This is a genomic window from Fortiea sp. LEGE XX443, assembly GCF_015206815.1.
Taxonomy (GTDB): Bacteria; Cyanobacteriota; Cyanobacteriia; order Cyanobacteriales; family Nostocaceae; genus Nostoc_B.
In genome coordinates this window covers 1-57671 of sequence record NZ_JADEXZ010000016.1, presented here as the reverse complement: position 1 = coordinate 57671, position 57671 = coordinate 1, and the positions used below count along the sequence as shown (strand labels likewise).

Here is a 57671-nt window from a genome sequence, read left to right as displayed (position 1 = left end):
TTTGGGCTAACCTTTCTTGAAGGCTAAGGGTAGGTGCTTCCTTTGCAGGCTGCTTTTTAGAGTTTTTTGATTTCTGAAATTTTGACTTTAATTGTGCCATAGCAGCCCTTTAGCCTATGTATATAAAGTGCTGAGGAGCCAGCCCCAGCCGCGTGGGCGGCTACTTACTTAATCCCGAAAACTAAAACCTGATAATAACATACACAAAGTTTGTGTCTAATCAGACTCAAAAACTAGCGCCAGCCTGAGACGACAATGTAGCAATTCTCAATCATTCGTCATAGACAAGATCCCCGACTTCTTTAAAGAAGTCGGGGATCTGATCCGCTTAATTTTTACAAATAAAATAGGATTACTAACGCCGTGTGCAACTTTCTCTCAAACCTAACCCCCAATCCCTTCCCTTGTAGGGAAGGGGAGCAAAAATTAAAGCCTCTCCCCGCGTCGGGGAGAGGTTTGGAGAGGGGTTTTAAAAATAAGTCGCACATCGCGTTACTATATACTCAGTCCAGAGTCTGAACTTTTTTCTTCTCTGGATTATTCCTGTCGCACACCATCCACTACTGGTGTAACTTGGTTGGTAGAAAATGGGTCTGTACCACCAGTCCAATTAAAGTCACTGATGCGGATACTGAAGCCGCCTAACTCTAGGACAGGATTGTAACGTAGAGTAATGCCATAGGTGCGGCGATTATACTCCAAAATATAATCAGTACTGGTTTCTCTTCCTGTATCCAAGTTAAATGATGTTTGAAAACCTACACGAAAAGGGCCATAAATTTGCTGTGTAATACCAGCACTCAATACTCTAATATCAACGGAGCGGTCAAAGAAAAAAGGCGATAATCCGCTGTTTAAGCCTTGAGAGTAACTGATATTAAAGGCTGTGTAATCCAAAAAAGGACGAGAAAAATTACCAATCTGTCCGATCAGGCCAACTGTACCAATTAGGGTGCTTTGATTATCACCATTGGTGTAATAACTAGTAGTACCTCTAACACCAGCGATCGCACTTAAATAAGGAACTACTGGATTGGGTGTGTAGCGCAAGCCTTCTGTAGCTGTAGCTGGTAAAGGTTTTCCTCGCCACAATGACACACTAGTACTGAGACCAGCGCTGGCTTGGAGGCGACCTAAAGAAATACGATCAATGCTTTGATTGACGTTTGATTCAAATAAGTCTTGACGATCGCTATTGGCGTTGATATATTGTGCGCCTGCTTGATAGTCAAGAAAAATGCCACTGTTACCTAAAGGAATTACGGGAGAGGTAACTACAGCACCCAAACTACTTTGGACAGTTTGAAAGCCAAGAGAACCGTTATATAAGCGATCGCGGTAGCTATATTCCAAATTCAAATAATGCGGATTGCGATCGCCTAATGTTTGTTGCAGTCGCAAACTAGCCCGCAAATTGTCGTCTAATTGGCTCAAATCAAAACTAGTTAATTCCCCCGAACCTCGCAGGGTTGTTTTTGGACTTAAAACGGCATTTACTCTGCTTCTGACACCAAATAAAGATGCTGGATTGTTGAAGCCTCCCTGGGCTGCTCTTTGGACAAAAAGCTGCGGTGTAATTGTCCAACGTGCTTGTTCTGTATTTATCGGTGTAAAACTACGCTCCAAAAATAAACCACCCCGTTCATCGCCATCAAAACCAGGAGAAACAATTGCGGGAGTTACCTCTTGTTCTCGACGGTCAATAGTTTGATTATCTACTGGTATGGGTAAGCTAAAACCTTGATCGAACACCAAGCGCTGGCGTTCTGTTTTAATTCGGTCGATTAAGGGGGCTTGGCGTGTCAGAGTGACTTTATCAGCCCGTAATTCTAGTTCTGGTGGCGAAAATGGGTCATTGGTAATTCTTACATCTCTCGCTTGCCAACCCCGCGGAAAAAAATCGATGTATCTGGCTTCAAACCGCAGTCGCTTGACTTCACCACCTTGTTTTGGTGGTGGCAAATTGCTTGCGCCGCCTCGACCCCCGATAGAAACATTAGCGTCTCCAGGACTTTTCACACCCGTCAGTGGCTGATTAGCGCGAACGCGATCGCTTAGTGGTCGTTGTGGCACACCGCCAGCTGTAATATCAGTGGGTAAAAATCCCAAATCTGTTGAGGATGAAGGAATGTAAATTTCACCACTACCATTTTCCAATTCTCCACTGTCTTGGAGGAAATTATAGGTAAAGCGTTGACCACGCAATAACTGATCGCCTCTTGTTAGGGCAACATTGCCTTTACCAACAGCGATTAAATTTGCTAAATTTACTTGCAGGCGATCGGCATCTATTACAGCCCCATCAAATCGCACCACTACATTTCCTTCCGCCGTCACAATTCGCCGTTGTTCATCATACTCCTGCTTATCTGAGATTATTTCTACAATCCTCTCCCTCACTACTGGCGTGGTTGTAGAAGCAGGTGCTGGTTGAGTTGGTTGGTTAGGTGATTTGAATTCTATACTTCCAGGAGTTTCTGATTCGCTTGTTGGGCTGCGAGACTTAAACTCGATAATATTTTGGACTGGCTGAGTACTCGGTACATGATCGGTAAATGTACCGGAGAGATTGACGGTTTCTGGTTGCTGTGGTGGTGCAGTAGTTGTATTTTGTGATTCTGGTGGAGTTAATTTTTCAGCTACAACTTGCTCTGGTGATGGAAATTGCTGGAAAGTTGAGTTAGTTTGAGGCGGACTCTGACCACTGATATTCACCGGCTGGATGAGATAGCCTACACCCAAAGGCTGCCCTAAATTTGCGGCATTTGTGGAAGTACTAAAGGGAGAAAGTGCTGATGGTAAAGTTTCTGGTGTATTGGGAGTAGGTAAAGTTTTCGCAGTTACTAAATTATCTGAAACCGTTTTAAACGGAATTAACTGAGGCGGTACATTTTTCTTATCCGCAATATTGGCACTTTTTGGCTTTTCTGGAATGTTTTGGAGATCACTAATAGGATCTACAAATGAATGAATTTGGGTATCGTTAACCGATGACAGGGAACTTGTAGATTTTATAGTTTCAAGAACAGGAGGCGGTGCAGGCGGCAGAACTGGATGAAGCATATCTGGGCAAAATAAACCTAACAAATAGCCAACTAACAGCCGGAAAGAAGTTCACATTTTGCCTTCCGACTTTTGCTTTTTGCCTACATGCAGCAAGCCGCTAAAAGGAGGAAATTGCATTGTGCAGGATATGGCGTTGCCAAAACTCCCTTTGTTTTTCAGGACTTGAGAGCAGATTCCTACTAGGTCGTAACTTTGCCATCAGCTAAACTCTTGAAAAGCAAGTATCTGTTGGAGTTATGAAAGCAGTATGTTTTGCTCATCATCCTGTGTGTAGACACCCAGTTACTGTGAAGGGAAACTCCGTTTGCGGATTTTCCCTATTGTAGCAACTGCCATTCAGTTGTCGGCGCAAAGCCTTCCCGTAGGATAGCAAGCAATTTTCCTTGACCTTTGGTGTGTTCTACCTTCCGGCAGCCGCGGATAGTTTGTCTTGATTATTACTCTAAATCCCGACGGCCGGGGTTACGAGCAGGATCATTGGACAAAAATCCGAAGACAAAAGTAGTCACGAAGAAGGCAACAACAATATAAACAACGATTTTTAAAGTCAGCATAGAAGTATCTCCAAAGGGGTTCAGAAAAAAGCTTCTTTCAGTATCTGCCACGCAGAAAAGATAGCTCCTTTATCTTACCCAAATCTTGTCTCGTTTTGAGCGCATTCTGTTGAGAGTGGAGGGCTATGTCCTGACCACCCCATAGAGTATGGCACAAGTTTGGCTATTATCTCATGCTGTGGTTAGTTTGATCAGTAGATGCTTGTTAAATGTAGTTGTTGACTGGCTAATCTTGTGACGTTAATTAATCAAAGAGGTTTCCTGACTATTCTTTTTACAGCCTTCCTGATGCAGTGAAACGAAAAAATAGTGGTTTTAACAAGGGGTGTATGGGTGTAGTCCAGTAGGGTGTGTTAGCGACAGCGTAACCCACCCTACTAGCTACTAGCTACTTAGTTAGCACTTTGGTATTACACTTTCAAGCCTGCCTTGGCTTGAATATATTCTTCTAGTTCGATTTTTACTGGTACAGCATTCCAGATTTCTTGACAATATTCTTTGATGGCTCGGTCAGAAGAGAATTTTCCTGTCCGTGCTGTATTCAGAATTGACATCCGTGTCCAGTGTTCTTGGTCACGGTAGGCTTTATTTACCTGGTCTTGAGAGTCAATATAAGACTGGTAATCTGCAAACAGCAAGTACGGATCGTGGTACAACAGGGAGTCTACTAGTGGACGGAACAGATTGGTATCACCATAAGAGAAAAATCCTGAACTGATTAGGTCAATCACTTCTTTGAGTTGAGGATTGTTATGGTAATAGTCCCAAGGGTTATAACCTCTGGATTTTAAATCGTACACTTCTTCGGTTGTCAATCCAAACAAGAAGAAGTTTTCGGCTCCCACTTCTTCGCGGATTTCGATATTTGCACCATCAAGTGTGCCGATAGTTAGCGCACCATTCATGGCAAATTTCATATTGCCGGTGCCAGAAGCTTCTTTACCAGCAGTGGAGATTTGTTCTGAAAGGTCGGCTGCGGGGTAAACTCGTTGACCAAACCGCACATTGTAATCAGGTAAGAATACTACTTTTAGGCGATCGCGCACATCGGGATCGTTGTTAACTACATCACCAACGGCGTTGATGAGTTTAATGATCAACTTGGCAATGAAATAGCCAGGAGCAGCTTTACCACCAAAAATAAATGTGCGGGGTGTGATGTCAATGTTGGGATTTTCCTTGATGCGCTTGTAGAGCGTAATGATGTGCAGCACATTGAGGTGTTGCCGCTTGTACTCATGCAATCGCTTCACCTGAACATCAAACAGCGATTCTGGATTTACTACAATACCGTGGTTTTGGAGAATGTAAGCTGCTAGGCTAGTCTTGATGTCTTGCTTGGTCTGCCGCCATTCCCGACGAAACTCAGCATCTTCTACAAAGGCTTCGAGTTGCTTGAGATCCTGTAGATGACTAATCCAATTAGTACCAATTTTGCGAGTGATTAAATTAGCCAGTTGGGGATTACTCACTACTATCCAACGGCGTGGTGTGACACCATTGGTTTTGTTGTTGAACTTTTCAGGCCAAAGTTCATAAAAATCGCGGAGAACATCTTGCTTGAGTAACTCTGAATGTAAGGCGGCGACACCATTAATTGCATGGGAGCCAACACTTGCTAGGTGTGCCATGCGGATATACTTTTCACCACCCTCATCAATTAACGATAGCCGCGCTAGGCGATCGCTATCGTTGGGATATTTAGCATGGACTTGACCCAGAAAACGTTGGTTAATTTCATAGATAATTTGAAGATGTCTGGGTAGCAAGTGATTAAATAAGCCTAAAGGCCACTTTTCTAAAGCTTCTGGTAACAGGGTATGGTTGGTATAACCAAAAGTGTTTTGGGTGATTTGCCAAGCCTGATCCCACTCTAGCTCATGCTCATCAAGCAACAACCGCATTAATTCAGCCACACCTATGGATGGGTGGGTGTCATTGAGTTGCACAGCAAATGACTCGTGAAAGGTATTTAAGTTCTCGCCTTTTTGCAAGTGAAGACGGATCATGTCTTGCAGGGAACAAGAAACAAAGAAATATTGTTGTTCTAAACGCAGTTCTTTGCCTTGAACCAACTCATCATTAGGATAGAGAACTTTGGTAATGTTTTCGGAAACTACTTTTCTGTTGACTGCACCGTAGTAGTCTCCGTCGTTAAACGCCCGGAATTCAAAAGACTCAGGAGCTTCAGCTTTCCATAAACGTAAGGTATTGGCAGTGTTGACTCGATAACCTGAGATGGGCGTATCGTAAGGAACACCTTTCACAACTTTATCGGGAATCCAGCGTACCCGATAGCGGCACTTTTCGTCGTAATAACCTTCGGTGCGACCGCCGAACTTGACTTCTATGCTTTCCTCTGGACGCGCAATTTCCCAAGGATTGCCTAAATGCAACCATTTATCAGTAATTTCAACTTGCCAACCGTCTCGAATTTCTTGGTCAAAGATGCCAAATTCGTAGCGAATTCCATAACCGATTGCGGGAATTTCTAAAGTCGAAAGGGAGTCCATGTAACAGGCGGCTAGGCGACCTAACCCTCCATTACCCAAGCCTGGTTCTTCTTCAATTTCGCGCAATTGGACAAAATCTAGCCCACATTCCTCAACTGCTTGGCGCACTTGATCGTAAATTCCCAAATTGACCAAATTATTGCTTAAGTGTGGCCCTAAGAGAAATTCTGCTGATAGATAACAGACAACTTTGACACCTTTTTTTGTATAGGTTTCAGTAGTTTTGAACCAGCGTTGCAACATGCGATCGCGTATTGTGTAAGCCAATGCCATGTAATAATCATTGGGCGTGGCTGTGGCAGGGGACTTGCCTTGAATGTAAAAAAGGTTATCAGCAAGGGCGCGTTTGATGGTTTCTTTACTTAACCCCGTGCGATCATCCTCAAATTCACATTGCAATAATGGAGCTTGCTCAAATGTCGTCATAATTATTTCCTATCAAGAATAGAGAGTAGAGAAGGGAGAAATAATAACTCCTCACTCCTGACTTTGCAATGCTACTTGCTACAACGGAGGGAACCTCCGCAACGCAGTAGCTCTTCAGCCTTAAGCCATCACAGTTGGCTATTCCCGTCCTTTTAGTTCTCGGGTCTGAACTATTGCTTCAGCAAAAGTAATGAAACAAACAAGTACTTATTGGGGATCAAGGTAATGTTTGGCGGGATCTGGCTCGTAGCTTGCTCAATAAACTCTTAGGATTGCACCTTGAGTACCTGTACCAGAAAGTTGCACCACAATGCGAGAACCATGAGTAAAGCCAACGCAAATACCTTATTTTTGACTAATGCTGTCATCAACAAGGTCGGTATAACTTAAGTCAGAATTATTCTACGGCTTTGTTGCTTGAAGGAAAAAAAAGACACACTTTTCTTTAGATGAGGTGTTAATTATGTCTGGGGAATTCCTACGCCTCTCTTGGATAATTGCTGACTCATGCGATTTTTGATGACTCGTGCAGGTACACCTATGGCAACGGAGAATGGTGGAATATCTTTGGTGACGACTGCGCCTGCACCAATTACACTGCCTTGACCAATCGTTACGCCATCTAATACCGTAACTCCATGCCCTAACCAACAATCATCTTCAATGACTATTCCTTTCCGAGTCACGCCTTGGTATTTAATTGGCTCCAGTGGATTGGCAAAATTATGATTATTGCCATATATGCCTGAATGAGCTGCAATCATACAGCGTTTGCCAATTTTAATCTCTCCCGGGCCAGCGATACACACATCAGGCCCGATAAAGGTTTCCTCGTCAATGTGGATAAACGTGTTGTCTAAACACCCTATATTAACGTTACGTTCAATAGCTACCCCACGACTTAAATAAATTTTATTGCTTGAATGTCCTTGAGCATCTATACGTACACCTTGGAAAATGTATACACCTTTACTTATTTCAATACGATCAGTCCCCAAAAATTCCACGCCATATTGAATATAAACTTGACTATCTAACTGAGAAAAAATACTCCGGTATACAAGGTTACGTAGCTTTGTACCAAGAGCAATTGTAGGAATATTTCCTAGTAATGTGGTGAGCAACAATTCCTTGAAGCGTTGCAGTTTTGAAGAATATTTTTGGTTGTTCATAACTCAATATCTATCAGATAAATTTGTGTTGGCTAGATTAACAGTGGGTGTTTTTTGGTAGTGCCACTGATCTTGAATTGCTCAAGTTATGAATTGGTTGATCATTGAGCCGAATCTCCCAAAACCGCTCTCTAGTTTTTCCAAAAGCTAGAGAGCTAAAAGCTGGTTTTGGTTATATTTGTAATCTTCTGAAATTAGTGCGATGCTCTACAACTAATCTGTGGTCATCGCTGGCAATTATTTTATGAGTAAGATACTGCTATTTTGCTGATTTTTCCCAGCTACTAAATGAATTGCAGTTTCAAACTTCAGACTATTAAATAGTAAAATTAGGTATTGAAGGCAGAACAATTTGAGTAGCTGGATACATATTTATCCTCAAGCTACTGTCTGCCATTTTGTTTAATGATATTCAATTACCTAATTTAACAAGCTTTGTCAACATCACTACGTATTTGATTGGTTAAGCTCAAAATTTGAGGCGAATTATTCCTGACAATCACAGTATGAGATTGGTCAGAATTATTTTGGTATGCTTAACTCAAGTAAGATTCAACTAAGGTGGAGTATCACCAACTTCAGCCATCACATTAAAATTTACCATCGGTGCAAACAAATAAATGCTTCCTCGACTGCAATGACGACTTTCTTGCAATAAATTTCTAGAGTATGCTGCTATGCTCATTTTGCACACTTGATGATTTACAATTTAACCAATTCACAATTTCATTTAGATGAGTGGCTTTTAATAATAATTGACTTCCACAATAACACATTATATTTGTAATGACTCACTCTCAAGTAGTAGGTTTAGTTCAATATTATTGATAGATAAAAATTTGTGATTAAGATAACATTTGCCACCGCATAATTATCAATATTTGAAATTTTACACTCATCACAAAAAATACATTTAGGGTATAGAAAATGTCTCTGACTTGAAAAGCTTTAAGATTTTTTAACAAAATTGCTGTTATTCAAAAAAACATAGCAGATGTGCAACGCAGCAAATGATATCTGCGCTACTTTTTACAGGTTATACTTTCCAAAAGTACAAAAGTTAAAAGATTCTTATCAGCCATAACCATAATCTCAAAATTTGTAAATCACCCGATCAGGCGATCCGAATGGGCGATGCGTCTAGGATATCTCCTATTATAAATTTTGAAATCTAGAGAAAATTCACTTTCTTCAAAGGAATCCTCACAAGAAAACCAAATTTGTAGACTAATCTCCTCTCATTAATTCCCACACTTGGTTGAAATTATGGTTGAAATTAAACAAATCGTCCAGCAAGCTTTTAGGACTGGTTATTTGAGTATCGCCGAGCAAAACCAGATACAAGTGTTACTGCGGCGAGATTATGACTCAGAAGACTTGGATGCTTTTATTATTTTGCAGCGTGCGATCGCCTCTGGGGAGGTTCAGCGAGAGTCCAAACATCAACAAGCCACTCCATCTAGCAACACCAAAAGTACTACATCTAATATAAAGCTTGCTTATAAGATAGCAGCTGAGATTGCTTGTGCGGCGGCGATCGCTCTGACAATGCCAAAAAATACCCAAGATCAACCTTTTTTGGGAAGTTGATCATTGGTAGCAATGTTCAAACTTCCGGTTTCTGGCTTGAGAAGGGAATTTTTATGTCATTCATTTGACCGATTCAATAATTAGGAAAATATTAAATTTTGATCACCAAGCAGACGCTAGAGCAGAACACAAAAAAACAAAAATGTGCTTGGTGCAAGGTTTAGCAATAACTCTGGTCAAAGTTTTTAATTCTTAACAAAGTCACAAGTACTTTACAAACACAGTATAAAGAATTGGCAGCATTGGTTAAAGACAGTAAACAATAACCATAGCTGAACCTGGAGAAGTGCTAACTTACTATGCAGCCAATTCGCACATTCAATGTTTCCCCTTCACTCCCATCACGCCTAGAACCACTACGGCAGCTGGCGTATAACTTGCACTGGGATTGGAACGTTGAAACCAAAGATTTATTTCGCCGCTTAGACACAGATTTGTGGGAGTCTAGCCGCCATAACCCAGTGTTAATGCTGGGTACTATCTCCCAAGCACGGCTTTTGGAGGTAGTTGAAGATGATGGCTTCCTAGCGCAAATGGATCGCGCTGCTCGCCAGTTAGAAGACTATCTACAAGAGCGGACTTGGTATCAGAAACAACGCAGCCAAAAGCCAAAAGAATGCTTTGCCTATTTTTCGGCAGAGTTTGGACTGGTTGATTGTTTACCTGTTTATTCTGGAGGCTTAGGCGTTCTCGCGGGTGATCACTTAAAATCTGCTAGTGACTTAGGACTACCGCTAGTGGGTGTAGGCTTACTTTATCAACAGGGGTATTTTGCTCAATATCTCAATGCTGATGGCTGGCAACAAGAACGCTACCCCATCAACGATTTTTATAATATGCCCTTGCATTTGGAGCGCAATCCTGACGGTTCAGAATTGCAGATTGCCGTTGATTATCCAGGGCGCAAGGTGTACGCCAGAGTGTGGCGTGTACAGGTAGGGATGGTTCCTTTATACATGTTGGACACCAACATTGAACCAAACAAACAATACGACCACGACATCACAGACCAGCTGTATGGTGGTGATATCGATATGCGTATCCACCAAGAAATCATGTTGGGTATCGGTGGTGTACAGATGCTCAAAGCTTTGGGATATGATGTCACTGCCTATCACATGAATGAAGGTCACGCCGCCTTCTCAGCTTTAGAACGCATCCGGCTCTTGATTCAAGAAGAGGGTTTGAGTTACGCCCAAGCCAAGCAAGTGGTAAGTTCTAGTAACATCTTTACCACCCACACACCAGTACCTGCGGGTATTGACTTGTTCCCTCCCGACAAAATGTTGCATTACCTGGGGTACTATGCAGATATCTTTGGCTTGCCCAAGGAGCAATTTTTAGGACTAGGGCGAGAAAATACTGGTGATTTATCCGCGCCTTTCAGTATGGCGGTGTTGGCGCTGAAGATGGCGACTTTTTGTAACGGGGTGGCACAACTGCACGGTGTTGTATCGCGGCAGATGTTTCAAGGTTTGTGGAAGAAAGTACCAGTCCAAGAAGTACCCATTACCGCGATTACCAACGGGGTTCATGCTCGTAGTTGCGTTGCTAAATCAACTCAAGAGTTGTACGATCGCTATCTAGGGCCAAACTGGTCATCAGCACCACCAGATAACCAACTGTGGGAACGGATGGAAGCAATTCCCGATGAGGAATTGTGGCGCAATCACGAACGCTGCCGTCTGGATATGGTACTGTACGTGCGGGATCATCTAGTCAAGCATTTACGCGATCGCGGTGCTTCGGCTTCCGAAGTTGCCCAAGCCCAAGAAGTACTAGATCCCTACGTTTTAACTATTGGTTTTGCCCGCCGATTTGCTACCTATAAACGCGCTACCCTTTGGATGCGCGATCTAGAACGCATTAAACACATCTTACTTGGTGATAAAACCCGCAAAGTTCAATTCGTAATTGCTGGTAAAGCTCACCCCAAAGATATCCCTGGGAAAGAACTCATTCGTGATATCAATCACTTTATCCACGAACACCATTTAGAAAAACAAGTAGTTTTCGTTCCTAACTATGATATTCACATAGCTCGGTTAATGGTGGCAGGTTGCGATGTCTGGTTGAATACACCCCGTCGTCCACGGGAAGCTTCCGGTACTAGCGGAATGAAAGCCGCTATGAATGGATTACCAAATTTAAGTGTTCTAGATGGTTGGTGGGATGAAGCTGATTATGTCCGCACTGGTTGGGCTATTGGACACGGCGAAAATTATGACGATCCCAATTATCAAGATGAAGTGGAAGCTAACGCTCTCTATGATTTGTTAGAGAAAGAAGTTGCGCCTCTATTTTATGACCACCGCGACGAAGATGGTCTACCCCGTCCTTGGGTAGCCAAAATGAAAGATGCCATTCGCTTGAACTGTCCGTTCTTTAATACAGCGCGGATGGTACGAGATTATGCCGAACGGGCTTATTTCCCAGCCAGCGATCGCTGTCATACTTTGATTGCTGATAATTATGCCCCAGCCAAAGAATTAGCTACTTGGAAAGCTAAACTCAGTGACCACTGGTTTAACATCAGAATCAAAGATATTGATGTATCGGTAGGCTCAGATATTGAGGTTAACCAAACCGTTGCTGTCAAAGCCAAAGTTGACTTGGCAAGTTTGAGCAATGATGATGTGCAAGTGGAACTTTACCAAGGTGCGATCGATGCCGATGGTGAAATCGTCAATGCTATACCAGTAGTGATGGATTACCAAGGCCAAGATCCCCAAGGTTTGAGTATCTACACAGCAAATGTCATCTATACTACCTCTGGTTTCCAAGGCTTGTCCTTGCGCGTGTTACCCAAACACCCACACTTGTCTAGTGCTTATGAACCAAGGTTGATTGCTTGGGCTGAATAGAGTGCTGAGTACTGAGTGCTGAGTACTGAGTCGAGAGAAGATAGCGCCGCAGGCGCTAATAAATCGAATAAAGTGCTGTTAGCAGTAGCGGGGCGTTCAGCCCGTGCTAAGTTGTTATTAAATACTCAGCACTCAGTACTTTCAACTCATCACTAATTTAGGGATGACAATGTAACCTGTGGTGCGATCGCCTAATACAAGGTTGCGTTGTTCACCCCAATACCACCAGTGTGCAGCAACATAAGCACAGATTAAACTATCTAGTTTGTCTTCTACCGCTTTAAGTGCTGCACCTGTGGAAGGCAAAAGGAAAAAGTCAAAAGGAAAAAGATCAGATTTTGGCGCTTTAAGGCTAGGTTGGAGAGTGGGTAAAATTTCGAGAATATATTGATGGAGTTTAATTAATTCTAGACGACGCTCATTGATGCGTCCTTTTTTATATTTCAGAATGCGTTCTAAGCTAAATAAATTAACTATGGCCGGGTGAGGAAATACTTCTATTTGATATCTGCCGATTTTTTTTGGTTCGATAGTGGGTGCATGGGTAAAACCGCGCGATTCTAATTCTAAGCCAAAGTTAATAGTGCGGTCGGCGAAGGGTAAATTTTGATTTGCTGGGTAGCAACCTGCATGATATTTACCAAAGTATTTATGACTGAGTTTATCTGGTAGGCGGCTACCTGTGGCGTTAGGAATGAGAGTAGGCGCATCTACAGCAATAATGGCTGGTTCTTCTGATTTTACACAGGTATCTATCCAAGTTAAAATATCTGCGATCGCTTCTTTTCTGTCCAGATCAATTAATTCCAATTGTCCGTCTATTAATTCTAAACAGCATAAGCCACTTGGTTGGGATTTCCAGCCTAAATCAATGCCAATAAATTTCATTTTAAAATGGATACATCTAGTTAGTTTCAAACTAAAATATATCCTATACTAATATTTGTGATTTTCGGTATTTTGGTTATGATAAATACATAAGCATTTATACAAAAAAATATTTTGATTGCTGAAAAGTAGTAGCTGCCACTTTGAGCTTTTCACTTAACAATAGAATCGCCTATTGGTCAAATATAACTAGTACAGCATGGCGTAAATAAACCACCCATTCTAAATGTCTGAAACACTTGCAGCAAGGTAATTACGAATTACGAATTACGAATTACGCGTAGCGGTACTAGAGTCATGGAGGAGCAGAGAAATAGGTATTATACCCACTTGGTTTTAATTCTCTACTCCATTGACTTAAATTGATCGGGACACAGAAGACTTTTCCAACTTGCTCAAAATTTAATTGCTCTTGAGCCAGTTATCAAAGTTTGATTTGATTAGTCTTCCATTGGAGACATTTCTCCACCTGAGCAAGTGTCTCCAGGTAAGCACTTAGCAAATGGTGTTACTGTAATTATGTTACCAACAGCTAAACGTGCTGATGGTGATGATGCTATTGGAGATGATTCTGCTGGAGATGTTCCTTGAGTTGGTTCTTCACCACGTCTCTTGTGTTTACATCCACCAGTTAAAAGTTCCTGTTTATCTAGAGATAAATCCACCAACAAATCAGATGCAATTGTTTGAATCAACATAATTCTTTACCTCACTTACGTTATATAGGTGTTAATCACCTATGCCTCTGTTATAAACTAATGTCTAATTTAAAGAATTATTCTTTAGTCATAAAAAAATAAGCTAGAATTCTATCTTTAGATATTGGCTAAAAACTTTTAATTTTATACTTCTTTACTTGATAAACATTGATAATTTTTGCATAAGCAACTTAATTAACATGCGCCTCTCTGGGAGACACACGTTAATTTCAGGATATATTTAAAAGCTAGTGATTAAATATGCTAAATAATTAGATATGCTGTCAAAAGACTTAAACAGTTTCTAACTGATAATTTGAGTTTTCTTGTTTGTGAACTTTCTGTTGTTCTCTTAATGCTTGCAATTGTTCTTCTAATTGCGCCTTCACTTCATGGCGGAAAGTAAAAAAGTGTTCACCTAAACTCAACGCCACAAAATAATCATATAATAAATGGGGTTTTTGGATAGCGATCGCTAATAATTGCCACCAAAAAACCCAACGTGTAAAGCGTACAATCCCCTGTCGCCAAATAATTATAGGAAACAAACGTAATTCATGCCAAGTTAAAGGACGTTTACCTTGAGGAATTTTGCCTTCCATCAATTTAAAATGACGATAAGTGCGCTGTAAATAAGGCATCGGCTCATACAAATTCCAGAAAGCCTCAATATACTCCCTAATGATTTCTTCTAAAGGACGGGTAGGGACAAAGTTCATTAATGCTTTTTGAGAACCCATGAAATCCATTAACCCTTCTTTTAATCGTCCTTCTTGTTTGAGACGATCCCACATAGCTGTATTATGCAAGGCTTGGAGCAAACCTAAATGTGCTTGGGGAATCCCTGTCTCTTCTACAAATTGTTGAATGCGTTGTCCTGCACCTTTTTTTTCACCATCAAAACCGATAATAAACCCGGACATAATTTGCAGTCCAGCGCGTGTAATTTTGGAGCAGGATTCTATTAATGACTGACGAGTATTTTGTTCTTTATTAGCTACTGTTAAACTTTCTACATCTGGTGTTTCAATCCCCATAAACACCATTCTAAATCCAGCTTGCACCATCAACTCAATTAACTCATCATCTTCTGCCAAATTCAAAGATGCTTCTGTGAGTAAAATAAACGGATACTTACGTTCTTCCATCCAAGGAATTAATGCTTTTAAAAACATCTTGGCATTACGTTTATTGCCAATAAAGTTATCATCCACGATAAATATTAATCGTCGCCAGCCAATTTGATACAAGACTTCCATTTCCGCCAGCATTTGTTCTGGTGTTTTTGTGCGTGGCTTGCGACCAAATAAATTGATGATGTCACAAAATTCGCACTGAAAAGGACAACCGCGCGAAAATTGCAGCGTTACTGCTAAGTAAGCATCTAAATCTAGTAAGTCAAAACGCGGAATAGGTGTTTCAGTTACATCTGGTTTTTCTGTAGCACGAAAAATTCCTCCTTCTTCCCCCCGTGCTAACCCTTCTAAAAACAAGGGAATGGTGCATTCTCCCTCATCCAGAATTAAATAATGTGCGCCTGCTTCCAAGGCAAATTCTGGAACTGATGTGGCAAAAGGGCCTCCTACAGCCACTTTTTTACCTAAAGCTACCCCTTTTTGAATCAATTCCCACAAATCTTTTTTCTGGATAATCATTGCAGAGATGATGACTAAATCACACCAATCCCAATCTGCATCTGTCTCTAGACGTACATTTCGGTCTACCAATCTGAGTTCCCAATCATTAGGTAACATGGCTGCGACTGTGATTAAACCCAACGGCGGATTTGTAGCGCGTAAACCTGCTAAATTGAGGGTTTCTTGGTAAGACCAAAAAGAATTAGGCATAATTGGCCAAAGTAGTAAAGCTCTCATCAGTACACACCCTGGAATGTAAAAATTCACTACTTCCCACGTTAATCAAAGTTTTCTAGCAAGATATTAAGTTTTGTAAATTATGTACTAATCAGTTAGTCATTTCTCACTCACCGCGTCACTGCGTCTCCTCAGTCCCCAATCCCCGTTAAAATTGAATTTGTTTTGTAAACGCCACCTTCACACGGCACGGATGAGAGGTAAGTGAACTTGAAAATTATGGGTAAGCAGCGTGTTCTGTCGGGAGTTCAACCAACTGGTAATTTACATTTGGGTAACTATTTAGGAGCAATTCGCAACTGGGTAGAAATCCAAGACCAGTATGATAATTTCTTTTGTGTAGTAGATTTACACGCGATTACTGTACCGCATAATCCAGCGTCTTTGGCGGCAGATACTTACACGATCGCAGCTCTTTATCTGGCATGTGGCATTGATTTAAACTACTCTAGTATTTTTGTCCAATCCCACGTTTCCGCACACAGTGAACTTGCTTGGTTGCTGAACTGCATCACGCCTCTCAACTGGCTGCAAGACATGATCCAGTTTAAGGAAAAGGCAGTCAAACAAGCGGAAAATGTGAGTGCAGGTCTACTAATATATCCAGTGCTGATGGCGGCGGATATTTTGCTTTATCAAGCCGATAAAGTACCAGTAGGTGAAGACCAAAAGCAACATTTGGAACTGACGCGGGATATTGTTAACAGATTCAATCACCAATTTGCTAAAGATGAACCTGTGCTGAAATTACCAGATCCCTTGATTCGTAAAGAAGGCGCAAGGGTGATGAGTTTGACAGATGGGACACGCAAAATGTCCAAATCTGACCCGTCAGAGTTAAGCCGAATAAATCTGCTAGATTCACCAGACCAGATTACCAATAAAATTAAGCGGTGCAAAACTGATCCTGTACGGGGTTTAACCTTTGATGACCCAGAGCGTCCAGAGTGTAATAACTTGTTAACTTTGTATATGTTGCTGTCTGGTAAAACTAAAGAAGCAGTAACCGCAGAATGTCAAGATATGGGTTGGGGACAATTTAAGCCGTTATTGACAGAAACAACAATTAATGCTTTAAAACCAATCCAAGAAAAATATCAGACAATCATGGATAATCAAGGTTATCTGGAGTCTGTGTTAAAAGAAGGAAGAGAAAAAGCTGAAGCGATCGCTAATCAAACTTTAAGGCAAGTTAAGGCGGCTTTAGGCTACTCAATGCCTTTATAAGGCTTTCGCTTTGAGGTGTGATTTGTTATACCCTGTAAGAAACCCAGACTATAAATTGTATGGATCACACCCATAGCACCACTGCCTTGAGTTTATTCCAGAAAGCCGCCCAAGCAGGGGAATTTTTGGTGACTGCTGAGGTAGCACCCCCGAAAGGGGGAAATCCTACCCACATGATTGAAATGGCGGCGACTCTTAAGGGAAGAGTTCATGCTGTCAACATTACAGATGGTAGCCGCGCCGTGTTGCGGATGTCTTCTTTGGTAGCTTCCGCGATTTTATTACAAAACGGCATTGAACCAATTTGTCAGATTGCTTGCCGCGATCGCAACCGTATTGCATTACAAGCCGACCTCATGGGCGCTCATGCCTTGGGTATCCGTAATATCTTAGCTTTAACAGGCGACCCAGTAAAAGCAGGCGATCATCCCGATGCCAAAGCCGTATTTGATTTAGAATCGGTGCGACTATTGCAATTAATTCAGAAAATGAATCAAGGTTTTGATTGCAACGATAAACCCTTAACCGATGGCGCAACAGATTTATTTGCAGGTGCAGCTGTAGATCCGCAATGTGCAAGTTGGTCAGGTTTACAAAGCCGATTTGAACGTAAAATTGCAGCCGGAGCGCAGTTTTTTCAAAGTCAATTAATTACTGATTTTGAAAGACTAGAAAAGTTCATGGATAAGATAGCTTCTGTACATAAAAAACCAATTTTGGCAGGAATTTTTCTGTTGAAATCTGCCAAAAATGCTCAATTTATTAATAGGTGCGTTCCGGGTGTAAATATTCCCGAACACATTATTGATAGATTAGGAAAAGCCAAAGACCCATTAGAAGAAGGTGTCAAAATTGCTGCCGAACAAGTACAAATAGCACGGCAATTGTGTCATGGTGTCCACATGATGGCTGTCAAGCGGGAAGATTTGATACCTCAAATTTTAGACTTGGCGGGCGTGAAGCCTGTTGATTTAGTTGTAGCGAAGTAAACGAGTAATATACTAGCTAGGTAGAGGCGCAAAGTTATGCGTCTCTACCATTTGAGAAGATAGTAGCATTGAAGTACGCCAGTTATAAAGCCCAATTTGTTGATTTATTATCAGTAGTGGACCGTGTAGATTTGAAGACCCAGGAGTACATATAGTGACAGATTTGAATAACTACAATCTAGTAGTACTTAATGAACAAATTTTAAATGAAGAAGATAATGAAGAAGATCAAGAGGAAAAAGTTACTTTCCAGTATGATCCTGATAAAATTAACATTGTAACTAGGGAACCAACAATAGAGTTATTGCTTAAAAGAATCAATGAAGAAGCCCTTGATTTAGCACCTGATTTCCAACGTCATGCGGATATATGGAAAGAAGATGCCCAAAGCAGGCTTATAGAATCCATTATTATCCGCATCCCCATACCAGCATTTTATATAGATGCTACTAATGAAGATAAATGGCTAGTAGTCGATGGATTACAGCGTCTATTTGCACTAAAGCGCTTTATTCTCGACAAAAAACTCAAACTATCTGGATTAGAATATCTTACAAATCTGGAAGGGAAAACTTACGATCAAATTGATCGCAGATACCAACGCCGCCTTGAAGAAACTCAACTAACAGTATATTTGATCGAAAAAGGCACACCTCCAGAAATTAAATATAATATTTTTAAACGCATTAATACAGGAGGGCTTGCTTTATCTCCTCAAGAATTGCGACATGCTCTTAATCCTGGTAAGGGAACAAACTTTTTAACTAAACTTGCTGCATATCCAAAATTTAAACAGGTAGTTAAACTTGGAAATGAGCGGATAATGCGTATGGATGATCGTGAATTTATACTAGGCTTTTTGGCCTTTACGTTGACTCCTTATAAAGATTATGCCGACAACAGAGATACTTTTTTAACTAAAGCACTCTCTAAAACAAATAAACTCTCTGAAGCTGAGTTATTTAACATTGAAAATAATTTTCAAAGAACAATTATAGCTAGCTGGAACATCTTTGGTAAAGATGCATTTCGGAAAATATCTAATTCTCAGAAAAGGCAGTTTCCTATAAATAAAGCTCTATTTGAATCTTGGTCAGTACTTCTGAGTAAATTGAGTGATGATCAAATACAAATTTTAATAGATAGAAAACAAAAATTGATTGATATATTCAAGACATATATAGACAATGATAAATATTTTTTAGAATCTATATCTCAGGCTGCCGAGAAAGTACAGTATAGATTTAGTACTATAGAAAAAATAATTCAGGAAGTACTTCTATGATTGGTTCCCTAAGACTCACAAATTTTAAGCCTTTTCAAAATCAATCCCTTACATTTAGACCACTTACACTTTTATCTGGACTTAACAGTACTGGTAAGTCTTCTGTTTTACAAGCATTATTATTATTAAGGCAATCTTATCAAAAAGGTTTACTGTCAGAAAAAGGCTTGGTACTCAATGGAGATTTAATTAATATTGGCACAGCTAAAGATGCTATTTTTGAAGGTGCATCTAAACAAGAACAACTAGTATTTGAAATACTTTGGAAAAATGGCACAAAAAGTATATGGAAATTTAAAAATGAAGAAGAAGATGTAGGAGCTAATTTTTTATACCTGACTTCGGAGCATGTAGATGAGCAAGTATATCACTTATCCAGTCTTTTTAATCAAAATTTTCATTACATTGAGGCAGAACGTATAGGCCCAAGAGCATTTAATCAAATGTCATATGACAAAGTTCAATTACTTGGAACACTGGGCGCTAGATGTGAATATACATTACATTTCCTTGCAGTCAATGAGAATAGAATTATTGCTAATCAAAAATTAAGTCATCCTAATGTAAAAAGTTCACAGCGACAATACGATGATCCAGAGGAAAAATCACTAGCTTTAATAGATCAAGTAGAAGCATGGATGGGAGAAATTAGTCCAGGTACACGTATAAGGATAAAATCAAATCCAGACATGGATTTGATAAATTTGCAATGCGGGTATGGAGATAGCAACCTTTACCGTGCAACTAATGTTGGCTTCGGAATTACCTACATTTTACCAATCATAGTAGCTATACTCGCTTCAGAACCTGATACACTAATTCTAGTTGAAAACCCAGAGGCTCATCTTCATCCTAGAGGACAAGCAAAAATGGGTGAGTTGTTAGCACTAGCTGCTAGTTGTGACATTCAAGTAGTAATAGAAACTCATAGTGATCATGTTTTAAACGGAATTCGCCTTGCTGTTCATGACAGTAAAATCAAGCCAGAAGATGTGCAATTACATTACTTTCAACGTCAAGAAAAAGAAGGGCAGACTTACACAAAGGTAGTGTCACCTCGTATTGATCGTGACGGTAGAATTGACCGATGGCCTGATGGATTTTTTGATGAATGGGAAAAAAGCTTAGATGCTTTGTTAGAACCTGTGATGGGAGATTAAAGTGTGGAGCTTGATTTAATATTAAATGAGTTATCTCTGCAAAATCTAGCTCCAAATGAGCGAATAGCACACCAATGGATGTCTGAGTTAATTAGGACCATTAAAACCTTTACAGCACAAGGTATCAAGGTAAGTCTTCGTTCTAAGGAAAATTTTCATACAATTATGCTGGCTCCTAATTATCCTTTACGTCGTTGGTTAAATGAGGCAGATCAATTAGAGCGAGGCTTTATCAAGGCTCTTGCTATTAAAGCACCTTTATCACTAGATTTATCAAATTCAGCTATTCAAGATATTGAAAATAATTCTGGGTTATGTGAATTCTATTATCAGGGAGAACTAGCAATTGGACTTGGTATAGCTCATTTACTTGATGCAGTCGCAGTAAGTTTTTTATCTAACAAATGCTGGAATTTAAGCCGCTTAGAAATCGAGGCTATACAAATTAACGAAGATGAAGATATAGTAAAAGAAACTTTAGAAATTTTTCATGCAAGCCGCGATCACCATGTACATGAACACGCAGAATGGATAAAAAACCGCATTCGTACCAGAGTATTGAATGGCGATGATCTTTGGGATAGAAGAGAAGAATTGTTTCCTGACTTAGAATTTTGTAATGCTGTTGGTAAACAGTTAACAAATATCCGTACTAGACAATTAGAATTACAATCTGTTGTCAAAACATTATTTGAGCTTCAAAACTGTTGCAAAAACTGGAAGACTGGAGCATTCAATGTAGAAGGTTATGCTCTTGATGAGTCAGGAGAAAGTGAAGCAACATTGAATAAATATGGCAAACAAAGAGCTTTTATTTGTCCTGATGGCAAAGAACGCTTATTTGAACGACACGTTAAATTGAAGTTTTGTAACTGGCGAATTCACTTCTTTCCTAAAGAACCAGGAAAAGTCTTTATTGGCTATGTTGGTCGTCATCTTCCTACTGTGAAATATAGAACTTAGCATAAACACTGCGATCGCCCTTTCTACCCTTATCTTGTTAAACTAAAAAGCAACCCTTAATCCTGCAAAGGTAATCTTATGACCTCTGCAACCAATCTAGACACTGACCTCACCCCATTTCCCGACCATACGCAGCTACCGGAGTCAGACGGTACTTTCGTGAAAAACTTCCAAGAACATCCCCAAAGCATTCTACTTACCAACTCGATTAAACCAATATTACAAAAACGTCATCCTGATGGGCAATACTGTATCGGTCAAGATAGCGGTATTTACTGGCGCTTAACTGATCCCCCAGAGAAAGGTGCAGAAGCACCGGATTGGTTTTACGTAGGAAATGTGCCGCCTCTGCTGGATGGTCAAACACGCAGGTCTTATGTGTTGTGGCGAGAGTTTATCGCTCCATTAATTGCTTTAGAATTTGTCTCTGGCGATGGAAGTGAGGAACGAGACAAAACCCCTTGGAAGGGTAAATTTTGGATATATGAACAAGTAATTCATCCAGCTTTTTACGGAATTTATGAAGTAAATAAAGCCAGCATAGAAGTTTATGAATTAATTGGTGGGCAATATCAGTTATTATCGCCAAATGAACGAGGTCATTATCTTATAACTCCTTTGGGAGTCGAATTAGGTATATGGCAGGGAGAGTATCAAAATATGGAATTACCTTGGTTGCGTTGGTGGGATTTGCAAGGTAATTTGTTGTTGACTGGTGAAGAAAGAGCAGAACAAGAACGTCAACGAGCAGAACAGGAAAGTCAAAGAGCCGATCGCCTAGCGGCTCAATTGCGCGCTCTCGGTGTTGAACCAGAAGTATAATCGACTAAATAGAATCTGGGTCAATACCTAATTCTTGCAGTTTTGCGGCCAAGCGATCGCTGCGTTGTTTCTCTTGTTCCGCACGTTGTTTTTCTTGTTCGGCGTGTTGTTTTTCTTGATATGCGACTTCTTCTGGTGTGGGGACTAATTCACCTCCAGCCCTAAAAAAGCGTAATTTATCTTGATAAACACCCAAATATAAATCTAGCTGCTGACTCTATAACCAACCTTAGTATTGGGTTCTCATTGCTATCAGTTTAGCGTAGCAGTGAAGTATGATGTTTGGTGAAAAGTCTTTCCGCCTTTTCATTGCTAAACTAAAAAGCAACCCATTATTCCTGCAAAGGTGTTTTATGACCTCTGCAATCAATCGAGCTACTGAAGAATTCACCCCTTTCCCAGACCACACGCAGCTACCAGAGTCTGATGGCACTTTCGTGAAAAATTGGCAAGAACACCCCCAAAGCATTTTACTAACTGACTCGATTACACCTATACTCAAAAAATTACATCCTGACGGTCAATATTGTATTGGTCAGGATTTAGGTATTTACTGGCGCTTGACTGATCCTCCAGAAAAAGGTGCAGAAGCACCGGATTGGTTTTATGCAGGAAATGTACCGCCCTTGCTTGATGGTCAAACACGGAGGTCTTATGTACTGTGGCGAGAATACATCGCCCCGTTAATTGCTTTGGAGTTTGTCTCTGGGGATGGTAAGGAAGAACGAGACAAAACCCCTTGGAAGGGGAAGTTTTGGATTTATGAGCAGGTGATTCGTCCTCCTTTTTATGGCATTTATGAAGTGAAGAAAGCTAGTGTGGAAGTCTATGAATTCATTGGGGGGCAATATCAGCCGTTATTAACAAATGAGCGCGGACATTATCTTATTACACCCTTGGGAGTCGAGTTAGGTATATGGCAGGGAGAATATCAGAATGCGGAATTACCTTGGCTGCGCTGGTGGGATTTGCAAGGTAATTTGTTGTTGACTGGTGAAGAACGAGCGGAACAGGAACGTCAACGGGCGGAACAGGAACGTCAACGAGCAGAACAGGAACGTCAACGAAACGATCGCCTAATTGCTCAATTGCGCGCTCTCGGTGTTGAACCAGAAATTTAATTTATCTCAGCGTGTAGCTAAGATAATATCTGGTGTGATTCTTTCTAAAACCTGCTTCAACACGATCGCAGTCCAATCGATATCTGCTGCGGTTGTGTCACGTCCCAGTGTCATACGAATTCCGCCTAAAGCTGCTGTTTGGGAATAGCCCATAGCTAAAAGTATCGGACTAGGGCTGAGTTTACCGCTATGACAGGCTGCACCAGCACTAATGCCAATACCAGCTAAATTTAATTGTCGTACCAAAGTTTTACCGCTGAGTTTTTCTCCATCGGCGTATTCGAGACAGAAACTGACATGATGAGGTAAACGATGGATGCGATCGCCTGTGGGAATTAAACCGGGAACATCTGCTAACAAAGCAAACAAGCGATCGCGCAACTGAATTAATCTCGGTGTTTCTGTTGCTAGTTCTTTCGCTGCTAATTCTGCGGCGACACCAAATCCGGCAATTATCGGGACAGCTTGCGTACCAGAACGCATTCCCATTTCTTGTCCACCACCGATTAACAAAGGCATTAATTTCACACTAGGACGGATATACAATGCCCCTACACCTTGTGGCCCGTAGATTTTATGGCTGGAAATGCTGAGTAAATCGACTGGTAATGTCTGCACATCAATGGGTAAACGTCCCGCCACTTGCACTGCATCGGTGTGGAATATAGCCCCATGCGATCGCGCTATATTGCCCAATTCGGTAATAGGTTGGACTGTCCCAACTTCACTTTGTCCGTAAATTATTGAAACCAATACGGTGTTATGTCGCAATGCAGCCTTTAAATCTAAGGGGTTAACTCTCCCTTGGGTATCCACTCCCAAGCGTGTAACTTCCCAACCCCACATTTTTAGCATCTGTACCGTTTCCGAAATGGCGGAATGCTCCACACTAGAAATAATGATGTGTTGTGGTACAGGATATAACCTAGCAACACCAATAATTGCCAAATTATCGGCTTCCGTACCGCCAGCCGTAAAAATAATTGATTCTGGATTAACAGCGTTTATTAAGTCTGCAACTTGAACTCTGGCTTGTTCGAGAACTGTTGCAGCCCGTTGTCCCCACTCATGCAAACTAGAAGGATTTCCCCACTGTTGAGTGAGGACTGCTTGCATTGCTGCGATCGCTTCTGGGCGAGTTGGAGTAGTAGCACTGTAATCTAAATATATTTGCATATCACAACACTTGAGCGGAAAAACACTAGCAAAGAGCTACTTATTATTTTCATCACAGATAGTTCTCTAGTTAAATCTTGAGAAAATGTGAAGTACTGTGCATCAATGGGAGGATTTTTTGACTGTTGATCAAGCTGTTTCCCTCTTTAAATTGGCGGACTGTATTTTGGGAACTATATATCTGTTCACTCCCAATTCACTTTTAACAGATTACAGTGCAAATTTTTCGTAAACAAAGGTATTTTTGGCTATTTGTCTTAATCTTGACCATCACTGCTTGTCAACAAGCCAAAACATCTCATAAAGGATTATCACCTTTACCGCAAGATCCATTAGTTCAAGTTTATTTAAATCATTCTGAATCTTCAGAATATCAAGAATCTTACCGTCAGCTAACACGACGGGGAGACGACTTAGAAAAAATCATTATTGATGCTATTTCTCAAGCTAATTCTACAGTAGATATAGCTGTGCAAGAATTACGTTTACCCAAGGTTGCCCAAGCCTTAGTAAATAAACAAAAAGCTGGCGTGAAAGTTAGGGTAATTTTAGAAAATACTTATAGTCGCCCTTGGAGTAGCTTTACACCAAGTGAAATTAAAAAATTAGCCACTAGAGAACGAGAAAGGTACAACGAATTTCACCAATTTATCGACCTAAACAAAGATAACAAACTCAGTCCAGAGGAAATTAATCAAAGAGACGCATTGATAATTTTACAAAACGCCAAAATTCCTTGGATTGATGATCAAGCTGATGGTTCTAAAGGTAGTAGCTTGATGCACCACAAATTTGTGATTGTCGATAATCGCATTGTGATTGTTACTTCGGCAAATTTTACCCTCAGTGATACTTCTGGTGATTTTACAAATCTCAGCAGTTTAGGTAATGACAATAATTTGCTAAAAATTGATAGTCCAGAATTAGCATCTGTTTTTACCGAAGAGTTTAACATTATGTGGGGTGATGGTTCTGGAGGTAAGCTAGATAGTCAATTTGGCGTAAAAAAACCGCTGCGTTCTCCAACAACAATCTCTTTAGGTGACAATAAAATTACAGTTCAATTTTCTCCGGCTTCTCCCACTCAACCTTGGAGTAAAACTAGTAATGGTTTAATTGGTGAAACTTTAAATTCTGCTACCAAATCTATTGATATGGCATTGTTTGTATTTTCCGAACAGCAACTTGCCAATATGTTAGAACATCGCCATCAACAAAGTGTAGCTATTCGAGCTTTAATTGATTCCCAATTTGCCTATCGTCCTTATAGTGAAGCCTTGGATATGATGGGAGTTGCTTTGAGTAATCAATGTAAACATGAAATTGATAATAAACCTTGGCAAAGTACCATTACTAGTGTCGGCGTACCTGTGTTAGCTAAAGGCGATTTATTACATCATAAACTTGCTGTAATTGATAACCAAATAGTCATCACTGGTTCACATAATTGGTCAGATGCAGCTAACAATGGTAACGATGAAACATTGATAGTTATCGATAATCCTAAAGTTGCTGCTCATTATATCAGAGAATTTGCCCGTCTTTATGCCAAAGCTCAACTCGGTTTACCATCAGCAATTCAGGCAAAAATCCAAGCAGAAGCCAAAAAATGCCCGAAGATAATTACGCCAACATCAAGCCAAAATCAAATAATTCAAAAAATCAATCTCAATACAGCCAGTATCGCAGAATTAGATAGTCTTCCTGGTGTAGGCAAAAAATTAGCACAGAAAATAATTTTAGCCCGTCAACAACAAAAATTTACATCACTACAAGATTTAGAACAAGTTTCGGGTGTGAGTACAAAGATGCTGGATAAATGGCGTGATTATGTAACTTTTTAATATATTTGTTTGACATTTGATTTGTTATTTATATTTGCATTATGCACCAGAAAAAGCAGTTTTAATAGATGCGATCGCTTGTTTTTGAAAGATAAATATTTCTGTTGACTTATTTCTACTAAAAGTAAGAGGAAGTTACATTCATAAATTTTTTAGGATGTACTCATGTCAACTTTACGGGAAGTGGTTTATGGCTTATAACAAAATAGAAGAATTACCTCAAGATATTCAAGAAAAACTTCCTCAACACGCCCAGCAGATTTTCTTTGCAGCTTTTAATGCTGCTCAAAGTGATGGTTTGAGCGAAGAAGGTGCCAATAATGTTGCTTGGAATAGTGTTAGAAACGAATATGAACAAGGCAAAAATGGCGAATGGCACAGAAAGCCTGAAGACCCAGCAGTACATAATAAAGCCATCACTTCTGGCGGTAATTAATTCGCTAAAATAATGCTGGAGACAGAAGTTTTGAAACGTTCATCGTTGTTCAAAAAATTGTGCATTCCAGCATAATTAAGTAAATTTAATTAAGAATTTACTGCATACAAAAGCGCTTTGTATTAATTGCAAATCGCTTTTTGCTTTAGAAAAGTGTAATATATCAATAATTTTCACACTTACTTATACACGTAAATGTTGATTCAAAAAGATGAAATCAAAATTCGGTTGATGCAGAATGAAATCGAAGATTATCAGTTAATGACTAAATGGTTAACTGATGACAAAGTATTGAATTTTTACGAAGGTAGAGATAATTCTTTTTCCCTAGACAGGATTATAGAAACATACAAACCCTTAGTTATGGGAGATGAACCAGTAAATCCCTGCCTGATCTACTATCAGCATCTTCCTATTGGTTACTTGCAGTATTATTCACTTCTTCACTTACAAGAAACCGATAGGCAAATGTATCACCTAGAACAAACTGATAATGTCTATGGTGTTGATTTGTTTATTGGTGAAACGAATTATTGGAATCAGGGAATTGGGACAAAAATTTTATCGATATCCATAAACTATCTTTTTGAGGTGTTGTCAGCTGATAAGATTGTCATCGACCCGCACGTTGATAATATCCGCGCTATCCGCTGCTATGAAAAATGTGGTTTTGTAAAAGTCAAGCTATTACCGGCTCATGAACTGCACGAAGGAAAATACTCTGATTGCTGGTTGATGGCCATAGAACGAAATAAATCATTACACTGAGAGGTAGTTGCCCTGCTGGGATTGACCGTCCTATACAAACGATGACTAAACAAACTAACAGAATTGTAATCCTTGGTGGAGGCTTTGGTGGTCTCTACACTGCTCTGCGCTTAAGCCAGTTACCTTGGGAATCTCAGCAAAAACCCGAAATTGTACTGGTAGATCAAAGCGATCGCTTTTTATTTTCCCCCTTACTCTACGAATTACTCACAGGTGAACTGCAAACTTGGGAAATTGCTCCCCCCTTCGCCGAACTCCTCCAAGGTACAGGTGTGCGCTTTTACCAAGCCGTTGTTTCGGGAATTGATACTGACCAACAACGGGTACAATTACAAAACGGCCCAGAAATTGCCTACGACCGATTAGTGCTGGCTTTAGGCGGAGAAACACCACTAGATATGGTTCCTGGTGCTACATCCTACGCCCACCCCTTCCGCACCATCGCTGATGCTTATTACCTAGAAGAACGCCTGCGAATTTTGGAAGAATCCGATAGTGATAAAATTCGTGTGGCGATCGTTGGGGCTGGTTACAGTGGTGTCGAACTAGCTTGTAAATTAGCCGACAGACTAGGGGATAAAGGACGCTTGCGGTTAATTGAAATCAGTGACCAAATTTTACGCACCTCACCAGAATTTAACCGCGAATCTGCAAAAAAAGCCTTAGATGCACGAGGTGTATTTCTTGATTTGGAAACCAAAGTCGAATCAATCGGTGCGGATACAATCTCACTAGAATACAAAAATCAGATAGATACAATTCCTGTAGACTTAGTAATTTGGACTGTAGGCACACGAGTAGTCCCTGTAGTCAGAAACCTACCTTTCAAGCAAAATCAGCGTCATCAAATTAGTACTACACCTACCCTACAAGTTCTTGACCACCCAGAAATTTTTGCCTTGGGGGATTTAGCCGACTGTCGTGATGCAGAAGATCAGCAAATTCCTGCCACAGCCCAAGCGGCCTTTCAACAAGCCGATTATACTGCTTGGAATATCTGGGCATCTCTGACTCAGCGCCCATTGCTACCCTTCCGCTATCAAAAGCTAGGAGAAATGATGGCACTGGGAACAGACAACGCGACTCTGACTGGATTAGGAATTAAACTAGACGGTTCTTTAGGATATGTTGCCCGTCGTCTTGCCTATCTGTATCGGATGCCAACTTTAGAACATCAACTCAAAGTTGGTTTTAATTGGCTAGTCCGTCCTATTATAGAGACACTTTCTTAGTCAACTTAAATCTCACATTCAAAATACATAATCACAAACAGTTTGATGGAACGACCGAAAGTTATTTTTCTTGATGCTGTTGGTACAATCTTCGGCGTAAAAGGCAGTGTAGGCGAAGTGTATAGTCAGATAGCTAAAGAATTTGGTGTAGAAGTTTCTGCGGCCAGATTAAATCAAGCATTTATCCAAAGTTTTAAAGCAGCGCCACCGCCGATATTTCTAGATGCAGAACCACATGATATTCCTCAACGGGAGTTTGATTGGTGGCGCATCATTGCCCTAAATACCTTTGAGGCAGCTGGGGTGATCAAGCAATTTTCTGACTTTTCGGCGTTCTTTAGCGAACTTTATATTCATTTTGGCACTGCGGAACCGTGGTTTATTTATACTGATGTGTTGCCATCTATAATGAACTGGCGACGTTTGGGTATTGAACTGGGAATTATTTCTAACTTTGATTCTCGAATTTACTCAGTTTTGCAAAGTTTAGGCATAAGTGACTATTTCACCTCGGTTACTATTTCGACTCAGGTACGTGCAGCTAAACCTGATATCCAAATTTTTGCTGTTGCTTTAGAAAAACACAATTGTTTACCTGAAGCAGCGTGGCATATTGGCGATAGCATTATCGAAGACTATCAAGGGGCAAAAGCTGCGGGGATGAGAGGAATATGGATAAATCGGGAACAAAAATCTTGAGTATGGAGATAATTTAGAGGTTATTTATCAAGGAAAAATAAAATTACTGTAGTGGCGTGGCAAGGCTAAATTATCGCATAGATATAACTCTTGTGGTGTAGGCAGGAAAGCCTGCACCGGACGGGATAGAAGCCCATCCCACAAGAAAGTTATAATGTAATGCCTTAGACTAGTCGTGCCACTACTGAATACTTACTATTTTAATTAAGAATTTAGTTGTGATAATTCATTTCTGACATTATCTAACTTCTTTTCATTTTCGGGATTCATAGGCCCAGTTCCGAAATCCCCATTTAAATATTGCTGCAAAGGTTTTTCGGCGGTTTTATAATCTGCGATCGCACTTTCTTTACTCTTTAAATCCTTGTATAGTTTACCTCTTAATAAATACTCATCAGCATTAGGGCTACTATCACCAATTAATCGAGTTAAATCTGAAATTGCTTTCTGTTTTTCACCTAACTGTTCGTAAGCCCTAGCCCTGTTCCAGTGTGCAGCACTACTAAAACCAAACCTACCTGTATTTTGGCTAATTACTTGTGTATAGTCTGCCACTGCTGCTTGATAATTTCCAAGTGCATAGTAAGCATTGGCACGATGATAGTACGGTTCTTCTGCTTTAGGATTGAGCCGAATTGCTTGTGTAAAAGAAGATACCGCAGCGAGCGGATTATTTTCGCACTCTTGGTTAAAGTGACCCATATCTATGAAGTAAGCTGCGGTATAAAGATATGGTGATTTAAGCGCTTTGCAGGATTCAGGACTACCAGAAGCCAAGATTGGTGTAATCATTGGCATCGCAACACCTAGCAGCACAATAGACGATGTATAAGCCAACACCGAAGATTTAGAAAAAGTAAATTTCATATAATTCAAAAATATTGTCAATTCAAGAACATATATGCTGAAATATGCCCAGAATATGGGCATATTCAAAACTTACGCCAGAAGCATCCTGCTCGCCAATTCTAACAGCATCTTGCTATCAAACTAAAAAAGGACGTGCTAGGAAAAAGCTAGAGATTGATTTAGCATCTACTGGTTCACCTTGCAAAATTGCTTTTTCTAGTTCTTCTGGAGTCAACAGCACAGTTTCAATATCTTCATCTTCGTCTTGTTTTGGTGGTGTTTCTAACTTTTCTAAATCTTGAGCCAGAAAAGCATAAATAATTTCATCAGAATAGCCAGGCGCGAGGAAAAATTCTCCCAATTTGCGCCATTTTTGAGCGCTGTAGCCTGTTTCTTCCTCAATTTCACGCTGTACGGTTTCTAGCGGATCTTCATTGGGTTCTACAGTACCCGCCGGAAACTCTAGTATCCGTCCTTGAATTGCGAAGCGATACTGACGCACGAGTACTAGTTTTCCTTCGGCTGTCACAGGTACAGCCAGCGCCCCGCCTGGGTGACGAATACATTCCCATTCTCCTTCTGATTTATTCGGTAAACGCAAGCGATTTACTTCAAAATCAAATTTACGTCCTTTATGAAACAGGCGTTGTTTTAATAGCTGTGGTAATTCTCTACCTAATGGCATAGTAATGGTTTTATATTTTCAAAATCCACGGATAAACACTGTTGTTATTTGTGGGATCAGGGTTTCGCGTGTTTATGGGTAGTGACTTTAATTGCTCTTCAGTAAATGTACATCAGAACAGTCTACATCTTTTACCAACTCTTTGATCGTGTATCCGGAAACTGGTTCGATCCAATCTGGGGAAATCTCTGCTAGTGGGACTAAGACAAATGCTCGCTCTCGCATCCGCGGATGAGGGATTTGCAGGTTTGGTGTGTCTAGAATAACTTGATCGTATAACAATATGTCTAAGTCGAGCGATCGCGGCCCCCAGCGCTCTTGACGGACTCGCCCAAATTGCTGTTCTGTGGCTAACAAGGTATCTAATAATAACTGCGGTGCCATGTCTACCTGCAATATGGCACCGCCATTAATATAATCTGGTTGTGGTGGCCCTACTGCTTTAGTTTGATACCAACTAGATATTGCCTCTAGCTGAATTCCCGGTATTCTGCTTAAATGCGCGATCGCTGCTGCTAATATTGCCTGAGAATCACCGAGATTGCTCCCAAGTGCTAAAGCTACACGTCCACTCCGCTTACAATTAGGGGATTGTAGCCTATTATCATTAAGCTGATTTGTTATGTTTTGCTCCCCATTCTGACCGGATACTTTTAACAACTTTTCTTTAAAGAATTAAATAGAATTACGAAGTTAATCTTGACAAAATCAAATGATTAATTATGAGAATAAGATTTTATGTAGCAATGAATTCAGTTAATTATTTATAGGATAATATACTAACACGAACGTAGTTCATTAACCCCTAAAAAGTGTTTTAGGCGGTTAACCTGCGATTACTTGGAGCGAGGAACTGACGTGGGCAAGCTCACCTCCTGGTTCAAGCAACAACCAACAAAGTTTGAGTGACTCTGACAAGGAGGAACCGCGATTGTCGCCTGGAAATCAATATAAAAACGAAGAATCCACCGAGGAGAGCTTACCCCCAGCCAAATTGGGAAAGGTGAAGCAGCTGTTTGTCCGGGTGGGTAGTGTTTCATCTGGAATAGTGAGCATTTTTACCAGTAGGGAGAAGCCTTTTTATCGTCGGTTGTGGTTTTGGGCAATACTAACTGTAGGTAGTGGGGTAGTTGCTACTAAATACGTCATCACCTCAATAGATAAAACTTTGCCAGATAAATCAGAACTGCAAGCTGTTGTCCGAGAACAAACATTAACAATTAAAGCGGTTGATGGTACTATCCTCCAGCAACAAGGGGAAGCTACCAGAGAACAATTAAAAATAGAACAAATTCCAGATAATTTAAAAAAAGCCTTTATCGCCTCAGAAGATAGAAGATTTACACAACACAAAGGTGTCGATCCCCAAGGAATTGCGAGAGCAGGTTTAAATAACTTGCGATCGCAAAATGTGGTGGAAGGTGGTAGCACAATCACCCAACAATTAACACGCATTCTCTTCCTCAATCAAGAGCGGACAATTTGGCGCAAACTTAAAGAAGTCCGCCTCGCCCAAAAAATGGAGGCAGAATTTACTAAAGACCAGATTTTAGAGCGTTACCTCAATTTGGTGTATTTGGGTTCAGGTGCTTATGGTGTAGCAGATGCGGCTTGGGTTTACTTCAGTAAGCCAGTAGACCAACTTACCTTAGCAGAAGCTGCGACAATTGCCGGCTTGGCTCCCGCCCCAAGTTTATACTCCCCAGAAAATAATCCTGAAGCCGCCAAACAAAGGCGCAATCAGGTATTACAACGGATGCGGGAAGATGGAATTATTACCACATCCGAAAGCCAAGCAGCTACTCAACAACCACTAATAGTTAAAAGTAGTTTGCCCAAACGGCTACAAGTCGAATCCCCTTACTTTACTAGTTACGTCCAGCAAGAATTGCCCAATTATGTTTCTCCCGATGTGATAGCAGCAGGGGGTTTAACAGTAGAAACCAGCTTAGACCCGACTTGGCAAAAAGCAGCTGAAGATGCAGTAGCTAAAGTATTACGCAACCAAGGGCGCTGGGAGAACTTTAAGCAAGCAGCTCTCGTAGCCATCGATCCCCGCAATGGCGAAATTAAAGCGATGGTTGGGGGTAAAGACTTTGGCAAAAACCAATTTAATCGCGTCACCCAAGCCAAGCGTCAGCCAGGATCAACATTCAAAGGATTTGTCTATGCTACGGCGATCGCTACAGGGAAAAGCCCTTACGATACCTATTTAGATGCTCCTTTTATTGTCGATGGCTACGAACCAAAAAACTACGGTGAAAAATTCCGAGGCCAGATAAACATGCGAGATGCTCTGACTCGCTCTGTGAATATAGTTGCGTTAAAAGTATTGCTCGATGTGGGATTTGAGCCAACCATTAAAGTAGCTCAAAATATGGGCATAAAATCAACACTCAATCCCAATTATTCACTAGCTCTCGGCTCAAATGAAGTCAACCTTCTAGAATTGACCAGCGCTTACGGCAGTTTTGCTACTCAGGGATTACACGTGGAGCCGCATGGCATTCGTCGTATCCTCAACCGCCAAGGTCAAGTTATCTGGTCAGCAGATTTTAAATCTCAGCGATCGCTAGATGCTGATAGTGCTGCGATTATGACTTGGATGCTCCGTAATGTTGTCGTAGAAGGTACTGGTGCAGCTGCTCAACTAGGTAATCGGCCTGTGGCAGGTAAAACTGGTACTTCCGATGAAGCCAGAGATTTGTGGTTTGTTGGCTACATCCCCCAAATAGTTACAGGAGTTTGGCTAGGGAACGATGACAACCGCGCCACCTATGGGAGTAGCGGCAGTGCTGCCTACACCTGGCGTGAATTTATGACAAAAGTGGTAGAGGGAATGACAATAGAAAAATTCCCCGAAAGACCAAAGTTAGAAGGTCGCAAAGGCACAATTAAAGCCCGTCCCATCAAACCCAAGAAAGTGCTGAACCGTTCCAGTTCCAATCAGGATGAGGTAAATTCCAGCGGTTCTGATAATAGTGGCTCATCGAGAAGAAGACGTAGACGCAGTTATCAACAGCACGACAACAGTACAGAAACACCAAGAAGACGGCGGCGCTATCGCACTCTAGAAAACAATTCCAATGCCTCTGCCACAGAGCCATCGCGTTCTAAAAGAAGATCCAGACAAGTTGAATCAGATTCCTCCACACCTCAAAGGTCTCGCCCGTCTTCAACCTCAAATAGTCCTAGTTCGGGTTCTTCAGGTTCGGGTTCAGGATCACAACCCGCCTGGCGGGATAGACTTAGACCAGGCGCATCTTCACAATAGTTAAAAGAAAATTAAATGTTTTCATGAATGCTGAGTTACCATCCATTGTTCCGCCTGAGTTTGTCGCCACACTAACACAAGCTGGTAAAGATAGCGATCGCCCACCAGCTAAAGTGGTAGTTGATGCCCTATTACAAGCCGAAAAAACTGCCAAACAGCAACGAATCAGCTACACTTTTGATTCTCTGGTAGGGACATGGCGACTGTGTTTTGCCAGTGGAACTCGTAAAGCTAGACAGCGAGGCGGAATAATTTTAGGCAAAGGTTTTTATTGGACTAAATTTACGCCAACTTATATTTCCTTTGGTAAAACAACACCAGTCAGAGGAGAAATTAGCAATCAGGTACAACTAAAGCCAGTTTTATTAAAACTCACAGGCCCAGCCAAATATTTAGGCAAAAAAAACCTGTTAGCATTTAACTTTACCCACATCCAAATTAGTTTATTTGGTCGTACTATTTATCATCAGCCCTTTGGTGGCAGTCACACACAGACTGAAGATTTTGACAACCAACCCATAGGTAAGTTACCATTTTTCGCGTTTTTCTTGGTGACAGAAGATTTTATCGCTGCTCGTGGCCGTGGAGGCGGACTGGCGCTGTGGATGCGCGAGAGATGATCTGCTTTCACAAGGCTGTCAGGATTTAGAAAAAATTTGCTAAATTTTGCAAGTATTGAGTCCATTCAATATGGACTCAATGCCTAGAATATATAAAAATTATGTTACGTAGTTTGACTTATATCTAAAATCATTGATGTTTGTGCTTTTTCGTCATTAGACTAGACTTAGCACAGGGCAAAAATTTAGAGGAAGATTATGATGAGCGTAGACGCGCAGCGGCTTGTCGACAGACATCGCGACTATACATTAATCCTGGACAAAAGCGGTAGTATGTCTACACCCGACCAGGTAGGTGGTAGAAGTAGATGGGATATAGCTCAAGAATCTACTCTCGCTTTAGCAAGAAAGTGTGAGCAATTTGACCCAGATGGCATTACAGTTTACACATTTTCTGGCAGATTTAGACGTTATGACGATGTGACATCAGCTAAAGTCGCACAGATATTCCAGGAAAATGACCCAGCTGGTACTACCAACTTAGCTGGTGTACTCCATGATGCAATCAATAATTATTTTCAACGTAAAGCTGCTGGTAAGACCAAGGCAAATGGTGAAACAATATTAGTAATTACCGATGGTGAACCCGACGATCGCAAAGCCGTATTTGAGGTAATTATCCAAGCGACTCGTCAAATGGAGCGGGATGAAGAATTAGCAATATCTCTGATTCAAGTAGGTTCAGATCAACAAGCAACAAAATTTCTCAAAGCTTTGGATGATCAACTGCAAAGTGTCGGCGCTAAATTCGATATCTGCGATACTATCACTTTAGAAGATTTAGAAGACATGAGTCTTGCAGATGTATTGATGAATGCGATTACAGATTGATTGGTCAATAGTCAATGATTGGCAAACTTAACAAATGACAAATGACAAATCATTAATAGGAGAACTTAATTATGCTCGACAATCGAGACTATACTTTAATTATTGATAAAAGTGGCAGCATGGCAACCCCAGATCAAAAAGGAGGGCGGAGCCGATGGTTAGCAGCACAAGAATCTACTTTAGCTTTAGCTAGTAAGTGTGAACAATTTGATCCCGATGGCATAACTATCTATCTATTTTCGGGAAAATTTAAACGCTATGAAAATGTAACTAGTAGTAAAGTTTCACAAATTTTTCAAGAAAATGACCCCTCTGGAACTACAGACTTAGCAGCAGTATTAAAACATGCTACAGATGATTACTTTCAACGCAAGACGGCTAACACAACAAAGCCGAATGGCGAAACAATATTAGTAGTGACTGACGGTGAACCAGACGATCGCAAAGCAGTCATGAAGGTAATTATTGAAGCTTCTCGCCGCATGGATAAGGATGAAGAACTAGCAATTTCCTTTATTCAAGTTGGCTCAGATCAACAAGCTACTCGATTTCTCAAAGTCTTAGATGATGAACTGCAAAGTGCAGGTGCTAAGTTCGATATCTGTGACACCATTACAATGGAAGATATGGAAGATTTAAGTTTGTCAGAAGTTCTACTCAATGCCATTAATGACTAAATTAAACGAAAGACTAACCCCTAGTCTTTCGTCTTTCTTAATTATTCTAAAAGCTTTGCAAAAAGGTAATTACGAACTACGAACTACGAATTACGAATTAAAATAATGGACTCTATTGATAAATTATTAGCTCAATTAAAAGCGGAATATGATCCAGCAAAACCCGCAATACAACAGCCAAAACCAGATTTAGAAACACCATTTATCCAACCGCTACCTCAATCACAATCTATCATTGATAATATTTTGGCAGAAGTAAAGGCTGATGTCGAAGCGCAAGAAGCAGCTGAGGAGTTGCGAAGACAACAAGAACAAGAACAAGAACGCATTCGACAAGAAAAAATTAAAGCCCAACAACTAGAAGCTTTACAAAAACCAGCACAAGAATGGTTAGAAAAATTAGATCCTTTTTCACCAGAAGGACTGTGGTTTGAGAGATTTACTGAAGGCTATCCCTCAAAATTAGCAGCAACAATTGAATATTTACAAAATAACAATTGAAGAAGAATTTAGAAGTCAGATTAGAGGTAGACGAAGATATTGATACTGTTAGATTTCACTGTCGCTACCACTATTCCCTGTTCCCTATTCCCTGTTCCCTTTCATTGTTGATATGAGATAAATGCTCAACAGCCCATTCGTGCATAGCATAAAGAATGGGTTTTAGACTTTCTCCCAAGGTTGTCAGTGAATATTCTACTTTTGGAGGGATTTGTGCATACACTTGTCGATGTACTATGCCATCTTCTTCCATTTCTCTAAGTTGCTGAGTCAACATCTTTTGCGTAATTCCAGGTAAGGCTCGTTGTAATTCACCAAAGCGTTTGACACCAGCAATTAATTCTCTAATAATTAAAACTTTCCAGCGTCCGCCAATTACCTTGAGGGTAGTTTCCACTTCACAAGTTAGCCTGCGATCATTTTCTGCTTCAGCTTTCATAGTTACTTTTTAGTAAGTACCTTACTTTTAAGTGCGTACTTTCCAGATCAACTGTATTTAGTTTAAAGTCTATTCGGCAAGTTATTTATTACATCCCCTATCAGCGCAGATTTAATTGGGTAATTCATCTATGGCAAATATCCTACACATTGATTCTAGTCCTCGTGGTGAACGTTCTATTTCACGATCGCTCTCCTATGAGTTCATCACATCCTGGAAAGATACTCATCTAGGCGATACAGTTACGTACCGAGACTTAGGTCATCATCCTGTTCCCCATGTAGACGAATTGTGGATAGCGGCTGCTTTTACACCACCTGATGCACGCACTCCAGAACTAGCTGAGGCGATTAAGCTTTCTGATAGTTTAATTGATGAGTTTCTTGCAGCCGATCGCTATATCTTTGGCATACCGATGTATAACTTGAATGTACCTTCTACTTTTAAAGCTTACATTGACCAAATTGTACGTGTTGGTCGGACTTTTGCAGTTGGCGCAAATGGCTACGAAGGTTTAGTTGACAGCAGTAGAAAAGTGTTGATCATCACATCCCGTGGTGGTACTTTCCCCCCAGGAACTCCCTTTGCTGCTTACGACCACCAAGAACCATACCTCCGTGCTATTTTGGGTTTTATGGGTCTTACCGATGTGACTTTTATCCATGCTGACAGCCTCAGTTTAGGTGATGATGCTCGTCAACAGTCATTAGCAGCTGCTAAAGATGCGATCGCTCAAGCTGTAGCTCACTGGTAAAAAATCAGCGATCGCTTCAGTTTTAGACAAATCCATCAGGAAATTGTTAGTTCATCAACTCAGTGCTGAGTAAATTTAAGAAGTACTCAGCACTTTTCATTAATGACTAATGACTAAATTAATTGTTATTTGTGGGGCGACTGCAACAGGTAAGTCTGGTTTAGCTTTAACTTTAGCTACGCGGTTAGGTTCTGTAATTCTCAGCGCAGATTCTCGTCAGGTGTACCGTGAGTTTAATATTGGCACAGCCAAGCCAACTTTAGCAGAGCAAAAATTAGTACCACATTATTTAATAGATATCTGCGAGCCAACAGACACAATGACGGTAGCAGACTATCAACAGCAAGCACAAGCTTTGATTGCGTCTGTCGCTGTTGAGCCAATTTTGTTAGTAGGTGGAACTGGTTTATATATTCGTTCAATAGTTCAAGGGATGAAAATTCCGAGGGTTGCGCCTCATTATGAATTGCGATCGCAGTTAGAATCTCTCGGTCAAACTCAACTTTATGGGATCTTGCAACAAGTTGATCCCGCCGCTACACAAAAAATTCACCCCAACGATCCCGTGCGGACTTTACGAGCATTAGAGGTATTTTACATAACAGGAATTCCTATATCTGAACAACAGGGAGAAAACCCACCAGATTATCCAATTTTGCAGATTGGCTTAGATTGTGATGTAGAGAAATTAGATGCACGTATTCACAAGCGAACTGAGCAAATGATAGCCGACGGGTTAGTGGATGAAGTGGAATATTTGTGTCAGAAATATGGTGCTGATTTATCGTTGTTAAACACTTTAGGATATCAAGAAATCAAGCAATGTTTAGCTGGTGATATTACTTTAAACGAAGCAAAAAAATTAACAGTTTTACATACAAGACAATTCGCCAAGCGACAACGCACATGGTTTAGAGCATATCCCCAAATTGAGTGGTTTAACGCAGATGATCCTGATTTGATAAATAAGGTTTGGCAACGAGTAAATGAGTTTATGAAATAAATAGTTGCCACAATAAATTGTCTACCACTGCTACACTAAAAGTAACAATCAGATAACAATAGATGGTTTCTAACGTTAGCATTACAGGAAATAACAAATGACAATCAAGTTACAATTAAAACCAGAAATTGAGGCACGTTTAATTTATCAAGCCGCTAAACATGGTTTGTCAGTAGAAGCTTATATTGAATCTTTGATTGAAGATAGCTTAATTAATCAGGAACAAAAGTCTTTTTATCAAATTTTAAATCAGGAAGAATGGGAAACTAATCTTACAGATTTAATAAATCTTCCGGCTTTTGCTGTAGCACCACCGCTTTCCGATGAAGCAATTAGTCGAGAGAGTATTTACACCAGAGAAGATGAAATGTGATGAGCTATCTAGTAGACACTAATATTTTGCTGCGTTTGGTGCAGAAAAATAGTCCTATGCACCCTGAGACTCAAAGAGCAATTTTTCGGCTCAAGCAACAAAGTGAATTATTATATATAGTTCCACAGAATATTATTGAATTTTGGGCTGTTTGCACAAGACCAATTAATAGTAATGCTTTAGGATTATCAATTACTGAAGCCGTGCAAGCTTCTAATAACTTAAAAAAGATATTTATTTTGCAGGTTGATATACCTGCAATTTTTCATGAATGGGAATCTTTAATTATTAAACATCAAGTTATAGGTAAAAAGGTGCATGATACACGTTTAGTAGCGGCGATGGTAGTACACAATATTACACATTTACTGACGTTTAATGTTGATGATTTTAAGCGTTTCTCCGAGATTATAGTTGTTGATCCATGTAGTGTGAAATCGTAGTATTAGATTTTCTTGAGAATAAAACAAGTTTAATTTCTCTTATACAAAGGCGCAGAGACGCAAAGGAAGAGGATAAGAGGTAGAGAGCTAAGTTTTGATTTTCGTTTCGAGTGCGTTAATCATAACACCAGCAAAACGAGAATTTTATTCACGGTCATATTGTTCCATGCCTCATCCACGAGTATCAAAGACTCGTCCGTGAGTATCAAAGACTCGTTCACGAGTGTAAAAGATTCGTCCGTGAGTATCAAAGACTCATCCACGAGTATTCAAGACTTGTCCGCGAGTATCAAAGACTCATCCGTGAGTATTAAAGACTCATTCACGAGTATCAAAGACTCGTGAATGAGTAAAAAACTATCTTGAACGAATATCAAAGACTCGTTTATGAGTTAAAAAGGTCTAATAATTACTAAATTTTCTTTTAAAACGGGTAATATAGCTTTGTTTGTGCTGTTTGCTGCTTCACGGCTACACCTTGATAACTGTTTGGCTGAAGTGCGATCGCTTTTTTAACGAACCGCAAAGTTCGCAAAGGGCGCGAAGGAAAAAAGAGAGTGATCCCACGGTTAAGATTTTGCAGACGATCACCTTTTTGATAGAACTTAGCGCGTATGATCGCTTTTCAATATACTTATTTTATATTAGTATTGAATATTACTTTGGAGACAATCAACGTGAGCGAATCACAAGCAACTTGGAGTGCTGATGGAAGCAATATTCCTGATATAAATCCTCATACCAAAGCCAAGCATCAAATTCTTGATACATATCTTGAAAATCTTATTTACACACTTTATGGCAAAGGTAGATATGGAGAAACAACGTTTACTTTTGTTGATGGATTTTGTGGAGGTGGTATGTATTATGACCAGGATAATAAAAGGGAGTGGGAAGGCTCACCTATTAGACTTATAGAAGCTATTCGCGCAGGCTATAAAAAATCAAAACGCCAGTATGATTTAAATGTTAAATTTATTTTTATAGATAACAAGCGAGAACATTTAGCTTGCCTTAAAAATTATTCCATGCCCAAAGCGGGTCTAGGCGAGTTAGTTAATGGGCAACCACATGAATTTAAAGGTGAAGTTGGAAAGTTAGTAGAAGAATGTGAATTTATATATGGCGAATTTGAAAACTTGGTAAATGAAGTTATATTCAAAATCGATATTCGCAAAGGACACTCGTTCTTTTTTCTCGACCCCTTTGGATGGACTGATGTTTCTATGCAAAGTATTAGGAAGATTAATGATTTAAAACGAACTGAAATACTGTATACATATATGATTGATTTTATCAAAAGATTTGTTATTGGTAAGTATGGAAAAGAAAAAGATACATTCAACAGAATACTAGAGGCAGAAGAATACTATAAATTTAATAACTTTAATAGTTTTGAGACAACAGGAGGTAAGTGTTATCTTAGGAATGAATCCATGAGGTTATTTAGAGACAAAGGCAAGGCTAAATATGTATTCACTTTTTCAATGATTCCTAGAGGTAATGTTAGCGTCTTATATTATCTAATGCATCTTTCTCAAAAGCTTACTGCTTTAGAAGTGATTAAAGAAAGTTTTTGGCAAAAAAATAACTTAGATTATCAATATTATTTTGAATTGTACGGGCATGGGTTTAAAACAGCGGATTTTTATGAAGAAAACCAACTAGAATTAAAATTCGATATTACCAAAAATAGCGAAGAATTCTGTTTAGAGAAATTAGATACTCATTTGGGCAATATTATACGTAATAATCAAGACGGAATTATATTTCATGATCTTTGTCATCAAACTATGGAACGTAACCCAGCTAGTAAAGAGCATTATACAACTTATATAAATCTGCTTAGGAATGAAAAAGAAATAGAGATTTGGAGAAAAGGTGAAATAGTAAAAGAACGTAAAGTTGATTTACGAAAAAGTGATATAATCAAATTAACTAAATATAAACAGCTGTCAATTTTTTAAAATACTTTTTATCATAATCTTAATAACCAAACTAAGAATGTGAGGATTGTAATACTAATAATAAATTATATAAATAAAAGTGTGTGCTATGTCTATTGTTAAAGGCGTTGAAAAAATTGTTAATCCTCTGCAACAGAGCGCTCTTAACAAAAAAGGGCTATGTGACTATGTGGTTAATGTAGCATCAGGGTGTTTGCATGGATGTACATTCTGTTATGTACCTTCTACGCCTGCAATTAGGACAAAGCAAGCACAACTACATTCAAAAGGAGTAAGCGATCCTCAAATGGATTGGGGACAGTATTTATTTGTTCGAGAAGAGATACCTGAGCAACTAGAAAAAATCCTTAGTCGTAAAAGGTCTTGGCGCGAAACACCAGCAGGAAAAGGCGTAGTATTAGTCTGTTCTGGTACTGATCCTTATCAAACTAAACAGACAGCAAATGTTACGCGAGGTGTTGTTGAGGCTTTATCGAGATATAAGAAAAAAATTCGGATTCTTACTCGTGGTTTGTTATGGGTAAATGATATTGATATTCTTAATCGTACCAACGTGATTGTTGGCATGAGTCTACCATATCTGAATGATGAACTCAGTCGCCAGATTGAACCTCAAGCTCCTCCTCCTTCAGAACGTTATAAAGCAATGCTGGCAGGTCATAAAGCCGGGTGTAGAATGTATGTTGCAGTTGCTCCTACTCCTCCAAATATGACTTTAGATGATTTCAAAAGACATTTAGAAAAAATAATGTGTATTAATCCAGAAGTTATATTTTGGGAGCCTATTAATGCTCGCGGAAGTAATGGTAAACGTATGATAGCGGCAGGCTTGGATTTTACGGATTCCATAAGGCATAAAAAGTCATGGGCAGAATGCTTTAAAAGACAATGGAATGATATTGAAACAGCCGCAAGAGAGGTTGGATGTGAGGAGCGACTTCACATTTGGCCTGATCCTGAACTTAGAGGGCTTGTTGATGATGTCAAGCTAGATTATTGGTTGTATAAGCCAACAGTGGAAAAGTGGGATAGCTTGACATCCTTAAAAAAGTAGAGACGCGAAATTTCGCGTCTCTTGTTGCTTTGCGCTCTTTGCGGTTCGTTTCTCTTACAATTGCTTCACTTCAGAAACTAACTTCGCCACCATATCTTTTGCGCTACCAAACAACATTGTGGTTTTATCTTTGTAGAACAACTCATTATCTACACCAGCAAAACCCGCACTCATCCCGCGCTTAATTACAATGGTTTGCTTTGCCCGATCTACTTCCAAAATTGGCATTCCGTAAATTGGGCTATTGGCATCGCTACGCGCCGCTGGATTTACTACATCATTCGCCCCAATTACCAAAGCCACATCTGCTTGCTCAAATTGGGGATTGATATCTTCCATGTCGTACAACTGGGTGTAAGGCACATTCGCCTCAGCCAACAACACGTTCATGTGTCCGGGCATTCTCCCCGCTACAGGGTGAATGGCATACTTCACATCAACACCCATACGTTCTAATTGATCTGCCAATTCCCGCACGCTATGTTGTGCTTGAGCAACTGCCATACCGTAACCAGGTACAATTACCACGTTGCGGGCATAACCCAACATCATCGCCCCTTCTTCGGGATCAATACTGCGGACGGTTTGATCTGTTGCACCAGCCGCAGCTGCGCCACCAGCCGCACCACCTGAACCAAAAGCACTGAACAGCACGCTGAACAGCGAACGGTTCATTGCCTTACACATGATTTCAGTCAGGATGAGGCCGGAAGCTCCCACCAATGCGCCGGCGATGATTAACATATTGTTCATCACCACAAACCCGGCGGCAGATGCTGCTACACCTGACAAGGAGTTCAATAGCGAAATTACCACGGGCATATCGCCACCACCAATGGGGATGACGAACATCACACCCAACACTAAAGAAACCCCAGTTACAGCTAAGAATATGGGTAGGCTATCGGGTGTGACGATGAGGTAGGCACTACCCGCGATGTAAGCACCCAGCAGCAATAAGTTAAATGGTTGCTGGAAGGGAAATGTAATGGGGGAACCGCTAATTAAACCTTGTAATTTGGCAAAGGCGAGAAAACTACCTGTGAAGGTGACACCACCAATTAACACATCCAACAGCATGGAAATGTTGACATCTAGAGGGATGGGCTGAGAGTGTTCTAGTAACCGCCAAAATTCGGCAACAGCAACTAACGCCGAAGCTGCACCGCCCAAACCGTTGAGTAAACCCACCATTTGAGGCATTTCTGTCATCTGGACTTTGTAGGCTGCGATCGCACCAATGGCTGAACCAATCGCCAAGCCTAACAAAATCATTTCATAATTCAACACATGCTGATTGAGCATGGTTGCCACAATTGCCAGCAGCATACCTACAGCGGCGATTACGTTGCCGTTCCGGGCTGTTGCAGGGGAACCCAGCTTTTTCAAACCGAAAATAAATAAGGATGCAGCGACTAAGTACGTCAGCTGAATTCCAGTTGGTAAAAAGTCGCTCACGCCTTAATCTCCTTTTTCTTGAACATTTGCAGCATTCTGTCGGTAACGAGGAAACCACCCACGACGTTGACTGTTGCCAAAATCACGGCAATCAAACCAAGAATCACCGAAACACTCGTTTCTCTAGCACCGGCAGCCACTATCGCCCCAAGTACCGCAATGCCAGAAATCGCATTTGAGCCGGACATTAAGGGAGTGTGTAGAGTTGGTGGGACTTTGTTAATTACTTCAAAGCCAATAAAAGATGCCAAAACAAATACAAATAAAGCAGCTAGTAATGCTTCTGTCATGAATTAAAAACTCCTTACTTTATCTGGAAACTAAAGGCTAGGGAATAGACGAGGAAAGTAGCCCAAGTTTATCTGCTAGAGTCAAGAAAAACTGACTGTTCCCTGTTCCCTGTTTCCTGTTCCCTCTTTCTCTAATTAACTGCGGGTTGTTGAGTGTTAATAGCTTGTAATGCGTCTTTGACACGTTGATTGCGAATCTCACCTGCATGAGTAATGCAAGCTGCATCAACGATGTCATCAGCAAAGTTAATCTGCAAAGCTTTATCTTTAATTAACAGTTGCATCAACGATGTCAAGTTTTTGGAATACAGTTGGCTGGCGTGAACTGGCATAGATGAGGGGAGATTAATCGGGCCAATAATGGTTACGCCATTCCAGACAATATCTTTACCGGGTTCGGTGCAGGCGCAGTTACCACCTTGTTCAGCTGCTAAATCGACAATGACTGAACCTGGTTTCATCTGTGCCACCATTTCTTCTGTAACTAGCAGTGGTGCTTTTCTTCCAGGTACTTGGGCGGTGGTGATGACTACATCAGCATTTTTGACGTGTTCAGCCACAACTTCTTGAGTACGCTGTTTACTGGCTTCCGAGATTTCTTTGGCGTAACCACCAGCGGCGGTTGTTTCTTCTTCGAGTTTGACTTCGACGAATTTTGCCCCTAAGCTTTGGACTTCTTCTTTGACGGCGGGACGAATATCAAAGGCTTCTACTACTGATCCCAAGCGTCTGGCGGTGGCGATCGCTTGTAGTCCGGCCACACCTGCACCCATAATAAATACTTTAGCTGGGGCGATCGTACCAGCTGCGGTTGTCAGCATGGGGAAATATTTTGGTAATGCGGCGGCGGCGATTAATACTGCTTTGTAACCTGCTAGTGAAGCTTGTGAGGACAAAGCATCCATACTTTGCGCCCTGGTACTGCGCGGAATCAATTCCATGCTCAAAGCTGTGATTTTGCGGTTGGCTAACTGCTGTGCCACCACTGGGTTCCCTAAAGGATTCAGAAAGCAAATTAAAACAGACCCTTCCCGCAGTAAATCAATTTCTGAGCGGCCATCTTCTCGCTCTTGCGGTGGACTAACTTTGAGTAAAATATCTGCTTCGTTCCATAATTGAGCCGTATCACTAATAATTTTAGCTCCTGCTGCTTCATAGGCAGAATCGCTAAAAAAAGAACGCTCTCCTGCACCTGCTTCTACCGATACTTCTAAACCTTGTTTGACTAATCGGGCAACAGTGTCAGGATTTAATGCCACACGACGTTCGCAAACTTCAATTTCTTTAGCAACTGCTATTCTCATGAAATCTCCTAGAGATAAATACTTACATCTCTGCAAAACCCGCAGTTTTCCCTATTTAGGGATGTCTCGAACCTGCAATTATTGCCAGCGATCGCTTTTGTTTGTAGATTGAACTGTGAACTTTATCTTTCCTACTCTTGGTTCTCAAGTGAAAGCCGGACTTTTCCCCTGGTATGAGTCACACTTGCTGATCGTGACCGATAGATTTACATATTGCTAATGCTATGTTGATTCCCCAGTTTACATCTTTAGTCTTTAGCTTGTTTTCCGGATTGAAAAATTTTGCCTTACTTACATGGTGAAATATTCGTAAAAGTTTTAAAGCTTAATAATTTGATGAATTTTTAAAGATTACTACTTCTTTGATGGGTACTTATTTTTATTAATTTAGCCCAATATCCCCGGCGATCGCTGATTGTATAGCTCAATTTTTATAACAAAGTCCTCAAATTTAGATACACTCGTACATATTTAGCAACATACCTGTGGCACTTTTTATTCTCGGTAATCGTCCATTGTCAGGAATTCAGTAGTAAAGTTTAGTGAAGAATACTAAACTTGGGTGTTTACATCAAAGAGCTATATCTGCTAGAGGAGCTTAACTATGCAACGTTTACTTTTTGGCAATTTGATCCGCAAGCCGCAAGTAGCAATTCTTTCGGCTTTAGCCGTAACTAGCTGCTTACTGACTGGATTGACAACTCAAGCTTTGGGGCAAACCTTACCTGGATTAACCCTATTTAGCGGTGTGAAAGCTGAAAATCAGCTACCCTTCCGGTTAGATTTTGGGGGGCAAACTAACGGTATAGATAGATACATCCTCAAGATTCCCCAACAAAAAATGAAATTGGCAGTGGCTCAATTTGCCATCACCTATCCCAACTACTATAAAGGAAAATTTGATCCCAAGAAGATAGAGGTAAAGGTCAAAGGTAAAAAAGTCGCCCTTTCAGAAGTGAAATGGGATAAAGAAGGTCGGATAATCGAAATATTTCCCCAAGAGCCAGTCCCAGCAGGTACCCCAGTTGAAGTAGTTTTCTCTAACGTGCTGAACCCTTCCTTCGGGGGAATTTACTATTTCAACTGTCAGGTTCTTTCACCTGGTGAAGTCCCATTACTGCGTTATGTAGGATCTTGGATTTTGAGTATCACTTAAATTCATAGCCAGTAGTCGATAGCTACAAATTATAGACTATTGACTATTGACGATGGTAAGATTATAGATTGTGACTTTTTATAAGAATCGCCTTAGAGGACAACACCATGAAAAGAACCCTGGGCGGCACTTGCCGTAAGAGAAAAAGAACCTCCGGTTTTCGTGCCAGAATGCGGACACCAGACGGAAGAAACGTGATTAGAGCTAGGAGAAAAAGAGGGCGTTATCGTCTGAGCGTTTAGAGCATTTTCAGCAACCAGAGGGGCTGTGGCTTTGCCCAAGGCGAATCGACTTAAATCTCGTAAAGATTTTCAGGCAGTTTTCCGAGAAGGAATTCGGCGGCAGAGTTCTCATTTCACATTGAGAGCCTTACGCCCGCGTTTTTCCCAAGAACCTTCTTGGAACGCTGCCACTACAACTAAACTAGCAACTGATTCAAAACAAGTTATTAGTACACAAATTGGCATATCGATTAGCACGAAAGTCAGCAAAAAGGCAGTAGTGCGTAACCGAATTAAACGCCAGATGGCAGCAGCATTGCATCAGTTGTTGCCAAAATTAGCCCCAGGATGGCGTCTAGTTTTCGTTGTGAAACCAACAGCAGCAGAATCTAAGTGCGGAAGCCAACAATTTCTGCAAGAATTAGAGCAGTTGTTGGCACAAGCTGAGGTATTAAATGGGCATTCGTGAAGAAGTTTACTATGAAGGCGGTCCTCACATTGGGGACTTAATTCTCAACCTACTGATTGGTCTGACTGTTGTGGGTATCCCATTGACAGTTGGGGCGATTGTCAGAGCGTTGTGGCTGCGCTATCGAATTACAGACCGCCGAATTTCTTTGAATGGCGGTTGGATGGGACGCGATCGCACTGACATCATTTACTCAGAAATCGTCAAAATCGTCAAAGTTCCCCGTGGCATAGGCATTTGGGGAGATATGGTAGTCACCCTCAGAAATGGCAGTCGCTTGGAAATGCGTGCAGTTCCCAACTTCCGCGAAGTATATGACTATATCAATGAAAGAATTGCTGCTAAAAATCCTACGTACACTGGTGCTAAATAACAGATGGGAGTAGGGAGTAGGGAGTAGGGAATAGGGAAAGCAAAGATTTGTTTGTATAAAATAAAAAATTCTAAATTCCCCATTTATCAAATACTACTTACAACTTCCAAGCAACTACTCCCCACTTCTAATTTTCGCCTTGGTGCGGCTATCCGTAGAGAAAGATAGTCGCAGCCGAATCACGATTTAGATAAATTAGATTCAGTAGTTTCAGTTCAATTTACAGTACCTCAGGTTGAATTCAGAATAATGGACTTTGGTATCGGGTTTCTCTCGAACAACGTAATGTTGCCAATCATAGACTTTTTCTACGGCATTTTGCCGAGCTATGGATTGGCGATCGTTGCCTTGACATTGATAGTCCGCTTTGCGCTCTATCCCCTGAGTGCTGGTTCAATCCGCAATATGCGGCGGATGCGAATTGTGCAACCACTGATGCAAAAGCGGATGGCAGAAATTAAAGAGCGCTACAAAGACGACTCGCAAAAGCAGCAAGAAGAAATGATGAACGTCCAAAAGGAGTTCGGCAACCCTCTAGCAGGATGTTTGCCCTTGCTGTTACAAATGCCTGTGTTGTTAGCGCTGTTTGCCACTTTGCGGGGATCGCCTTTTGCTGGGGTTAACTACTCCGTCAACCTGCAAATATTTCCGGCTGAACAAATCGAACGAATTCAACCGCAAGCCTTCGCTACTGGCCCACAAAACATTTATGTTGCTGATGGGGAACACCATAAAGTAACTGCTATCCTCCCTAGCGGGAATAAACTAGCAGTGGGAGAAAAAACAAAAATTCAATATCAAACCTTAGAAGGCAAACCTTTTGATGTCTTATTGACAGAACACCCAGAAACTAAACTAACTCCAGAATGGAAAGTCATCAAAGGTGAAGACAGAATCAAAGTCGATGCTCAAGGCAATATTGAAGCTTTACAACCTGGAGATGTGACAATTCAAGGCACAATTCCAGGACTTGCGGCAAATGAAGGATTTCTGTTCATTGATGCCTTAGGCAGAGTTGGCGCAAATGATCCAGATGGGACAATCCACTGGGATATTGTCGCTATGGTTATATTCTTTGGCATCAGCCTCTACGTTAGCCAAATACTTTCTGGACAAAACTCTAGTGGTGGTAATCCACAGCAGGATACAGTCAACAAAATCACCCCAATTATCTTTTCGGGAATGTTTTTGTTCTTTCCCTTACCTGCTGGGGTGCTAATGTATATGGTGATTGGGAATATTTTCCAGACCCTACAAACTTATATCCTCTCCCGTGAACCCTTATCAGAGGAACTGCAAAAAATTGTAGAAACGCAGGAGAAAGAAACAGTAACAGAACAAAAATCATTACCTTTTGAGCCAAAAAGTTCTAAGAAAAAGGCTACAGGTTGATAGATGAGCAACAGTTCCATGCAGCGAGGTCAGCAGTGGTTAAAGTCACTGCTGGAACTAACGGGTGTATCTACTGAGATTCGGGGTAACATAGAAACATCCCAATCTCAAGATGGCGATTCCCCAGAACCAGATAATTACTGGTTGACGATTGATGAAACCAACTTGATCCCAGGGCAAATCCAAATTCTCATTGGTGTTGATGGTTCTGTTCTAGATGCGATTCAGTATTTAGCTAATTCTGTCCTTAATCTGAGCCAACTACAGGAAGATCAAGCATCCTATACCATTGAGTTGAATGGTTATCGGGTTAAAAGAGAGGCGGAAGTTCGCACTTTAGCCGAAGCAGCTGCCAACGAAGTGCGAACTTCTGGCAGAGAAGTGGAAATCAAATCCCTTAGTTCAGCTGAACGGCGGCAAATCCACACCTTCTTGAAGGAATTTTCGGATTTAGAAACCTTCAGTCGAGGCAAAGAACCACACCGTCATTTGGTTGTTCGTCCGGCGGCAGAAATCTGAAAGCTCTGCCAGTAACCTAATTTGACTGTTCTAACAGCTAAACTAAAAATCTAGTATCAGCGCAATTGCTGATTGGTAACATTACTTTTCGTGAGGATGTCTCACAAATCCTATGGACGCAATTTTTATTCCGCAGCTAACTAAAGCCCCGGAGCGGACAGAGGAAATTCAAGTTAAAGAGTTTCTGCCTGGGCTAGAAACGTTGACACAAGTTCGTGGTCGCGTCCGTGTGCAGCATCACGGCAATTACCTGGAAGTGTCTGGTCAGGCAGAAACTATTATTACTTGTACATGTAACCGGTGCTTGCAGCAGTATAACCAACGATTAGCGGTGAATACTAAAGAAATTATTTGGTTGGATGAGGATGCCAATCAGGCACAAGACTTGCCTCTTGAGCGGGAAGTAGCGATGGAAGACTTGTTAGAAACAATATCATCCAATGGCTATTTTTATCCCAGTGAATGGCTGTATGAGCAGATGTGCTTAGAAATGCCTCAGCGTCAGTTGTGTGACTTCAATTGTCCAGGTATTTTGAGTAGTGATGATCAGAGTCCAGAGAAGCCTGTTGATAACAGATGGGCTGGTTTAGAAGCTTTGAAAAAGCAACTTCCTGGATAGTAGTAGGTAATATCTCTGGAATGTTTGTGAACCCAGAAATTTTGACGCAATGACACACCTGTAAATTTTCTTACTGACTGACTGAGTGCGATCGCTACCCAGGGCAGATTAAATGTTTATTACACGCTTTGATCACGAACGTTAAGCGATCGCACCATAAAATAAAATTTCGATTTTAATTAAAAAGACTTTATAAAGTTATATCTTGATTTGTTGCATTGATCTCTAACTATTGTTAGAGTTACAAGCTTTAAGTCTCAAATATTATGGGTTAACAGAATTTCTGTAAAAATAAGCTCTCTTCGTTCAAGGAGTATAACTATACTTAATCATTCAGTCAAATTACTTTAGTATTTCAAATAAATTCTTGTATCAAAATTCTCTGGCAATCTATCAACATTCCTGGATTTCAGCATCTATTATTTACAAATTCTTCTACCAAACTCCATATATTTATCTAGGAGGTGTAGACAATTATTAACCAACACTTAGACAACAGCAAACTTTGACTCAAGGATCATCTAAATTCACCAGCCAAACAAAGCCGTAAAGAACATTAAAGGGTATTAAAGCGTCTGCCCGTCATGGGTTAGGCTACACATAACTGATCAATACAACATCCGTAGCTTTTCTGTGGTTGACTGGTAGCAAATTTAGGTTACTCTTAAAGCGGAGTGTACACAATAGCATCTTTTGTGACAGAAATATATAAAGAAATAATAATTTTTTTAGTTCTGTCTGAAAGATTAAACTTGCAAACTGAATAGTTTGATACGGCAAACTTAACAGTTATCTAATACCCTAAGCTAGGTAGTTAATTAACTACTGCAATCATATCCGGGAATTGTAATGGATAGCTTACAATACCAGTGGGTAAGAAAATCTAAAAAAAATATAAAAGTGACTAAAATGACTGTGGTGTCTGGAGGACAAAAGTGTTTCTGAGACTAGCGCATCAACATCGGCAATTCGTTCAAGACTTGGTAATGAACCTGCAAGCCTTGGCAATTGTATTAGAACGACGTGGTTATCCTGCGTCTTGTTATACCTGTGGCGACCAGATGAATAGTGCTTCGTTTATGGTGAGTCTGGGAAATAACCACCTGATTCGATTTTTGGTATCCGATTATGGGATTACTTGGACAGAAATGCGGGATGACCGCGAATTAATGAAGTTAGAAGGAGCAGAGGCAATTAACCAGTTACAGGAACTAGCAAACCTTGTTAAGCAATCTGCACCAGCTTATGCGAGTGGTAAAACCTTAGCCAAAAAAAGTTAAGGATTCCTGTATCTGATGGGTTACTTTCACACAAGCTCCGAGAGTAGATCGCTTATTAACAGTTGCTCACTGGTAATTGGTAATTGGTAATTGTGGCAGGATTTTTAATCCCCCATTACCTATTCACCATTACCTGTTGTTAGATGAAATAGTAGAAACTATTTTTCAGATGTTGTGCATCTGTGATCTGGAGGATAAATTACTGTCACCCTGCAAAAGATTGCGAATTAACTCAGCATCTTTTTGCGTGGCATTTAAAATTATGTGATTTTTGGTTGCTGCATTTGTGATGCCAGAGTGAGGTAAGTGAGACTTTGGAGGACGGTGATTACAATTATGCTATGCGATCGCAGGATAAATTTGACATTTTTATGACATAAATGTCTCATTTTTGTGATATTCCAGATGTGGAAAACCATAGTCGCTCACAAACTGGAAGATGTCTGAATCACAACCAAACCCAGGACTACCACCAACCGATGCTATTGAAATTTTAGATAATCGTACCTTTGATAGTTGGTTTGAATATCCTGTCAGAGTGCAACCCCATCATACTGACTATGCAGGTATTGTCTGGCATGGTACTTATCTGACTTGGATGGAAGAAGCACGGGTAGAGTGTTTGCGCTCTATCGGGATTGAATTTGCCGATTTAGTGGCATTAGGCTGTGATTTGCCAGTAGTAGAACTTTCGGTACGCTATCACCGTTCAATTCAGTTAGGTCTGTCAGCTATAGTTAAAACTCGCATGACGGAAGTGACTGGCGTTCGGATTAACTGGGATTATGCAATTGTCTCTCCTGATGGAGCGCAATTGTATGTCACGGCTCAAGTTACCCTAGTAGCATTAGATCGGGAAAGGGGTAAGATTATGCGTCAGTTACCTGTAAGTGTTAAAGATGCCTTGGCAAAGATTTCGGCATTACACAATAATTAATCAACGCGGTGTGCAACTTTCTCTCAAACCTAACCCCCAGGGAGCAAAATTCAAAGCCTCTCTCCATGTGAGCTACCGTGTACACACAAGTCTCGAAATTACGCCTAACGCTTGATTTCATCGTCTAGTTTTAGGTTGTGAGAACGTCATTGCGTACCCCTGCGGGGAAGCAAGCGTTCGACTGAGCTCACACCGAAGTCTACGCGTAGCGTCTCGTAGAGAGGAGGAACGACGCAATCGCCAAAACCAGGGGATTATGTGATTACTTCTCTACGAGACGCTAACGCGAACGCTCTGCTATCGCTGCGCTCGTAATGACAATTTAAGGGGTCTATAAAGCCTGAAATCCTTGCAGATATTACTTGTGTGTACACAGTAGGCGGCCAGGGGGAGAGGTTTGGAGAGGGGTTTTTAAAATAAGTCGCACATCGCGTTAATCAATAATTTAGGAGTCAGAATTTAGGAGTTAGGATTTTTCTCCTGAACTCTGATTAGTTACTAACACGAATCTGTGACAAAGTTTGGGCAAACTGAATTATTTGATGCCAAATATCTTGTGGTGTAATGCCAAAACCCACTTGTAGTAAAACAATAATTGCGGCAATAGTTAGTGCATTGCTCACAGTTGTTTTGACAATTTTCCACAATATTGTGAATATGATCCAAGCAATAATTAACGTAGGAATCATAGTAATTTGTAATTGGTAATTATTTGAGAGTTTCATATCTCCGACTTATTTAACAAGTCAGGGATATTTTTACAATGATTTAGGATTGGTATGGGTGGGATGTTTAGCGTTTTTATTTAGAAAACTATTTTTTGGTAATAATACCTGAAATTGAAAGAAAAATTTCTAGGGTAGCGCTATTCTTTAGACAAAATTTATAAAATCAAAATGATTTTATGATACACAGATAATATCTAGACCCCCGACTTGTTACAAAAGTCGTGGATCTATTTTTATAGAAATGATTGAGAAATGCTATATCTGACTTTTTAGTGCAGAGAAATCATTGGCGAGTGAGTTTCTAAATTTTTGGTTGCTGTTAAAACTTCTTGTCTTGCCCATTGATCTGCTGCCAAGATGTCATCTAAAGAAGGATTTGCACAGTTATCATTTTGATGGCGATCGCACACCGATTCGATACACCGAGGAATATCTAAAAATCTAATTTTCTCTGCTAAAAATAATGCCACAGCTTGCTCATTAGCGGCATTCAATACGGCTGGCATCGAACCACCGGCTTTACCTGCGGCGTAAGCTAACTGCATACAAGGGTACTTTTGATGATCTGGCTCACGGAAAGTTAAATTACCAGCTTTTACCAAATTGAGTCGTTCCCAATTAGTATAAATGCGGCCAGGCCAAGATAAAGCATACAACAAGGGTAAACGCATATCTGGCCAGCCAAGTTGGGCTAACACTGAGGTGTCTTGCAACTCAATTAATGAGTGAATAATGCTTTGGGGATGGATAACAATCTCAATATCGTTGTAATCTAATCCAAACAAGAAGTGCGCTTCAATGACTTCCAATCCTTTATTCATCAAAGTAGCAGAATCTACCGTAATTTTCCGCCCCATAGACCAGTTGGGGTGTTTGAGAGCATCGGCGACTGTGACTTCTGGCAACTTTTCTACAGGCCAATCACGAAAAGCACCACCAGAGGCAGTCAGCAAAATCTTACGCAAGCCGCCTTTAGGAACTCCTTGGAGGCACTGAAATATGGCGGAATGCTCAGAATCAGCAGGTAATAGTTTGACACCATGTTTTTCCACTAAGGGTAGAACTACAGGGCCACCAGCAATCAAAGTTTCTTTATTGGCGAGGGCGATATCTTTACCGGCTTCGATAGCTGCAATAGTTGGTAATAAACCAGCACAACCAACAATACCTGTAACAACAGTCTCAGCATCGCCATAGCGGGCAACTTCAATTACTCCGGCTATGCCAGCCAGTAAAATAGGTTGAGGATTGAGGTCTTGGATGGCTGCTTGAAGTGCTGGTAATTTATCTTCAGATGCGATCGCTGCTATACTCGGTCGAAACTGCCGAATTTGAGCCGCCAACATCTCTACATTATTCCCTGCTGCTAATCCGACAATCCGAAATTGATCTGGGTACTGAGAGACAATATCTAAAGTCTGAGTACCGATTGAGCCAGTGGAACCAAGAAGAGTAATAGCTTTCACAATTGCTTAAGGATTTACAGACAACTCTCACTATAAATTGCTTGGGACGCATAAATAACAGCGATCGCCACAATCAATCATGAAAAGTGCTGTTAGCATAACGAGGCGCAAGCCTGTGCTGAGTTAAAAGACTTCATTTGCAGTGCAGAAAAGTGTAAAAATATGGGGATTATTGCTCAGACACCAAATTTGTGAATGGATAAAGAATTTTATCTACAGTATGCCGCAGTTGAGGATAGACATTGGTGGTTTGTGGGTCGCCGCCGAATTGTAGAACAGGTGATTTGTCAACTCAATCTGCCAAAAAATGCCCAAATTTTAGAGGCTGGTTGTGGCACTGGTGGCAACTTAACTATGCTGGCTCGTTATGGTCAAGTTTCGGCGATGGAGTTAGATGAAACTGCTTGTCAGTTAGCTAATGAACGCCTAGTCACCACAGTAAAACTAGGTAGCTTACCTGATAAAATTCCATTCACCAGCCAGTATGACTTAATTGTGATTTTAGATGTTTTAGAACATCTTGATGATGATTTAGCTGCTTTACAAGCATTATCTGCGAGATTAAATCCGAATAGTTGGTTATTAATTACAGTGCCAGCTTATCAATTTTTATGGAGTTACCATGATGAAATTAACCATCATAAACGTCGTTATACATTGAAAAATTTAAAGCGAGTTGTCAGACAAGCTGGCTATACTGTCCGCTGTGGTAGCTATTTTAATACTTGGTTATTTCCTCTGGTCGCTGGAGTACGTTTATTAAAAAAATTATTCAAAATTGATCATCATACTGTTGATAGTAGTGATTTGGTTTTGCCGGCAAAACCTATCAATAAGTTTTTAACTTTTTTATTCGCTAGTGAACGTTACTTAATTAATCGGGTCAGTCTACCTTTTGGTGTATCTGCTGTGCTGCTTGCCCAAAAAACTAAATCAACGCGATGAAATTTTGACAATATTTTTTAAGAAAAAACTAATTCAAGAATATTATGCGATCGCCAGGAAGTAAAACTGTATTTTGGATGATGGGTGTAAGTGCCATAATTTTATTTGTATGTAGCAGTCTCAGACATGCTTTGTTTCAATCAGCAGCCCTTGATTTAGCAGTTTTTGACCAATGGGTGTATTTATCTAGTCAAGGACTACCCCCAATTTCATCTTTCTTTGGGTTTCACTTGTTGGGAGATCATGCTGCTTTCATCCTGTATGTGATCGCTCTATTATATAAAATTCATCCTAATATACACTGGCTATTTGCTATACAGGCGATCGCTTTAGCAATTGGTGCTGCACCAATATATGCCCTGAGTTTACAAAATAGTTTGTCTATTACTTATGCGCGAACTATAGCGCTGGCATATCTGCTTTATCCTGCTTTATTTAATATCAACTTTTTCACTGACTTTCGTCCAGAAGCGATAGCCATACCATCATTACTGTGGGCAATGTGGGCAGGAATTGCTGGTCGAACTTGGCAGTTAATTATAGCTGTTGCTTTAGCCTTAAGTTGCAAAGATATTTTGAGTTTAACTGTAATTGCTTTAGGGATTTGGCTCTGGCTAATTCAACGCCGTCGTTTATATGGTCTAGGATGTATTTTTACTGGAATAATTTGGTATTTAATAACAATTGGTTATCTTGTTCCTCTGCTCCGAAGTGGTCAAGCGGGCGGAGTTGTATTTTATCGTTCGCTTGGAGCTTCCCCTACACAAATTATTTGGAACATCATTACCAACCCTACTTTAATTTTAGAAAAATTTTTTGCACCAGATACACTATTTTATTATCTACTTTTAATTCTACCAGTCATTATTGGGTTACATTGGCGATCAATAATGGTTGTTTTGCCAGCTTTACCAATGTTATTACTCAACATTCTTTCTGATTATTCAGCACAGCGAGATTTAGTTCACCATTATTCATTACAAATATTCCCTTTTATTATTGTATGGTTATTGCAGTCAATTAGCTATTGCCAAAAACACAAAACAAGAATTTGGTTAAAGCCTCAGATTTTATTAATTTGGTCTATATTGTCATTTTTATTACTAGCAAAATATGATTTTTTTGTGACTCGTTATCTTTCAAATTTGCCAAACCTACGCTCTCTTAATATTGCTATTAGTTTGGTTCAAGCTCATGGAAGTGTTTTGACGACATCAAGAATAGCCCCCCATTTAAGCCAGCGTCCAGTGATTAAATTAACTAACATCAATTTAGTACCAGATAATGTTGATAATTTTGAATATATACTACTAAATACAAATACAAAAAATAAATCTGAATTTCCTTCTGGGTTAATTTCTCAATTACAAGGTAACCAAGCATTCAGTTTAGCTTATAAACAAGAGAATATATATTTGTTTACCAAACATTAGCTGTATTTTTGTTGCGTTATGCTTCTCTTCACCCAACCTACTATTTTATTTACTCGCTCAGAATATCGCTTGGCGATCATTGTAATCGCATCAATATAAAATCTATCCAGTAAGTTAGGAACGAGGATTAAATAAGATCCAGAAATGGGTCATGCAATAATAAGCAGAATATGCCCACTGAATTCTGAGATTCTATGACTCCGTATTCATCCGAGATTGAGCAGCAAATGCAACGACTATATTC

Annotated in this window: 55 protein-coding genes and 1 pseudogene (1 of these 56 running past the window's edge); 36 read left to right on the top strand and 20 right to left on the bottom strand. The window is 40.4% G+C overall.

The window, feature by feature from the left end:
* The 6 genes from hpsL to IQ259_RS27530 all read right to left on the bottom strand — a co-directional run.
* Positions 1-100, bottom strand: partial view of a hormogonium polysaccharide biosynthesis protein HpsL gene (hpsL, locus tag IQ259_RS09000; protein WP_193883802.1) — the 5' end (the start) only. The gene continues 1559 nt to the left of window position 1, outside the view; 100 of the gene's 1659 nt are visible here — the first part of the coding sequence; its start codon is at positions 98-100; its stop codon lies off the left edge, out of view.
* A gap of 437 nt (positions 101-537) precedes the next feature.
* Positions 538-3063, bottom strand: a complete 2526-nt coding sequence (locus tag IQ259_RS08995; protein ID WP_193883801.1) for a DUF3769 domain-containing protein — start codon at positions 3061-3063, stop codon at positions 538-540.
* Between the two features lie 440 nt (positions 3064-3503).
* On the bottom strand, positions 3504-3620 hold the full coding sequence (locus IQ259_RS08990; RefSeq protein WP_193883857.1) for a photosystem II reaction center protein I: 117 nt from the start codon (positions 3618-3620) through the stop codon (positions 3504-3506).
* Positions 3621-4030: 410 nt separating this feature from the next.
* A complete protein-coding gene (locus IQ259_RS08985; protein ID WP_193883799.1) occupies positions 4031-6559 on the bottom strand; it encodes a glycogen/starch/alpha-glucan phosphorylase in 2529 nt (842 codons plus the stop codon).
* Positions 6560-7020: 461 nt separating this feature from the next.
* On the bottom strand, positions 7021-7731 hold the full coding sequence (locus IQ259_RS08980; RefSeq protein WP_193883797.1) for a DapH/DapD/GlmU-related protein: 711 nt from the start codon (positions 7729-7731) through the stop codon (positions 7021-7023).
* 556 nt (positions 7732-8287) lie between these two features.
* Positions 8288-8416 (bottom strand): hypothetical protein, encoded by a 129-nt coding sequence (locus IQ259_RS27530; RefSeq protein ID WP_255525262.1) that lies wholly within the window; start codon positions 8414-8416, stop codon positions 8288-8290.
* A gap of 581 nt (positions 8417-8997) precedes the next feature.
* On the opposite strand from IQ259_RS27530, the gene IQ259_RS08975 reads away from it, so the two are divergent.
* Entirely contained in the window at positions 8998-9321 is a 324-nt protein-coding gene (locus IQ259_RS08975) for a hypothetical protein (protein ID WP_193883795.1), read from the top strand.
* A gap of 299 nt (positions 9322-9620) precedes the next feature.
* A complete protein-coding gene (gene glgP, locus IQ259_RS08970; protein ID WP_193883793.1) occupies positions 9621-12185 on the top strand; it encodes an alpha-glucan family phosphorylase in 2565 nt (854 codons plus the stop codon).
* Positions 12186-12326: 141 nt separating this feature from the next.
* On the opposite strand, the gene IQ259_RS08965 is transcribed toward glgP, so the two are convergent.
* From IQ259_RS08965 to IQ259_RS08955, 3 genes are all read right to left on the bottom strand, one after another.
* Positions 12327-13073 (bottom strand): DUF429 domain-containing protein, encoded by a 747-nt coding sequence (locus IQ259_RS08965; RefSeq protein WP_193883791.1) that lies wholly within the window; start codon positions 13071-13073, stop codon positions 12327-12329.
* 440 nt (positions 13074-13513) lie between these two features.
* Positions 13514-13771 (bottom strand): hypothetical protein, encoded by a 258-nt coding sequence (locus IQ259_RS08960; RefSeq protein ID WP_193883790.1) that lies wholly within the window; start codon positions 13769-13771, stop codon positions 13514-13516.
* Between the two features lie 293 nt (positions 13772-14064).
* Positions 14065-15645 (bottom strand): B12-binding domain-containing radical SAM protein, encoded by a 1581-nt coding sequence (locus tag IQ259_RS08955; protein WP_193883788.1) that lies wholly within the window; start codon positions 15643-15645, stop codon positions 14065-14067.
* Between the two features lie 219 nt (positions 15646-15864).
* Between IQ259_RS08955 and trpS the strand changes: the two genes are divergently transcribed.
* From trpS to IQ259_RS08925, 6 genes are all read left to right on the top strand, one after another.
* On the top strand, positions 15865-16872 hold the full coding sequence (gene trpS, locus IQ259_RS08950) for a tryptophan--tRNA ligase (protein ID WP_193883855.1): 1008 nt from the start codon (positions 15865-15867) through the stop codon (positions 16870-16872).
* A 59-nt stretch (positions 16873-16931) separates the two neighbouring features.
* Positions 16932-17861: a methylenetetrahydrofolate reductase gene (locus IQ259_RS08945; RefSeq protein ID WP_193883786.1), complete on the top strand. Its 930-nt coding sequence runs from the start codon at positions 16932-16934 to the stop codon at positions 17859-17861.
* A gap of 154 nt (positions 17862-18015) precedes the next feature.
* Positions 18016-19146: a DUF262 domain-containing protein gene (locus IQ259_RS08940; protein WP_193883784.1), complete on the top strand. Its 1131-nt coding sequence runs from the start codon at positions 18016-18018 to the stop codon at positions 19144-19146.
* A complete protein-coding gene (locus IQ259_RS08935; RefSeq protein WP_193883782.1) occupies positions 19143-20306 on the top strand; it encodes a DUF3696 domain-containing protein in 1164 nt (387 codons plus the stop codon). The genes IQ259_RS08940 and IQ259_RS08935 overlap by 4 nt, the downstream gene beginning before the upstream one ends.
* Positions 20307-20309: 3 nt before the next feature.
* Positions 20310-21269: a hypothetical protein gene (locus IQ259_RS08930; protein ID WP_193883780.1), complete on the top strand. Its 960-nt coding sequence runs from the start codon at positions 20310-20312 to the stop codon at positions 21267-21269.
* Between the two features lie 78 nt (positions 21270-21347).
* Positions 21348-22091, top strand: a complete 744-nt coding sequence (locus IQ259_RS08925; RefSeq protein WP_193883778.1) for a Uma2 family endonuclease — start codon at positions 21348-21350, stop codon at positions 22089-22091.
* A 4-nt stretch (positions 22092-22095) separates the two neighbouring features.
* On the opposite strand, the pseudogene IQ259_RS08920 reads toward IQ259_RS08925, so the two are convergent.
* Positions 22096-22308: pseudogene (locus IQ259_RS08920) on the bottom strand (Uma2 family endonuclease); the annotation flags it as partial.
* A 136-nt stretch (positions 22309-22444) separates the two neighbouring features.
* Here IQ259_RS08920 and IQ259_RS08915 point away from each other — a divergent pair.
* Positions 22445-23212: a Uma2 family endonuclease gene (locus IQ259_RS08915; RefSeq protein WP_193883771.1), complete on the top strand. Its 768-nt coding sequence runs from the start codon at positions 22445-22447 to the stop codon at positions 23210-23212.
* A 6-nt stretch (positions 23213-23218) separates the two neighbouring features.
* On the opposite strand, the gene IQ259_RS08910 is transcribed toward IQ259_RS08915, so the two are convergent.
* On the bottom strand, positions 23219-24388 hold the full coding sequence (locus IQ259_RS08910; protein ID WP_193883769.1) for a cysteine desulfurase family protein: 1170 nt from the start codon (positions 24386-24388) through the stop codon (positions 23219-23221).
* A 215-nt stretch (positions 24389-24603) separates the two neighbouring features.
* Here IQ259_RS08910 and IQ259_RS08905 point away from each other — a divergent pair, with 215 nt between their 5' ends.
* From IQ259_RS08905 to IQ259_RS08885, 5 genes are all read left to right on the top strand, one after another.
* Positions 24604-26232 carry a DUF655 domain-containing protein gene (locus IQ259_RS08905; RefSeq protein WP_193883767.1) on the top strand — a complete coding sequence of 543 codons (1629 nt, stop codon included), beginning with the start codon at positions 24604-24606 and terminating at the stop codon, positions 26230-26232.
* A gap of 190 nt (positions 26233-26422) precedes the next feature.
* Complete coding sequence (locus IQ259_RS08900) at positions 26423-26668, top strand: ChaB family protein (RefSeq protein WP_193883765.1); 246 nt, start codon at positions 26423-26425, stop codon at positions 26666-26668.
* A gap of 195 nt (positions 26669-26863) precedes the next feature.
* A complete protein-coding gene (locus IQ259_RS08895) occupies positions 26864-27436 on the top strand; it encodes a GNAT family N-acetyltransferase (protein WP_193883763.1) in 573 nt (190 codons plus the stop codon).
* A 41-nt stretch (positions 27437-27477) separates the two neighbouring features.
* A complete protein-coding gene (locus tag IQ259_RS08890) occupies positions 27478-28668 on the top strand; it encodes an NAD(P)/FAD-dependent oxidoreductase (RefSeq protein ID WP_193883761.1) in 1191 nt (396 codons plus the stop codon).
* A gap of 45 nt (positions 28669-28713) precedes the next feature.
* Positions 28714-29367, top strand: a complete 654-nt coding sequence (locus tag IQ259_RS08885; RefSeq protein ID WP_193883759.1) for an HAD family hydrolase — start codon at positions 28714-28716, stop codon at positions 29365-29367.
* Positions 29368-29571: 204 nt separating this feature from the next.
* Here IQ259_RS08885 and IQ259_RS08880 read toward each other — a convergent pair whose 3' ends face one another.
* The 3 genes from IQ259_RS08880 to folK all read right to left on the bottom strand — a co-directional run bounded on the left by IQ259_RS08880 (position 29572) and on the right by folK (position 31525).
* Complete coding sequence (locus tag IQ259_RS08880; protein WP_193883757.1) at positions 29572-30234, bottom strand: tetratricopeptide repeat protein; 663 nt, start codon at positions 30232-30234, stop codon at positions 29572-29574.
* A 118-nt stretch (positions 30235-30352) separates the two neighbouring features.
* The gene (locus tag IQ259_RS08875; protein ID WP_193883755.1) at positions 30353-30901 is read right to left on the bottom strand and encodes an NUDIX hydrolase; all 549 of its coding nucleotides are present in this window, start codon (positions 30899-30901) and stop codon (positions 30353-30355) included.
* 87 nt (positions 30902-30988) lie between these two features.
* Positions 30989-31525, bottom strand: a complete 537-nt coding sequence (gene folK / locus IQ259_RS08870; RefSeq protein WP_339383855.1) for a 2-amino-4-hydroxy-6-hydroxymethyldihydropteridine diphosphokinase — start codon at positions 31523-31525, stop codon at positions 30989-30991.
* Between the two features lie 307 nt (positions 31526-31832).
* On the opposite strand from folK, the gene IQ259_RS08865 reads away from it, so the two are divergent.
* From IQ259_RS08865 to IQ259_RS08845, 5 genes are all read left to right on the top strand, one after another.
* Positions 31833-34175, top strand: coding sequence for a transglycosylase domain-containing protein (locus tag IQ259_RS08865; protein ID WP_193883852.1), 2343 nt, complete (start codon positions 31833-31835; stop codon positions 34173-34175).
* 23 nt (positions 34176-34198) lie between these two features.
* A complete protein-coding gene (locus tag IQ259_RS08860) occupies positions 34199-34795 on the top strand; it encodes a hypothetical protein (protein ID WP_193883752.1) in 597 nt (198 codons plus the stop codon).
* A gap of 201 nt (positions 34796-34996) precedes the next feature.
* Positions 34997-35626 (top strand): VWA domain-containing protein, encoded by a 630-nt coding sequence (locus IQ259_RS08855; protein ID WP_193883850.1) that lies wholly within the window; start codon positions 34997-34999, stop codon positions 35624-35626.
* Positions 35627-35697: 71 nt separating this feature from the next.
* Entirely contained in the window at positions 35698-36303 is a 606-nt protein-coding gene (locus tag IQ259_RS08850; protein WP_193883750.1) for a VWA domain-containing protein, read from the top strand.
* Positions 36304-36408: 105 nt separating this feature from the next.
* On the top strand, positions 36409-36804 hold the full coding sequence (locus IQ259_RS08845) for a salt stress protein, Slr1339 family (RefSeq protein ID WP_193883748.1): 396 nt from the start codon (positions 36409-36411) through the stop codon (positions 36802-36804).
* Positions 36805-36874: 70 nt separating this feature from the next.
* Here the strand turns inward: IQ259_RS08845 and IQ259_RS08840 are convergent, their stop codons facing one another.
* Positions 36875-37243 carry a helix-turn-helix domain-containing protein gene (locus tag IQ259_RS08840; protein ID WP_193883746.1) on the bottom strand — a complete coding sequence of 123 codons (369 nt, stop codon included), beginning with the start codon at positions 37241-37243 and terminating at the stop codon, positions 36875-36877.
* 130 nt (positions 37244-37373) lie between these two features.
* Here IQ259_RS08840 and IQ259_RS08835 point away from each other — a divergent pair, with 130 nt between their 5' ends.
* The 6 genes from IQ259_RS08835 (at position 37374) to IQ259_RS08810 (ending at position 42837) form a co-directional block, all read left to right on the top strand.
* A complete protein-coding gene (locus IQ259_RS08835; protein ID WP_193883744.1) occupies positions 37374-37997 on the top strand; it encodes an FMN-dependent NADH-azoreductase in 624 nt (207 codons plus the stop codon).
* 109 nt (positions 37998-38106) lie between these two features.
* Positions 38107-39000, top strand: a complete 894-nt coding sequence (miaA, locus tag IQ259_RS08830) for a tRNA (adenosine(37)-N6)-dimethylallyltransferase MiaA (protein ID WP_193883743.1) — start codon at positions 38107-38109, stop codon at positions 38998-39000.
* A 97-nt stretch (positions 39001-39097) separates the two neighbouring features.
* Entirely contained in the window at positions 39098-39373 is a 276-nt protein-coding gene (locus tag IQ259_RS08825) for a hypothetical protein (protein ID WP_193883741.1), read from the top strand.
* Positions 39373-39816: a type II toxin-antitoxin system VapC family toxin gene (locus tag IQ259_RS08820; RefSeq protein WP_193883740.1), complete on the top strand. Its 444-nt coding sequence runs from the start codon at positions 39373-39375 to the stop codon at positions 39814-39816. Before IQ259_RS08825 ends, IQ259_RS08820 begins: the two co-directional genes overlap by 1 nt.
* A 677-nt stretch (positions 39817-40493) precedes the next feature.
* Entirely contained in the window at positions 40494-41783 is a 1290-nt protein-coding gene (gene tcmP, locus IQ259_RS08815; RefSeq protein ID WP_193883738.1) for a three-Cys-motif partner protein TcmP, read from the top strand.
* Positions 41784-41871: 88 nt separating this feature from the next.
* Positions 41872-42837: a radical SAM protein gene (locus tag IQ259_RS08810; RefSeq protein WP_193883736.1), complete on the top strand. Its 966-nt coding sequence runs from the start codon at positions 41872-41874 to the stop codon at positions 42835-42837.
* A gap of 54 nt (positions 42838-42891) precedes the next feature.
* On the opposite strand, the gene IQ259_RS08805 is transcribed toward IQ259_RS08810, so the two are convergent.
* From IQ259_RS08805 to IQ259_RS08795, 3 genes are all read right to left on the bottom strand, one after another.
* Positions 42892-44295: an NAD(P)(+) transhydrogenase (Re/Si-specific) subunit beta gene (locus tag IQ259_RS08805; RefSeq protein ID WP_193883734.1), complete on the bottom strand. Its 1404-nt coding sequence runs from the start codon at positions 44293-44295 to the stop codon at positions 42892-42894.
* Positions 44292-44585 carry an NAD(P) transhydrogenase subunit alpha gene (locus IQ259_RS08800; RefSeq protein WP_015111134.1) on the bottom strand — a complete coding sequence of 98 codons (294 nt, stop codon included), beginning with the start codon at positions 44583-44585 and terminating at the stop codon, positions 44292-44294. The genes IQ259_RS08805 and IQ259_RS08800 overlap by 4 nt, the downstream gene beginning before the upstream one ends.
* Positions 44586-44716: 131 nt before the next feature.
* Complete coding sequence (locus IQ259_RS08795; protein ID WP_193883732.1) at positions 44717-45889, bottom strand: Re/Si-specific NAD(P)(+) transhydrogenase subunit alpha; 1173 nt, start codon at positions 45887-45889, stop codon at positions 44717-44719.
* A 604-nt stretch (positions 45890-46493) separates the two neighbouring features.
* Between IQ259_RS08795 and IQ259_RS08790 the strand changes: the two genes are divergently transcribed.
* The 9 genes from IQ259_RS08790 to IQ259_RS08750 all read left to right on the top strand — a co-directional run bounded on the left by IQ259_RS08790 (position 46494) and on the right by IQ259_RS08750 (position 52855).
* The gene (locus IQ259_RS08790) at positions 46494-47045 is read left to right on the top strand and encodes a DUF2808 domain-containing protein (RefSeq protein WP_193883730.1); all 552 of its coding nucleotides are present in this window, start codon (positions 46494-46496) and stop codon (positions 47043-47045) included.
* Positions 47046-47152: 107 nt separating this feature from the next.
* Entirely contained in the window at positions 47153-47287 is a 135-nt protein-coding gene (rpmH, locus tag IQ259_RS08785; RefSeq protein ID WP_193883728.1) for a 50S ribosomal protein L34, read from the top strand.
* 25 nt (positions 47288-47312) lie between these two features.
* Positions 47313-47735, top strand: coding sequence for a ribonuclease P protein component (rnpA, locus tag IQ259_RS08780; protein ID WP_193883726.1), 423 nt, complete (start codon positions 47313-47315; stop codon positions 47733-47735).
* Positions 47722-48108: a PH domain-containing protein gene (locus tag IQ259_RS08775; protein ID WP_193883724.1), complete on the top strand. Its 387-nt coding sequence runs from the start codon at positions 47722-47724 to the stop codon at positions 48106-48108. Before rnpA ends, IQ259_RS08775 begins: the two co-directional genes overlap by 14 nt.
* A gap of 249 nt (positions 48109-48357) precedes the next feature.
* Positions 48358-49500 (top strand): membrane protein insertase YidC, encoded by a 1143-nt coding sequence (yidC, locus tag IQ259_RS08770; protein ID WP_193883722.1) that lies wholly within the window; start codon positions 48358-48360, stop codon positions 49498-49500.
* A 3-nt stretch (positions 49501-49503) separates the two neighbouring features.
* Positions 49504-50019 carry a R3H domain-containing nucleic acid-binding protein gene (locus IQ259_RS08765; protein ID WP_193883721.1) on the top strand — a complete coding sequence of 172 codons (516 nt, stop codon included), beginning with the start codon at positions 49504-49506 and terminating at the stop codon, positions 50017-50019.
* Positions 50020-50131: 112 nt separating this feature from the next.
* The gene (locus IQ259_RS08760; protein WP_193883719.1) at positions 50132-50638 is read left to right on the top strand and encodes a DUF177 domain-containing protein; all 507 of its coding nucleotides are present in this window, start codon (positions 50132-50134) and stop codon (positions 50636-50638) included.
* Between the two features lie 935 nt (positions 50639-51573).
* Complete coding sequence (locus IQ259_RS08755; protein ID WP_193883717.1) at positions 51574-51918, top strand: DUF1815 family protein; 345 nt, start codon at positions 51574-51576, stop codon at positions 51916-51918.
* Between the two features lie 439 nt (positions 51919-52357).
* Positions 52358-52855, top strand: coding sequence for a thioesterase family protein (locus tag IQ259_RS08750; protein ID WP_193883715.1), 498 nt, complete (start codon positions 52358-52360; stop codon positions 52853-52855).
* Positions 52856-53346: 491 nt separating this feature from the next.
* Here the strand turns inward: IQ259_RS08750 and IQ259_RS08745 are convergent, their stop codons facing one another.
* Together IQ259_RS08745 and dxr are read right to left on the bottom strand one after the other, a co-directional pair.
* Positions 53347-53544, bottom strand: a complete 198-nt coding sequence (locus IQ259_RS08745) for a hypothetical protein (RefSeq protein WP_193883848.1) — start codon at positions 53542-53544, stop codon at positions 53347-53349.
* Between the two features lie 308 nt (positions 53545-53852).
* Positions 53853-55049 carry a 1-deoxy-D-xylulose-5-phosphate reductoisomerase gene (gene dxr / locus IQ259_RS08740; RefSeq protein ID WP_193883713.1) on the bottom strand — a complete coding sequence of 399 codons (1197 nt, stop codon included), beginning with the start codon at positions 55047-55049 and terminating at the stop codon, positions 53853-53855.
* A gap of 195 nt (positions 55050-55244) precedes the next feature.
* Between dxr and IQ259_RS08735 the strand changes: the two genes are divergently transcribed.
* Together IQ259_RS08735 and IQ259_RS08730 are read left to right on the top strand one after the other, a co-directional pair.
* The gene (locus tag IQ259_RS08735; RefSeq protein WP_193883711.1) at positions 55245-55994 is read left to right on the top strand and encodes a bifunctional 2-polyprenyl-6-hydroxyphenol methylase/3-demethylubiquinol 3-O-methyltransferase UbiG; all 750 of its coding nucleotides are present in this window, start codon (positions 55245-55247) and stop codon (positions 55992-55994) included.
* Positions 55995-56038: 44 nt separating this feature from the next.
* Complete coding sequence (locus tag IQ259_RS08730) at positions 56039-57427, top strand: DUF2079 domain-containing protein (protein WP_193883710.1); 1389 nt, start codon at positions 56039-56041, stop codon at positions 57425-57427.
* The last annotated feature ends 244 nt before the right edge of the window (positions 57428-57671 follow it).

Coding starts and splice junctions, on each gene's coding strand:
- IQ259_RS08995 (WP_193883801.1), bottom strand. CDS start 3,063: ATGCTTCATCCAGTTCTGCCGCCTGCACCGCCTCCTGTTCTTGAAACT.
- IQ259_RS08990 (WP_193883857.1), bottom strand. CDS start 3,620: ATGCTGACTTTAAAAATCGTTGTTTATATTGTTGTTGCCTTCTTCGTG.
- IQ259_RS08985 (WP_193883799.1), bottom strand. CDS start 6,559: ATGACGACATTTGAGCAAGCTCCATTATTGCAATGTGAATTTGAGGAT.
- IQ259_RS08980 (WP_193883797.1), bottom strand. CDS start 7,731: ATGAACAACCAAAAATATTCTTCAAAACTGCAACGCTTCAAGGAATTG.
- IQ259_RS27530 (WP_255525262.1), bottom strand. CDS start 8,416: ATGAGCATAGCAGCATACTCTAGAAATTTATTGCAAGAAAGTCGTCAT.
- IQ259_RS08975 (WP_193883795.1), top strand. CDS start 8,998: ATGGTTGAAATTAAACAAATCGTCCAGCAAGCTTTTAGGACTGGTTAT.
- glgP (WP_193883793.1), top strand. CDS start 9,621: ATGCAGCCAATTCGCACATTCAATGTTTCCCCTTCACTCCCATCACGC.
- IQ259_RS08965 (WP_193883791.1), bottom strand. CDS start 13,073: ATGAAATTTATTGGCATTGATTTAGGCTGGAAATCCCAACCAAGTGGC.
- IQ259_RS08960 (WP_193883790.1), bottom strand. CDS start 13,771: ATGTTGATTCAAACAATTGCATCTGATTTGTTGGTGGATTTATCTCTA.
- IQ259_RS08955 (WP_193883788.1), bottom strand. CDS start 15,645: ATGAGAGCTTTACTACTTTGGCCAATTATGCCTAATTCTTTTTGGTCT.
- trpS (WP_193883855.1), top strand. CDS start 15,865: ATGGGTAAGCAGCGTGTTCTGTCGGGAGTTCAACCAACTGGTAATTTA.
- IQ259_RS08945 (WP_193883786.1), top strand. CDS start 16,932: ATGGATCACACCCATAGCACCACTGCCTTGAGTTTATTCCAGAAAGCC.
- IQ259_RS08935 (WP_193883782.1), top strand. CDS start 19,143: ATGATTGGTTCCCTAAGACTCACAAATTTTAAGCCTTTTCAAAATCAA.
- IQ259_RS08925 (WP_193883778.1), top strand. CDS start 21,348: ATGACCTCTGCAACCAATCTAGACACTGACCTCACCCCATTTCCCGAC.
- IQ259_RS08915 (WP_193883771.1), top strand. CDS start 22,445: ATGACCTCTGCAATCAATCGAGCTACTGAAGAATTCACCCCTTTCCCA.
- IQ259_RS08910 (WP_193883769.1), bottom strand. CDS start 24,388: ATGCAAATATATTTAGATTACAGTGCTACTACTCCAACTCGCCCAGAA.
- IQ259_RS08900 (WP_193883765.1), top strand. CDS start 26,423: ATGGCTTATAACAAAATAGAAGAATTACCTCAAGATATTCAAGAAAAA.
- IQ259_RS08895 (WP_193883763.1), top strand. CDS start 26,864: ATGTTGATTCAAAAAGATGAAATCAAAATTCGGTTGATGCAGAATGAA.
- IQ259_RS08890 (WP_193883761.1), top strand. CDS start 27,478: ATGACTAAACAAACTAACAGAATTGTAATCCTTGGTGGAGGCTTTGGT.
- IQ259_RS08885 (WP_193883759.1), top strand. CDS start 28,714: ATGGAACGACCGAAAGTTATTTTTCTTGATGCTGTTGGTACAATCTTC.
- IQ259_RS08880 (WP_193883757.1), bottom strand. CDS start 30,234: ATGAAATTTACTTTTTCTAAATCTTCGGTGTTGGCTTATACATCGTCT.
- IQ259_RS08875 (WP_193883755.1), bottom strand. CDS start 30,901: ATGCCATTAGGTAGAGAATTACCACAGCTATTAAAACAACGCCTGTTT.
- IQ259_RS08860 (WP_193883752.1), top strand. CDS start 34,199: ATGAATGCTGAGTTACCATCCATTGTTCCGCCTGAGTTTGTCGCCACA.
- IQ259_RS08855 (WP_193883850.1), top strand. CDS start 34,997: ATGAGCGTAGACGCGCAGCGGCTTGTCGACAGACATCGCGACTATACA.
- IQ259_RS08850 (WP_193883750.1), top strand. CDS start 35,698: ATGCTCGACAATCGAGACTATACTTTAATTATTGATAAAAGTGGCAGC.
- IQ259_RS08845 (WP_193883748.1), top strand. CDS start 36,409: ATGGACTCTATTGATAAATTATTAGCTCAATTAAAAGCGGAATATGAT.
- IQ259_RS08840 (WP_193883746.1), bottom strand. CDS start 37,243: ATGAAAGCTGAAGCAGAAAATGATCGCAGGCTAACTTGTGAAGTGGAA.
- IQ259_RS08835 (WP_193883744.1), top strand. CDS start 37,374: ATGGCAAATATCCTACACATTGATTCTAGTCCTCGTGGTGAACGTTCT.
- miaA (WP_193883743.1), top strand. CDS start 38,107: ATGACTAAATTAATTGTTATTTGTGGGGCGACTGCAACAGGTAAGTCT.
- IQ259_RS08825 (WP_193883741.1), top strand. CDS start 39,098: ATGACAATCAAGTTACAATTAAAACCAGAAATTGAGGCACGTTTAATT.
- IQ259_RS08820 (WP_193883740.1), top strand. CDS start 39,373: ATGAGCTATCTAGTAGACACTAATATTTTGCTGCGTTTGGTGCAGAAA.
- IQ259_RS08810 (WP_193883736.1), top strand. CDS start 41,872: ATGTCTATTGTTAAAGGCGTTGAAAAAATTGTTAATCCTCTGCAACAG.
- IQ259_RS08800 (WP_015111134.1), bottom strand. CDS start 44,585: ATGACAGAAGCATTACTAGCTGCTTTATTTGTATTTGTTTTGGCATCT.
- IQ259_RS08795 (WP_193883732.1), bottom strand. CDS start 45,889: ATGAGAATAGCAGTTGCTAAAGAAATTGAAGTTTGCGAACGTCGTGTG.
- IQ259_RS08790 (WP_193883730.1), top strand. CDS start 46,494: ATGCAACGTTTACTTTTTGGCAATTTGATCCGCAAGCCGCAAGTAGCA.
- rpmH (WP_193883728.1), top strand. CDS start 47,153: ATGAAAAGAACCCTGGGCGGCACTTGCCGTAAGAGAAAAAGAACCTCC.
- IQ259_RS08775 (WP_193883724.1), top strand. CDS start 47,722: ATGGGCATTCGTGAAGAAGTTTACTATGAAGGCGGTCCTCACATTGGG.
- yidC (WP_193883722.1), top strand. CDS start 48,358: ATGGACTTTGGTATCGGGTTTCTCTCGAACAACGTAATGTTGCCAATC.
- IQ259_RS08765 (WP_193883721.1), top strand. CDS start 49,504: ATGAGCAACAGTTCCATGCAGCGAGGTCAGCAGTGGTTAAAGTCACTG.
- IQ259_RS08760 (WP_193883719.1), top strand. CDS start 50,132: ATGGACGCAATTTTTATTCCGCAGCTAACTAAAGCCCCGGAGCGGACA.
- IQ259_RS08750 (WP_193883715.1), top strand. CDS start 52,358: ATGTCTGAATCACAACCAAACCCAGGACTACCACCAACCGATGCTATT.
- IQ259_RS08745 (WP_193883848.1), bottom strand. CDS start 53,544: ATGATTCCTACGTTAATTATTGCTTGGATCATATTCACAATATTGTGG.
- IQ259_RS08735 (WP_193883711.1), top strand. CDS start 55,245: ATGGATAAAGAATTTTATCTACAGTATGCCGCAGTTGAGGATAGACAT.
- IQ259_RS08730 (WP_193883710.1), top strand. CDS start 56,039: ATGCGATCGCCAGGAAGTAAAACTGTATTTTGGATGATGGGTGTAAGT.